The organism is Kitasatospora sp. NPDC101157, assembly GCF_044768255.1.
Classification (GTDB): Bacteria; Actinomycetota; Actinomycetes; order Streptomycetales; family Streptomycetaceae; genus Kitasatospora.
On the sequence record NZ_JBIWPL010000002.1, the window covers coordinates 620,105 to 675,586 of the forward strand.

Sequence of the window (55,482 nt, forward strand, 5' to 3'; positions counted from 1 at the left end):
GCCTTCGCGGCGGGCGCCGGGGCCGCCGTGCGCAACCTCGACGTCGCCACCGACAACACCCCGACCGGCGCCCAGGACAAGGTCGCCGCCACCGTCACCGCCAATCCGGGGGTCAAGCACTGGGTGGTCTGGGGCTGCAACGACGAGAACGTCCAGGGCGGCGTCACCGCGCTGGAGAACGCGGGCATCGGCGCGAACGACATCATCGGCGTCGGCCTCGGCGCGTACCTCGCCTGCAAGGACTGGGGGAGCGGCAAGCCCTCCGGCATGAAGGCCGCGCTGTTCATCAACGGCAAGGACGTCGGCGCGCTCGCCGTGCAGACCATGGTCGACCGGCTCAGGAACGGCAAGGACTTCCCGGCCGAGGCCTTCGCCCCGACCAAGATGGTCGACGCCTCCAACTGGCAGTCCTCCGGCGTCGGTTGCAGCTGATCCCGGCGGACAGGAGGCTCCTGATGACCGCACCCGAACCCCCGGCGCCCGGACCGGCCACCGAGCCCCCGGTGCCCGGACTGACCGCCGACGGCGTGGGCAAGCGCTTCGGCGCCGTCCGGGCCCTGACCGGCGTCAGCCTGCACTTCCCGGCCGGACAGGTCACCGCCCTGATGGGCGAGAACGGCGCCGGAAAGTCCACTCTGCTGCGCATCCTGACCGGTGACCACCTCCCCACCGAGGGGCGCGTGCTACTGGACGGAGCGCCGCTCGCCCTCTCCTCGCCCATCGACGCGCGGCGCGCCGGGATCCGGATCATCCCCCAGGAGCCGGAGGTCGTCCCGCACGTCCCGGTCGCCGAGAACGTCTACGCCGGTGCACTGCCCCGCCGCGCCGCACGGCGGTTCGACCGGGCCGAGCTGCGCCGCCGGATCACCGCCGACCTGAGCCGGCTGGGCTTCGAGCAGATCCTCGACCCGGACCTGCTCGGCTCGCAACTCACAGCTGCGCAGAGACAGTTGGTCGAGATCCTGCGCGCACTCACCGGCGACACCCCGCCGCGCGCGATCGCCTTCGACGAACCCACCTCCTCCCTCTCCGAGCACGAGAGCGAAGCCCTGTTCGCGCTGATCCGGCGGCTGCGCGACGAGGGCATCGCCGTCATCTACGTCTCGCACCGGATGAAGGAGATCTTCCGCCTCGCCGACCGCATCGCCGTCCTGCGCGACGGCGCGGTGGCGGGTGTCGTGGCGGCCGCCGACACCACCGAGGCCGAGGTGGTACGGCTGATGGTCGGCCGCGACCTGTCGAGCCTGTTCGTGCGGCAGGAGGTCGCCACCGACCGGGTGGTGCTCGACGTCCAGGGCCTGACCACCGACGACGTGCACGGCATCGACCTCCGGGTCCGCGCGGGAGAGATCGTCGCACTGGCAGGACTCATCGGCGCCGGACGCTCCGAACTCGCCCTGGCCCTCGCGGGCGACGCCCCCGTCCGCTCCGGGCACATCTCACTCAACGGCACACGGCTGCGCCTGCGCAGCCCACGAGACGCCATCGCCGCCGGGATCGGCCTCGCCCCGGAGGAGCGCAAGGCCCAGGCACTGTTCCTGCACCGGACGATCCGCGACAACACCACCCTGGTCAGCTACCGCCGGCTTCGCCGCTGGCGATTCGTCAGGAACAGCCAGGAGAAGGCCCTCGCCCAGGAGTTCGCCGACCGGCTGCGGGTGCACGCGCCGTCCGTCGAGACCGAGGTGCGCACCCTGTCCGGCGGCAACCAGCAGAAGGTCGTCCTGGCCCGCTGGCTGGCCCACCGCCCCGATCTGCTGATCCTCGACGAGCCCACCCGGGGCGTCGACATCGGCGCCAAGGCCGAGATCTACCAGATCATCGCGGACCTCGCCCGCGAGGGCGTCGCGGTGCTGGTGATCTCCTCCGAACTGCCCGAAGTGCTCGGGCTGGCCGACCGGATCGTGGTGATGCAGAACGGGCACGTCACCGGAGAACTGAGCCGGGCCGAGGCCACCGAGGAGGCCGTCCTCGCGCTCGCGATGGCCGACGACCTCCAGCGCGCCGGGGACAGCGACACCGGCACGGACACCACCGGCACGGACACGGACACGGACAGGGACACCGACCCCGCGAGCGGAGCCGCGCGATGACCACCACCTCAGCCCCGAGCACTCCGCACGCAGGGAACCGGCCCGGGCGGCGCGCCCTCCTCGGGATCGGCGCGCAGAACCTCAGCCTGATCGGCGCCCTCGCCGTCGTGGTCGCCGTGTTCGGCTCGCTCGACAGCAACTTCCTCAGCCCGGACAACCTCCAGGGCATCGGCGAGGCCGCCACCATCGCGGGCCTGCTCGCCGTCGTCCAGACCGTCGTCATCATCTGCGGCGGACTCGACATCTCCGTCGGCTCCCAGGCCGGACTGGCCTCCGTGGTCAGCGCGATGGCCTTCACCTCCACCGGCTCCAGCGCACCGCTGGGCGTCGGCGCCGCCCTGCTCGTCGGTGCCCTGGTCGGCCTGCTCAACGGCGCCGTCATCATCTACGGCAGGGTCAACCCCACCATCGCCACCCTCGCGGGGCTCGCCGCCTACAAGGGTGTCGCCCAGCTCATCTCGAACGGCCGCGCCCAGGGCTACGTGCGCAACGACGCCCTGTTCATCTTCCTCAGCCGGGGGCGGATCGCCGGCCTGCCGACCATGATCTGGATCCTCGTCCTGGTCGCCGTGGCGGTGCACGTCCTGCTCAAGTACACCGACATCGGCCGCAACATCTACGCCATCGGCGGCAACGACACCGCCGCCCGCCTGGCCGGCATCAACCTCAACAAGTACCTCGTCTCCGCCTACGTCCTCTCCGGTCTCGTCGCCGCCCTCGCCGGGATCCTCCTCACCGCCCGCACCGGCTCCGGCCAGCCGGTCTCGGGGAGTGAAGGCCTCGAACTCCAGTCCATCACCGCCGCCGCCCTCGGCGGCTGCTCCCTCAAGGGCGGCAAGGGCGGCGTCGGCGGCACCCTGCTGGCCGTGGCCCTGCTCGGCGCACTCCAGAACGGCATGACCGGGCAGGGCATCAACACCTTCTGGCAGAACGTCGCCCAGGGCCTCCTGCTGGTCACGGCCGTCGTCATCCAGCAGCGCCGCAACCGGGACCGCGCCGTCGGCCTCCCCGCCTAGGCCAGGACCTGTCCGGCGGATACTGCCGGGCGCGCGACGCGCCCCCAGCCTTCGGCCGGGAGGTACCCCCAGGCATCCCGCCTGGACGCACGCCCGATCGCCCAGGTGCGTCCAGTACGAGGGCGACCCGGGCGCGCGCCCAGTCGGGCGCCCAACGCCGCGCGCCCAACGCCGCGCGCCCAACGCCGCGCGCCCAACGCCGCGCGCCCAACGCCGCGCGCCCAACGCCGCGCGCCCAACGCCGCGCGCTGATCCGACGAGATCCGCCGGACAGGCCCTCGGACCTGTCCGGCCCTCGCTACGGCTCAGCCGCTCGTCCAGTGCTGCGCACCGCCGGCACTGGACGCGGTGTACCAGGCCCCGACCGCAAGGACGGCGGGCGCCGCCCGACGGGGAGCCCGGTGGACTCCGGCGACCGACGCGGCGAGATCGTTCGCGGACGGTCGGATTCAGGCCAGTGAATGACATGTTCACGACAGTGCAGTGATCTCTCCGTCACTGTACGTGCCAAGAGCGTCATGCTGTTCCTGCGGAGGTGATTCCGGCGTGGGAGCGCGCCGGCCGCCTCTCATCGCCTCCGGTGCCGGCGCCACCCGAGCGGGGGGTTGCCGTCCCATCCTGCGAGTGAGCGCCGCGCCGTCCGTCGTGACCACGGCGGACCGCGCATCGTCGCGAGTCTCAACTTCCTTACAGCTGAAGGGTACTGACCGATGCTGCCTGCCATGTCACAGCACGACCGGGAGAGCTTCCTCGCCGATCGGCGGGTCGGGGTCCTGAGCGTCGCGGATCCCAGAGAAGGCGACCGCGCGCCGCTGAGCGTCCCGGTCTGGTACGGGTACGAGCCCGGCGGCGAGGTCCTCGTCCAGACCGGCCGCGAGACGGTCAAGGGCCGACTGCTGCGCGCCGCGGGCCGGTTCAGCCTCTGCGTGCAGGACGAACGGCGGCCCTACCGGTACGTGAGCGTCGAGGGGCCCGTCGTCGCCGTCGAGGATCCGGTGCCGCCGGCCGTCCGGGACGCGCTGGCCCACCGCTACCTGGAGCCGGACGAGGCCCGCGGCTACCTCGATGCCACCGCCGACCAGCTCAAGGACGACATCCTGTTCCGGCTGCGCCCCCAGCGCTGGCGCACCGCCGACTTCGCGGCCTTCGCGGCCGACTTCACCGAACCCGCCGATCCGCCCGCCGACAGCGCGGGCTGACCGGGCCCTCCGTCGGCAGCCCCGGCACGGCGCGGCACGGCACCGCCGCAGCCGCCGCGGCGGCCGACCCTCCTGAGAAGGACCCATGACCGATACCGATGTCTCGTCACGTCTGATCCGCATCCCGGCCGCCCGCCCCGCCGAAGGCGCCGCCGCCCCCGACTACCCGCGACACCTCACCCTCCCGGAGCTCTTCGCCCGCCAGGCGGCCGCACACCCGCACGCACCGGCGGCTCACCACCGCGACCGCACCCTGAGCTACGGCCGCCTCGACGCCGGCTCGACCGCCCTGGCCGCCCGACTGCTCGCCGCCGGCATCACCCCCGGCGAACCGGTCGGCGTGTGCGGCAGCCGCTCCCCGGAGGCGCTGATCGCGCTGCTGGGCATCCTCAAGGCCGGCTGCGCGTACGTGCCGCTCGACGACGACCTGCCCCCGGCCCGACTGCGCGCCATGGCCGAGGACGCCGGACTGCGCGCCGCCGTCACCCTGTCCGGCGCCGAACGCCGGGTCCGCGGGCTGCGGGTGAGCATCCCGGTCGTCGACGACGCGCCCCCCGGGCCCGTCCGGGCCGCCGGCGTCCTGGCCGAGGCCACCGACTGCGCCTACGTCGCCTTCACCTCCGGCACCACCGGCCGCCCCAAGCCCGTGGCGGTACCGCACCGGGGCGTCGTCCGGCTCGTCCTGTCCGACCGCGAACTGCCCGCGCCCGGTCCCGGCGACCGGATACTGCACGGCTACGGCCTGTCCTCGGACGCCTCGACGATCGAGATCTGGGGCGCCCTGCTCACCGGCGCCTGCCTCGTCATCGCCGACCGCGAGGAACTCCTCTCGCCCACCGCCCTGGAGGGCCTCCTCCGCACCCAGGGCGTCACCGTCGCCTACCTGACCACCAGTGTCTTCCACCTCCTCGCCCGGACCGGCCCCCGGGCGATGGCCGGGCTGCGGTTCGTCTCGGCCGGCGGCGAGGCGATGGACCCGCGGCTGGCCAACGCCGTCCTCGCCGCCTGCCCCACCACCACGGTCGTCAACTTCTACGGCCCGACGGAGAATTCGGTCGTCTCCACCGCCCACCGGGTGCGCCCGCTGCCCGAGGACGCCACCCACGTCCCGATCGGCCGCCCGTTCGGCGCCACCACCTGCCACGTCCTGCGCGCCGACGGCACATCCGCGGCGCCCGGCGAGGAGGGCGAGCTGTACGTCGGCGGGGACGGACTGGCCCTCGGCTACCCGGGCGACGAACAGCTGACCGCCGGGCGCTTCGTCCACCTGCCGCAGGTCGAACCGGGCGGCCGCCTCTACCGCACCGGCGACCGGGCCGTCCGCGACGCCGACGGCCTGCTGGAGTACCGCGGCCGCGCTGACCGCCAGGTGAAGCTGCGCGGCGCGCGGATCGAGCTCGACGAGGTGGAGTCGCGGTTGCGCGCCCACCCGGCCGTCGCGGAGGCCGTCGTCGAGGCGGAGGACGGCGCGCTCACCGCCTACGTCACCCCCGCCGCCCCCGGCGGCCGGCTGCCGCTGCCCGAGCTGCGCGGCTACTGCGCCCAGTGGCTGCCCCCGCAGGCCGTCCCCTCGCTCGTCGCCCTCGACCGTTTCCCGGTGACCAGCGGCGGCAAGGTCGACCGCAAGCGGCTCCGCGCCGTCACCGCAGCGCCGTTCGAGCAGACGCCGTTCGAGCGGACGCCGTACGAGCACCCGGCCGAAGGGCTGCCCGCCCTGCTCGCCGGGATCTGGCAGCAGGTGCTGCGCACCGGGCCCGCCCCCGAGGACGACTTCTTCCACCTCGGCGGGGACTCCCTGCTCGCCTCGGAGACCGTCACCCGCACCCTCGCCGCCCTCGGGCTCGACGCCGCCCTCAGCTCCGGCCTCATCCGGGCGCTGCTCACCGCGCCCACCCTCCGGAGCTTCACCGAGGCCGTCCGCGCCGCCCGGGAAGGCTCCCCGCCGGCCGCCGACGGAACCGCCGTCGACTTCGCCCGCGAAACCGAGCTCGGCTTCCGCCTGCCGCCCGTCCAGGGCCCGGCGCCCTGCCCCCGGGATCCGAAGGACGTCCTGCTCACCGGCGCCTCCGGCTTCGTCGGCGCCTTCCTCCTCGCCGCCCTGCTGCGCCGCACCGCCGCCCGCGTCCACTGCCCGGTCCGCGCCACGAGCCCCGCCCACGCCGAACAGCGCGTGCGCACCGCCCTCGCCCGCTACGGCCTGCGCCTGGACGAGGCCGACTGGCGACGCGTGACCTGCTTCCCCGGCGACCTCGCCGAGCCCGCCCTCGGACTGCCGGACGAGCATCGCGCCGACCTCGCCGACCGCCTCGACCTGATCGTCCACAACGGTGCCCAGGTCAACTTCCTCTACCCGTACGAGCAGTTGCGCGCCCCCAACGTGGACGGCACCCGGGAGATCGTCCGGCTCGCCGCGCCCCGCCGCGTCCCGGTCCACTTCCTGTCGACCGTCGCCGTCGTCGCGGGCTCCGGCGCCGCCGGGGTGCGCGAGGTCGCCGAGGACGCCCCGCTGGCGCACGCCGACGGGCTCACCATGGGCTACGCCGAGAGCAAGTGGGTGGGGGAGGGGCTGCTGCGCCGGGCGGCGGCGCAGGGGCTGCCGGTGGCCGTCCACCGGCCGTACGAGGTGACGGGAGACCAGATGAGCGGTGTGAGCAACACCGAGACCGCGATCTGCTCCCTGTTCAAGACGATCGCCGAGACCGGTCTCGCCCCCGACATCGCCCTGCCGATGGACTTCGTCCCGGTCGACCACCTCGCCGAGGCCGTGGTCCACATCGCCACCCGCCAGGACGCCGACGGCCGGACCTACCACCTCACCAACCCCCGCCCGGCGATGCTCTCGGACGTCGTCGAGCGGATGCGCGCGGCCGGGTACGCGGTCCGCACCCTGCCCTACCGGCAGTGGGTCGCCGAGCTCGTCCGGCACGTAGCGGCCAACCCCACCAGCGCCACCGCGCCCTTCGTGTCGCTGTGCGTGGACCGCAGCCGCACCGCCGACATGTCCGTCAAGGAGCTGTACTTCGAGGGCACCTTCCCGGTGCTCGGGCGGGAGAACGCCGAAGCCGCCCTGGCGGAGAGCGGGCTCCACTGCCCGCCGGTCGACGCCGCCCTGCTGGACCGCTACCTGGAGTACTTCTTCGGTACCGGCTACCTGCCGCGCCCCGCGGCCGCCAACGCCGCCAACGCCGCCGCCGTCACCCAGGAGGGCACGCGATGACCGACACCGCCGTCCCGGCCCCCGCCCTGGCCCCGATCCCGGTGCCCGAGGTGGAGCCCGGCACCGCCGGACCGCCCTGCGCCTACGCCCGGCTGCGCGTCGAACAGCCCGTCGCCGAGGCGCGGCTGCCCAACGGCGAGACCGCCTGGCTGCTCAGCCGCTACGAGGACGCCCGCGCCGCCTTCGCCGACCCGAGGCTCGTCCGGCCCCTGTTGTCCGCCTGGCCACCAGCCGAGGGCGACGACGCGCCGCCACCCTGCCTGCCGACCTTCCTGGAGATGACCGGCGAACACCACGAGCGCGTCCGCCGGGCCGTCCTGCCGCTGTTCGGCCGCGGACGCCTGGAGTTCATGCGGCCCCGCATCCGCGCCATCGCCCAGGAGCTGATCGACGCGATGACGGCCGCCGCGCCCGACCGCACGGCCGACCTGGTTGCCGCGTACGTCGAACCGCTGCCGCTGCGCGTGCTCTGCGAGACCATCGGCCTCCCGCACCAGGACCGCGACCGCTACCTCCCGCACACCCTCACCCTGCTCAGCGCCGCGGGGCTGAGCACGGACGAGATCCTCGCCGCCCTGTACGCCCTCCAGGACTACGCCTCGGAACTGATCACCCGCAAAGAAGCGGAAGCGGACGGCGAGGAGGACCACATCCGCCTGCTCCTCGCCGAGAGCCGCCGCCCCGGCGCCGGGCTGACCAGGGACGACGTGGTCAGCTTCATCGTCACCATGCTGATGGCCGGCTACAAGACCAACATGCAGCACACCGGCAACGCCCTGCTCACCCTCCTCACCCACCCCGACCAGCTCCACCGGCTGCGCGAGCACCCCGCCGGAATCCCCACCGCCGTGGACGAACTCCTGCGCCACGTCCCGCTGATGAACGCGATCAACATCCTGGTCGCCGAGGAGGACCTCACCCTCCACGGGCAGCGCATCCGGGCCGGCGACGCCGTCGTCCCGGTGCCCGCCTCCGCCAACCGCGACCCCGAGGCGTTCACCGACCCGGACCGCCTCGACCTCACCCGCACGCCCAACCCCCACCTCGCCTTCGGCCACGGCCCGCACGCCTGCACCGGCGCGCACCTGACCCGGATGCAACTGGCCGTCGTCATCCAGGTGCTGCTGGAGGAACTGCCCGGCGTCGAACTCGCCGAGCCCGCCGAGTCGCTGCCCTGGGACGAGACCACCCCGCTGCGCGCCCCCGCCCGGCTGCCGGTGCGCTGGTGACGACGGCGTCCCCGCTCCACTCCGAATCCGCCCAGAAAGGACCGCGCCACGTGAGCGCACCCCAGGCTCCCGCCGCCACCGACGACACCCCGGGTGAGCACCCGCTGCCCCGCTACCCGTTCAGCACCGACGGTGACCGCCTCGCCCCGGAACTGGACGAGCTGCGCGGCCGCTGCCCGGTCTCCCGGGTCAGGACCAACTCCGGCGGCGAGGCGTGGCTGGTCACCGGCTACGAGCTGGCCCGCGACGTCCTGCGCGACCGCGCCTTCGCCCGTTCGGTGCTCGGCGAGGCCGACAGCCCGACCCAGGACGCCCCGATCCTGGCGCCCGAGCTGCTGGACGCCATGAACCACCTCCAGCGGGCCGGGCTGCGCGACGAGGTGCTCGCCGCGCTCGGCCGCAACCAGCCCGAACTGCCCGCCGACTGGGTCGCCGAGGTGACCAGGCAGGGCCTGGAGCGGATGGCGGCCGAGGGCGCCCCGGGCGACCTCCAGCGGCACTTCGCCGAGTGGGTCGCCGCGCAGTGCCTGTGCCGGCTGCTCGGCCTGCCCTTCGAGGACCGCGAGTGGCTCGCCGAGCGGGCCGACAAGGACCTCACCATGGCGACGTACTCCGACGCGGAGCTCGCCGTCAACTGGGAGGAGATCCGCGCCCACATGGCGGCCTTCATGGCCGCGCGCACCCCCGGGCGTCCGCGCGGCCTCGCGGACCGGCTCGCCGATCTGAACGACGTCCACCGGGGCCTGGACGAACGGCAGTTGTCCAACATCGTCGCCGTGCTGTTCGTCAGCGGCTACGAGGACTTCGCGAGCTTCCTGGGCGTCGCCGCGTTCAACCTGCTCCAGCACCCCGAGGCGATGGCGGCGCTGCGGGAGCGCCCCGAGGAGACGCCCCGGTACGTGGAGGAGCTGCTGCGGTGCAGCGTCGTCCTCGGCAACGCCATTCCGCGCTTCGTCACCCGGGACACCTCCCTGGGCGGGGCGCAGGTCAAGGCCGGCGACCTGGTGCTGCTCTCGCTGGACGCCGCCAACTACGACCCCGAGGCGTTCACCGACGCCGGGCGGTTCGAGCCGGGCCGCTCGCCCAACTCCCACCTGCGCTTCGGTCACGGCCGTCACCACTGCCCGGGCGCCCACCTGGTGCGCCGGCAGTCCGACGTCGCCTTCCGGGTGCTGCTCCAGCGGTTCCCCGGCCTGCGGCTCGCCGTGCCGGCGGCCGAAGTGCCCTGGCATCCCAACCGGATGGCCATCATGGCCGCGGCCGTACCGGTCACCTGGTGAGCTGAGCCTCCTGCGGTACGGGAGGCACACCGCCGGTGACGCCCCGAGGACGGTCTGCCGTCAGGGTGCCACCGGCGGTCGCAGCGCGGCGAAGCCCGTACAGAGCAGGCGGATGCTGCGCGTGAACTTCTCGTCCTGGCCGATGCGGGGGATCAACTCGCCCATGACCAGCGGGAACCGCTCGCACAGGTCGGCGTGGAGCCCGGCGGTGACGGCCGGTGGGGAGGACGGCTGGTTCCGCTCCTGGAGGACGAAGCCGGTGACGTGGCTGAGCAGGGTGTCGGCGGCGATGCCGCAGTGCTCGGGGGGCAGGCCGCCGTCGAGGAGGGTGCCCAGCAGGCGTTCCATCAGGGAGAGCGCGCCGGTGCTGAGCCTGCCGGGGCTCTCGGCGAGGAGTTGGGCGCCGCCGGGGTGCTCCTTGATGCTCAGCCGGAGGGCGGTGGCCTGGGCCTCGACGCGGTCCGGCCAGGCCGCGGTGGGCGGCAGGGCTGCCAGGGCGGCGGTGCCCGCGTCGTACGCGCGGCGGCAGACCCGGTCGGCCATCAGGGCGAGCAGCTCCTCCTTGCCGCGCACGTGGTAGTAGAGGCTGCCGGCGTGGGCGTCGAGCCGCTCGGCGACCTGCCGCATGGAGAGGTTCTGATAGCCGACCTCGGCGAAGACGGCCATGCCCGCGTCGACGATGCGCTCCCTGGTGAGCTTCATGCGAGCCACCGTAACAGCGTTTTCCAACAGTGTTCGAAAGTTGTGCTAGCTTGTGCTCCGTCAGGTTTTCGAACGGTGTTGGAAAACGCCGTAACCGGGGGGAGGGGCCAGGCGGATGGGGGCGATCGTCTTCAACGTGACCACGGCCGCGCTGATGGTCATGATGGTCAACTGCGGGCTCGGGGTGGTCGGCCGCGACACCCTGCGCGGGCGGCCGCTCCCGTGGGCGGCGATCGCCCTGACCACGGTCGCCGTCGGGGGAGTCGTGCTCCAGCTCGCCTGGTCCGGCGCCATGGACGCGCTGGACGCGGACCCGGCCAGGTCCGGCTGGTGGCGCGAGTTCACCTCGGTGTTCATGCAGAACGGCGGCCTCTTCGGCGGCCTGTGGAACCTGGTCACCCTCGCCGCCGTCGCCGCGCTCGCCCAGTGGTACTGGGGCGGCACGCTGACCCTGGTCCTCTTCCTGGCCGGCATCGTGCTGCCCGGCCGGATCGACACCCTGCTCGGCTTCGGCGACGGCCCGAGCACCGACCCGCGCAACTTCGCCGGCAGCTCCGGGGCCACCTACTTCCTCGGCGCCACCCTGGCCCTCGCCTTCCTCACCCGCACCCGCCTCCCCAAGGAGATCGCCCTGGCGGCCGGCGTCCCGGTGCTCGGCCTCGCGATGTGGCTCGCCCAGGACAACGGCCACGGACTGGTGTCCGTCTACGGCTTCGCCCTCGCGGCGGTGGTGTGGGTGGTCCGCAGCCGACTGGTCCGCCCGACCAGGCGAGCGGTCTGACCGCCGGTCGGGAAGAACGCCCGGGCCGGGGCGCCCGGCCGGCCCGGCGACGTCGTGGAGTGCTCGATCGAGGGGCTCGGAACGCTCGGCAACCGGATCACGGCCCTGGACCGACGGCCCAGGACCGACGGCTGCCGATCACGCGGCCGCGACGAGCCGCTCCGGGTCGCCGACCGCGCCGCCGACCCCGTCGACGGCCGGCCGGGCGGCCGGCCCGGCGGTGGTCCGGCGGCCCAGCACGGAGCCGCCACCCACCGCGCCGCTGACCAGCAGCCCCCCGGCCAGCAGGGCGCCCCGCGCGCCGAGGAGCTGGATCGAGGCGCCCAGCAGCGGCGGACCGGCCAGGCCCCAGAGCGTGCTCACGCTGCGCCAGGCCCCCAGGACCCGTCCGCGCAGGTGGGCGGGCGGGTCGGTCTGGAGGATCGTCGACACGGCCGTGTCGCTGAGCGACTCCAGGACGGCCATGGGCACGACCAGCAGGGCGAGCAGGAGGAGGGTGGGCGAGAGCGCCGCGAGGCACTGGAGGAGCCCGCCGGCCGCCGTCAGCACCGCCACCAGCCGCACCGAGGGGTTGCGCAGCCGCCCGGCGATCACCGCGCCGACCGTGCCGCCGACGGCCAGCACGGTGGCGATCAGGCCGTACTCCCGGGCCCCGCCGTGCAGTGCCCCGCTGACCAGGGCGGCGAGGGTGAGGCCGTAGTTGCGGCCGAGCATCGAGCCGAGGCCGGTGAGACAGGCCACCGCGACCAGGCGGCGCCGGCCGACGAAGAACGCGACGCCGGCCCGGACGCCCTGGTGGTCGGCGTCCGGCCCGGGTCCGTCGGCCGGTGTCGCACCCGCCGCCGGCCGCAGGAACGGGATGACCAGCGCCACCACGACGAAGGACAGGCCGTTGGCCAGGTAGGCGCTCGCCATCCCGAACAGGCCGACCACGACCCCGGCGAGGGCGGTGCCCGCGAGCCGTCCGACGCTGTGCACCACCGAGCCGACCGCGATCGCCGAGGGCACGTCCTCACGGGGGACGAGGTCGTTGCCGAGCAGCGCGCAGGCCGGGGACTCGATGGTGGCGATCAGCCCGGTGAGCACCGCCAGCACCAGCAGGACGGGAACGCTGAGCGCGCTCAGTGCCACCAGCGCCGCCGTGCCGAGGGCGATCACCGCCAGCGCCGCCTGGCTGACGGCGGCGGTGGTCTTGCGGGGCCACCGGTCGACCGCCGCCCCGCCGGCCAGGCCCAGCAGCAGACCGGGCGCCACCTGGAGGGCGAGCGACAGACCGGTGACCGCGGCCGAGCCGGTCAACTGGAGGACCAGGAGGTTCTGGACGGTCAGCTGCATCCAGGCGCCGGCGTTGGAGACCAGGTTGGCCATCGACCACCAGCGCATGCTCCGGTGACGCAGCGAACGCCAGGGCGCGCGGGAGCCGTCCGGTCCGGCCTCCGCCGAACGCGCCGCAGGCGGGACGGAGCCCTGACGAGGGGAGGGGACGACTACGCGCCGGGCGCGCGACGGTGCGGTGATTCTGGGCAGCACTTTCACAACCGGATCGAGTGGTACGCGGGAAGGGGCGGGCTCGATCCGGGTGGGCGTCGCCGGTGCGTGAGCCGGTGCCGCCGGGGCGACCAGGCGCCCGGCGGTAGCTCCATGCTCGGCGGCCTGGGCGCGATCGCAAACGTCAGCTGGCTCACACCGTCCGCGACGGACCCGGCCGCATCCTCGCTGACCTGCGGTTTCCTCGGGGCGGTGGGGTTGCTCACACCGACTCGGCGGTAGCGGCCGGGGTGGAATCCGGTGGACGGCCCTCGAACGGCCGATGCCTTCGAACGGCCGATGCCTTCGAACGGGTGAACCAGTCCCTTCCTGGTGCCCGGCCGTGCCCGGGCCGGTCGCACCAGCGGAATCGACGGCCTCCGCCCCGGTGGCAGTGGCCCCGGGGCGCGTCCCAGCTGTCGCGGGACCCTCCGGCGGTGGAGAGGCTGGGCGGAGCGCCGACGCACCGGCCGAGCACCGAGGAGGAACGGATGACTTCCCGTCCTGGAGAACGCCTTCACGCCGTGGTCACCGGCGGGGCCGGTTTCGTCGGCTCCCACCTGTGCACCGCCCTGGTCGCCCACGGGTACCGGGTCACCTGCGTCGACGACTTCTGCACCGGGTCCACGGCCAACGTGGCCCACCTCGCGGACAGGCCCGGCTTCGAGCTGCGGGAGGCCGACGTCGGCGAGGGCCTGGACGTCGAAGGGCGCGTCGACTACGTCTTCCACCTGGCTTCCCCCGCCTCGCCCGCCGACTACCTGCGCCTGCCGCTGCACACGCTGGACGCGGGCAGCCGGGGCACCCGCAACGCCCTGGAGCTCGCCCGCCGGAACGGTGCCAGGTTCCTGCTCACCTCCACCTCGGAGGTGTACGGCGATCCGCTCCAGCACCCCCAGGTGGAGAGCTACTGGGGCAACGTCAACCCGGTCGGCCCGCGCAGCGTCTACGACGAGGCGAAACGGTTCGCCGAGGCGCTCACCACCGCCGAGGCCGGCGCCGTCGGTGTGGACACCGCGATCGTCCGGCTGTTCAACACCTACGGCCCGCGGATGCGCTCCCACGACGGACGGGCCGTGCCCACCTTCATCCGCCAGGCGCTGGCCGGGGAGCCGCTGACCGTCACCGGCGACGGCAACCAGACCAGGTCGCTCACCTACGTCACCGACACGGTCGACGGCATCCTGGCGATGGCACGCTCCGACCTGGCCGGTCCGGTGAACATCGGCAACGACGTCGAGTTCACGATGCTGGAACTGGCGCACCTGATCATCGAGCTCACGGACTCGCCCTCCACCGTGCAGTTCGTGGCCCGGCCGACCGACGACCCCGCGGTGCGGCGCCCCGACATCACGATGGCCCGCGACAAGCTCCGCTGGGAGCCGATGACGCAGGCCCGCGAGGGACTGGCCACCACGATCGAGTGGTTCCGCGCCCACCCGGAGGCCTGACACCGACGCTCCCGGTGAACGGTGTCCCGTCGCCGGCCGAATCGAGGAGGTCACGCGCCATGCGCGTGCTCGGAATCAACGCCCTGTTCCACGACCCGGCAGCCGCCCTGGTCATCGACGGCCGGACGGTGGCCGCCGCCGAGGAGGAACGGTTCAGCCGCCGCAAACACGGCAAGCGCCCGCTGCCCTTCTCCGCCTGGGAACTGCCGGTCCAGGCCGCCCGCTGGTGCCTGGAGCACGCCGGGCTGACACCCGCCGACCTCGACCTCGTCGGCTACTCCTTCGACCCCGCGCTGGCCCGCCCGGCCGACGCCATGGGCCTGGACGACCCCTGGGACCACCTGCGGCTGCGGTACGCCCACGAGGCGCCCGGCTTCCTCGCCGAGGCGCTGCCCGGCCTGGACCCGGCCGCCGTCCGCTTCGTCCCGCACCACGTCGCCCACGCGGCCTCCGCCGCCTACGCCGCCGACGGCGCCACCGACCCCTGTTCCGTCCTGGTCCTGGACGGCCGGGGAGAGGCCACCTCCCACCTCGCGGCCCGGCGGGTCGGCACCCGACTGGAACCGCTGGCCGGACAGCAGCTGCCCCACTCGATGGGGCTGGTGTACGAGGAACTCACCCAGCACCTGGGCTTCCTGCGCTCCTCGGACGAGTACAAGGTCATGGCGATGGCCTCCTACGGGACGCCGAGGATGGCCGACGCGGTGCGCCGCCACGTCCACCCGACGGGCGACGGCGGCTTCCGCGCGAGCGCCGTGCCCTGGTCCGAGTTCGCCCCCGCGCTCGCCCCCGGCCAGGAGTGGACCCAGCTGCACGCCGACCTCGCCGCCTCCACGCAGCACGTGCTGGAGGAGGTCATGCTCGACCTCGCCCGCTGGCTGCACGGCCGCACCGGCGACCGCCTGCTGACGCTGGCCGGCGGCGTGGCGCTCAACTGCGTGGCCAACTCCAGGATCGCGGCCGAGGGCCCCTTCGACCGGGTCTGGGTGCAGCCCGCCGCCGGGGACGCGGGCACCGCGCTGGGCGCGGCCCTCCACCTGGCCGCCTCGGGCGGTGACCAGCCGCTGCCGATGCCCGGCGTCGACCTCGGCCGGGGCTGGTCGGACGCGGAGGTGGAGGCGTGGCTGCGCCGCGCCCGTGTCCCGTACGAGCGGCCGGTCGACGTGGCCGCCGAGGTGGCCGCCGCGCTGGCCGAGGACGGGATCGTGGCGTGGTTCCAGGGCCGGTCCGAGTTCGGCCCCCGGGCGCTGGGCCACCGCTCGCTGCTGGCCCACCCCGGCCGGGCGGCCAACCTGGAGCGGCTGAACGACGTGAAGGGGCGCGAGCAGTTCCGGCCCGTCGCCCCGATGGTGCTCGCCGACCGGGCCGCCAAGATCTTCGAGGGGCCGCTGCCCAGCCCGTACATGCTCTTCGTGCACCGGGTCACCCCCGAATGGCGCGAGCGGATTCCCGCAGTCGTCCACGTGGACGGCACCGCGCGGATCCAGACCGTCGACCGCGCCGCCGACCCGCTCACCGCCCGGATGCTGGAGGAGTTCGAACTGCTCACCGGACTGCCGGTGGTGGTGAACACCAGCCTCAACACGGCCGGCCGGCCGATGGTCGACGACGTGCGCGACGCCCTGGAGTGCTTCGGCTCCTCCCCGGTCGACCTGCTGGCGCTGGGCCCGTTCGTGGTCCGGCGCGGCCGGATGTTCGCCGACCCGGCCCGGCCCGGGGAGGGAACGCGGTGAGCGGCGGCCCGACCGCCTACGCGGTGGTCGTCCCGACACTCGGCAGACCCAGCCTGACCGCCTGCCTCCGGGCGCTGGCGGACGGCCAGGGGCCGCCGCCGGAACAGGTCGTGCTGGTCGACGACCGCCCGCTGACCGACTGCGGGCCGCTGGCCGTCGAGGTGCCACCGGCACTGCGGGACCGGCTGACGGTCCTGCCCGGCGGCGGCAACGGCCCGGCGGCGGCCCGCAACACCGGGTGGCGCGGCGTCACCCAGCCCTGGGTCGCCTTCCTGGACGACGACACCGTTCCGGGCCCGACCTGGCCGCGCGACCTCGTGGCCGACCTGGCCGCCGCGCACCCCACGACCGGCGGCGTCCAGGGGCGCATCGAGGTGCCCCTGCCCACCGGGCGACGGCCCACCGACTGGGAGCGCGGCACGGCGGGCCTGGCCCGCTCCCGGTGGATCACCGCCGACATGGCCTACCGGCGGGCCGCGCTGGAACAGGTCGGCGGTTTCGACGAACGCTTCCGCCGGGCCTTCCGCGAGGACGCGGACCTGGCCCTGCGGGTGCTGGACGCCGGCTGGCGGCTGGAGCAGGGCGGCCGCCGCACCACCCACCCGGTGCGCCCGGCGGACCGCTGGGTCTCGCTGCGCCAGCAGGCCGGCAACGCGGACGACGTCCTGATGAACCGGCTGCACGGACCGCGCTGGTGGGAGCGGGCCCAGGCGCCCCGCGGCCGCTTCCCCGCCCACGTGGCGGTGACCGCCGCGGCGGTCACCGCCCTCGGAGCAGCCGCCGCCGGTCGCCCGCGCGCCGCCGCGGCCCTCGCCGCGCTGTGGCTGGCCGGCACGGCGCAGTTCGCCGCCGCCCGCGTCCTGCCCGGCCCGCGCACCAGGGAGGAGGTCGTCACGATGCTGCTGACCAGCGTGCTCATACCGCCGGCCGCCTGCCGGCACCGGCTCCTGGGCCTGCTGCGCCACCGTGCGGCCGAACCCTGGTACGCGCCGGATCCCGCCCTGCCCACCGCCGAACCGCAGGTGGTGCGGACGATCCGGCCGGTGGAACGGGAGGGGTCCTCATGAGCTCCGCCACCGGCCGGGCCCCGGCCGACGCGCGGCCCCCGCACCGCGGGGCGCGGCCCGAGGGGCCCTGGATCTTTCCCGCGCGCCCCCGGCCGGCCGGGCCCCCCGCGGCGGCCGCCGTGCTCTTCGACCGGGACGGGACCCTGGTGGAGGACGTGCCCTACAACGGAGACCCGGCCCAGGTGCGGCCGGTGCCCGGCGCCGCGCGGGCGGTGGCCGAGCTCCGGGCCGCGGGCCTGGGGCTGGGCGTCGTCAGCAACCAGTCCGGCGTGGCCCGCGGGCTGCTGACCCGGCGGCAGGTGACGGCCGTACAGAGCCGGATCGAGGACCTGATCGGCCCGTTCGGGATCTGGGCGGTCTGCCCGCACGGACCGACCGAGGGTTGCGGGTGCCGCAAGCCCGCGCCCGGCCTGGTCCTGGCCGCCTGCCGGGGCCTCGGCGTGCCGCCGGCCCGGACGGTCGTCATCGGGGACATCGGCGCCGACGTCGGAGCGGCCCGCGCGGCGGGCGCGCGGGCGATCCTCGTCCCGACCCCCGCCACCCGGCCGGAGGAGGTCGCGGACGCCGAGACCGTCGCGGCCGACCTCACCGCCGCCGTCCGGCTGGTCCTCGACGGCCGGCCCGGAACCGACCGGGAGGGCACATGACGACCCTCGTGGTCAGGCTCGACAGCGCCGGCGACGTCCTGCTCGCCGGCCCGGCCGTCCGGGCCGCCGCCCACCACTCCCGGCGGGTGGTGATGCTCTGCGGACCGCAGGGCGCCCCCGCCGCCCGGCTGCTCCCGGGCGTGGACGAGGTCGTGGTCTGGGACTCGCCCTGGACCGGCTTCGACCCGCCCCCCGCGACGGCCCGGGGCGTCATGGAACTGGTGTCCTCGCTCGCCTCCAGGAGGATCGAGCGGGCCCTCGTCCTGACCTCCTTCCACCAGAGCGCCCTGCCGACCGCACTGCTGCTGCGGATGGCGGGCGTGTCCCACATCGCCGCGGACAGCGTGGACTACCCGGGCTCGCTCCTGGACCTGCGCCACTGGCGCGGCGAGGGCCGCCACGAAGCGGAGGCCGCCCTCGACCTGGCCGGGGCCGCGGGCTTCCCTCTGCCGCCAGGCGACGACGGCCGGCTGGCCGTCCTGCCGCCGCCCGACCAGCGGCACCTCACCGGCCCCGGCCGCTACGTCGTCCTGCACCCGGGAGCCGCCGTGCCCGCCAGGGCGCCCGGGGCGCGCCTGGCCGCGGCCGCGGTACGGGCCCTGACCACCGCGGGCCACCGGGTGGTGGTGACCGGCGGACGGGCCGAGAAGGAGCTGACGGCCGAGGTGGCCGGCGCCGACGCCCTCGACCTCGGCGGGCGCACCGGCCTCGCCGAACTCGCGGGCGTCCTGGCCGGCGCGGACGCCGTCGTCGCCGGGAACACCGGTCCGGCCCACCTCGCCGCCGCCGTCGGCACCCCCGTCGCCTGCCTGTTCGCGCCCGTCGTGCCGGCCCACCGCTGGCGGCCGTACGGCGTGCCGCACGTGCTGCTGGGGCGTCAGGACGCCCCCTGCGCGGGGACCAGGGCCCGGACCTGCCCGGTCCCGGGCCACCCGTGCCTGGACTCGCTCACCGCGGAGGAGATCGTCACGGCCGTCGACCTCCTGCGGGGACCCGCCGATCCCGACCGAGCGGCCGCCCCGGAGGTGACCCGATGAACATCCTGCTGTGGCACGTGCACGGGTCCTGGACGACCGCGTTCGTCCAGGGACCGCACACCTACCTCGTACCGGTCACGGAGGGCCGCGGACCGGACGGCCTCGGACGCGCCCGCACCTTCGACTGGCCGCACACCGTCGTGGAACTGCCGCCCGAACGCCTCCGCGAGACCGACATCGACCTGGTGGTGCTCCAGCGGCCCCACGAGGCGGCGCTCGCCGAACGCTGGCTCGGCCGACGGCCCGGCCGCGACCTGCCCGCCGTCTACCTGGAGCACAACAGCCCCCACGGCGACGTCCCGGACACCCGCCACCCGATGGCCGACCGGGCCGACCTGACCCTCGTCCACGTCACGGCCTTCAACGACCTCTTCTGGGACTGCGGGCGCACCCGCACCACGGTCATCGAGCACGGCGTCGTCGACCCCGGGTACCGCTACACGGGAGAGCTGGCCGCCTCGGCCGTCGTGGTCAACGAGCCGGTCCGCCGTGGCCGCACGACCGGGACCGACCTGCTGCCGCTGTTCGCGCGGCAGGGCCCGCTCCACGTCTTCGGCATGGCGACCAGCGGGCTCGCCGCCCACCTCGGCCTGCCACCGGAGCGCTGCCGGACCGCCGAACTGCCCCAGGCCGCCCTGCACACCGAACTGCCCAGGCGCCGGCTCTACCTGCACCCCGTGCGGTGGACCTCCCTCGGCCTGTCGCTGCTGGAGGCGATGCACCTCGGCATGCCGGTGGTGGCCCTGGCCACCACCGAGGCCGTCCGCGCCGTGCCCCCCGGAACGGGCGTGCTCTCCACCGACGCCGGGGAACTCGCCGACGCGGTGCGCCACTACCTGGCCGACCCGGCGGCCGCCACCCAGGACGGGCTGCGCGCCCGCCAGGCCGCCCTGGAGCGGTACGGCCTGAAGAGGTTCCTCGCCGACTGGGACCGCCTGATCGAGGAGGTGACCCGTTGAACACGCCCCTGAGCATCGACCTGGTCTCCGAACACGCCAGCCCCCTCGCCGTCCTCGGCGGGGTCGACGCCGGCGGGCAGAACGTCCACGTCGCGGCGCTCGCCGGAGCCCTCGCCGACCTCGGCCACCGCGTCGTCGTCCACACCCGGCGGGACCGGGCCGACCTCGCCGAACACGTACCGCTGCGCCCGGGCGTCCTGGTCCACCACGTCCCGGCCGGCCCGGCGCGCCAGCTCCTCAAGGACCAGCTGCTGCCGTACATGCCGGCCTTCGGGGACGAACTGGCACGGTACTGGCGGGCCCGCCGGCCCGACATCGTGCACGCGCACTTCTGGATGTCCGGACTGGCCGCGCTGCGCGGGGCCCGGGACCTGGCCATCCCGGTCGTGCACACCTACCACGCGCTGGGTGTGGTCAAGCGGCGCCACCAGGGAGCGGCCGACACCAGCCCGCCCGGCCGCCGGACCATCGAGACCGCCATCGCCTGCTCGGCCCACCGGCTGGTCGCCACCTGCAGCGACGAGGTCGCCGAACTCCTGGGGATCGGGGCCCCCGCCGACCGGATCAGGGTCGTGCCCTGCGGCGTCGACCCGGCCCGCTTCACCCCGACCGGACCGAGCGCGCCGCGCGGCAGGCGCCGGCGGCTGCTCACGGTGGGCCGGATGGTCCCCCGCAAGGGTGCCGAGACCGCCGTCGAGGCGCTGGTCCGGCTGCCCGGCACCGAGCTCCTGGTGGCCGGCGGACCGCCCGTCGACCAGCTGGACGCCGACCCGTACGCGCGACGCCTGCGCGCGCTCGCGGCCCGGCTCGGCGTGGCCGACCGGCTCGTCCTGCTGGGCGCGGTTCCCGCCGACGAGATGCCCGCCCTGCTGCGCAGCAGCGACCTGGTGATCTGCCCCGCCCACTACGAGCCGTTCGGCATCGTCCCGCTGGAGGCGATGGCCTGCGGCGTGCCGGTGGTGGCCACGGCCGTCGGCGGCCATCTCGACACCATCACGGACGGGCGGACCGGCACCCTCGTGCCGCCCGCCTCCGCGGAGGCACTGGCCGCGGCCGCGCACGCCCTGCTGGCCGACCCGAAGACCCGTCAGGCCTACGGCGAGGCCGGGCGCCGCCGCGTCCTCGCCTTCTACACCTGGCGCACCGTCGCCACCGCCACGGCGAAGGTGTACGAGGAACTGCTGGACCGCAGCGACCCGCCCGCCCGGACGGCCGGCGCACCCCGGGCCCCGCGGGTCACGACAGGAGGCCCCCGATGACCGCAGGCTTCTTCGACGCCGCCGACGACCTGGAGCAGGCCGCACGGCACTGCCGGGCCCTGGAAACCGCCATCGGCGCCCTCCGGGCCCACCACCTGCCCCTGCTCACCGGCTGGGGCGAGGCGCTGGCCGGCCTGCTGCCCGCGGGCTGCCGCCTGCTCGCCGCCGGCAACGGCGGCAGCGCCGCCCAGGCCCAGCACCTGACGGCGGAACTGGTCGGCCGCTACCGGGGCGAGCGCGCCGCGTACTCGGCGATCTCCCTGCACGCCGAGACCTCCAGCCTCACCGCCATCGGCAACGACTACGGCTTCGAGGAGGTCTTCGCCCGCCAGGTCGAGGCGCACGGCAGCGCCGGTGACGTCCTGGTCCTGCTGTCCACCTCGGGCCGCAGCCCCAACCTGCTGGCGGCCGCCGACACGGCCCGCTCCCTGGGCCTGGGCGTGTGGGCGATGACGGGCCCCGCACCGAACCCGCTGGCGGAGCGCGCTGACGAGGTGCTGGCGGTGGAGGCGCCGGAGAGCGCCACCGTGCAGGAGGTCCACCTGGCCGCCCTGCACATGGTCTGCGAGGCCTTCGACGCGGCGCTCGACCGCCGTCAGGACACGGACGACCCGGTCGCCGCGCCCGGCCAGGACCTGCCCCGACTGCCCGGGAGGACCTCGTGAACGGCCCCCTGGTCGTGGTCGGCGACAGCCTGCTCGACATCGACGTCGACGGCCGCGCCGACCGCCTGGCCCCGGACGCCCCGGTGCCCGTGGTCGACGTGTCGTCCGAGCGCAGCCGCCCGGGCGGCGCCGCCCTCGCCGCGGGCCTGCTGGCACGCTCCGGCCGCGAGGTCGTCCTGGTCACCGCCCTGGGCGACGGAACGGCGGCCCGCACCCTGCGCCGCCACCTCACCGGACGCGTACGACTCGTGGAACTGCCGCTGGCCGGTGACCTCCCGGTCAAGACCCGGGTGCGGGTCGACGGCCGCGCCCTGCTGCGCGTCGACCGCGGCGGCGGAACCGTCGGGCCCCCCGACCGCCGGGCCGCCCAGGTGCTCGCCCGCGCCGCGGCCGTCCTGGTAGCCGACTACGGCCGGGGAGTCGCCGACCGGCTGCGCGCCCCGCTGACGGCCTGCGCCGCGCACGTCCCGCTCGTCTGGGACCCGCACCCGCGCGGCGGGCCGCCGGTCCCCGGGGCACGGCTGGTCACCCCCAACGCCGCCGAGGCCGGGTCCTGCGCCGCCGCCCTCGACCCCGGCGCCCCGACCGGGGACGGGCTCCCCGCCCACACCGCCCGGGGCGCCCTGCTGGCCGACCGCTGGCGCGTCGCCTCGGTGGCCGTCACCCTCGGGCGGCGGGGCGCGCTGCTCTGCCGGGGCACCGAGAGCCCGATCCTGCTCCCGGCCCCCTACGAGGCCACCGGCGACCCCTGCGGAGCCGGCGACTGCTTCGCGGCGGCCGCCACCGCGGCCCTGGCGGCCGGCGCCATCGCCGAGGAGGCGGTCCACGCCGCGGTCACCGCGGCGGCGGACTTCGTGGCCCGCGGCGGCGCCGGCAACCCGGCCCTGTGGGACCGGGCCCCCGGCCCGGCCACCGCCCCGCCGGACGCCCTCCGGATCGCCGAGGCCACCCGCGCCCGGGGCGGCACGGTCGTGGCGGCCGGCGGCTGCTTCGACCTGCTGCACGCCGGCCACGTCTCCCTCCTGGAGTCCGCCGCCCGCCTGGGCGACTGCCTGATCGTCTGCCTGAACTCCGACGACTCCGTGCGCCGGCTCAAGGGCCCGGGCCGCCCGCTCAACCCGGAGGACGACCGGGTCCGGGTCCTCACCGGCCTCGGCTGCGTCGACGCCATCCAGGTGTTCGAGGAGGACACCCCCGAACGGGTCCTGCGCACCCTGCGCCCCGACGTCTGGGTCAAGGGCGGCGACTACCGGCCCGAAGCCCTGCCCGAGGCCCCGGTGCTGGCCGAATGGGGCGGCCAGGTGCTCGTCCTGCCCTACCTGGACGGCCGTTCCACCACGGCGCTCGCCGAGCGGGCCGCCGTCCGGGCCCGCCCGTGACCGAGCGGCCCGCCCTCCTGGTCCTGCGGGCGCTCGGCCTGGGCGACCTGCTCACCGGCGTACCCGCCCTGCGCGCCCTGCGCCGCCACCACCCCGGCCACGAACTGGTCCTGGCCGCCCCGGCCCGGCTGGCACCCGCCCTCGCCGCCACCGGCACGGCGGACCGGCTGCTGGCCACCGACGCGCCCGGGCGCGAGGTGCCCCATCGCCTGCCCTGGGACGGCCCGCCGCCCGAACTCGCGGTGGACCTGCACGGCAACGGACCGGCCAGCCGTGACGCCCTGGCACGACTGCGGCCCACCCGCCTCATCGCCTACGCCGACGCCCGCGCCCCGCGCTGGCGCGACGACGAGCACGAGCGCGAACGCTGGTGCCGCCTGCTGCGCCACCACGGCATCGGAGCGGACGCCGACGACCTGCTCATCGCCCGGCCCGCCGTCGCCTCGCCCGCACCCGGGGCCGTGGTCGTCCACCCCGGAGCCGACGCGGCCGCCCGACAGTGGCCGCCCGACCGGTTCGCCGCCGTGGCCCGGGCGCTGCGGGCGGACGGCCGGCGGGTGGTGGTCACCGCCGGCCGGGGTGAACGCGCCCTCGCCGAGGACGTCGCACGCGGCGCCGGACTGCGGTCGGGGGACGTCCTGGGCGGCGGCGCGGACCTGCCCTTCCCGCTGCTGGCGGCACTGGTGGCCGAGGCCCGCGCGGTGGTCTGCGGGGACACCGGGATCGCCCACCTGGCCGCCGCGCTCGGCACGCCCTCGGTGACGCTGTTCGGCCCGGTCTCTCCGGTGCTGTGGGGGCCGCCGGACGTGCCCCGCCACCTCGCCCTCTGGCGGCACGAGGGCGAGGCGACGCGGCCCGGCGACGCCCACGGCCCCCGGCCCGACCCCCGGCTGCTGCGCATCCGCCCGGCCGAGGTGCTGGCCGCCCTCGCGGAACTGCCGCCACCGGTATCCCGCCCGGGGCGCGCGGCCCCGGTTCAGCCGACGTAGCGGCGGGCCCGGGAGGCACGCTGCGCCCCGTCCAGGCTGCGCAGCGCCCGTTCGACCCGGGGCGGCACGGTGCGCCGTTCGCGCAGCACCCACGGCAGGCCCGCCGCCGCCTCGGCGAAGGCCCGCAGGGACACCGCGTCCCGGGGCACGCTGCGGGCCAGGAAGGCGGTGCGGCGCGCCGCGGGCCACAGCGGCCGGCGCAACCAGGTGAACCAGAGGGTGTTGCGGATCCCGTGCCGCCGCCGCAACGTCGCGTCGCGGGCCGGGGAGGGCCGGTGGTGGACCGTCAGGTTGTCCGCGTACACCAGCCAGTGGCCGGCGCCCGCGAGGTCGGCGGCCAGCAGTTCCTCCTCGCCGCCCAGCCAGAGCCGCGGCGAGAAGCCGCCGGCGGCGCGGAACAGGTCGGTGCGCAGCACCGTCGCTCCGGCGAGGAAGGAGCCGAGAGCCGGCCCCGGGAGCCAACTCGGGGCGGGCACCGGTGAGTTCCGCAGCTCCTCGACGATCGGGTCCTCGCGCGGCGGCGCCTGGGGGCGGTCGGGGTCGTGGACCAGGATCCGGGCGGTGACCGCCGCCACCGGCGGGTGGGCGTCGAGGAGCCGGACCGCCGCGTCCAGCGAACCCGGCTCCCACCAGGTGTCGTCGTCGCAGAAGGCGAGGTAGCGCGTCGTCACCTCGCGGGCCGCCAGGTTCCGCCCGCAGGCCCCCGCGTTGCGCCCGGCCGGCAGCAGACGGGCGCCGCCCGGATGGTCGCGGACGGCCCGGGCCGTCCCGTCGGTGGAACCGTTGTCGACGACCAGCACGGGCGGGCGCTCCGGCAGCTCGGCCAGGCGGTCGAGGGTGTGCAGGAGTTCGCGGCGGCGCTCGTGGGTGATCACGACGACGGTGACCGGGTGCCGCCCCCCGGCCGGTTCGGGCGCCGCCACGGGCAGCCCCTCCAGGGTCCGGACGGCTCGCTCGACCCGCTCGGGCAGCGGATCGCGCCGGTGCAGGGCCAGCGGCAGCCGGGGCATGGCGGACACCAGGGCCCGGCGCGCCACCGGGCCGTGCGGTGCGGCCCGCAGCACCGCGGCGGTGTGGCCGAGCGCCACCGGGCGGGAGCGGCGCAGCCAGTCGGTGAGGAGCGTGTTGCGCAGCTGTCGGGCCGACCGTCCGGGCCGGGACTCCGGGGCGGGGTGGTGGTGGGCGACGACCTCGGGGCAGTACGCGAGGCCCCAGCCCTCGGCGGCGAGGTCCAGGGCCAGCAGTTGCTCCTCGCCGCCGAAGTGCAGCAGCGGGTCGAAACCGCCGACGGAGAGGAACGCGTCCCGGCGGACCACGGCGGCGCAGGCCAGGAAGCCGAGGACGGACGGTCCGGGCAGGTCCGCGTCGGTGCCGAGCGGGCCGGCGGCCAGTTCCTCGTTGATCGGGTCCGGTCGCTCGGCGGGACCGACCAGGGTGGCCCCGGTGAGCAGGGCCAGCCGCGGGTGCCGGTCGAGCAGCCGGACGGCGGAGTCCAGGGCGCCGGGCGCCCACCAGGAGTCGTCGTCGCTGAACGCGATGTACCGGGTGGGCAGCGCGGTGGCCCCGACGGCGCGGGCGGCCGCGCCGAGGTTGCGGCGCAGTTGGATCACCCGAACGGCGGGATGGCCGGCCAGGACGGCGTCGGCGGTGCCGTCGGCGGATCCGTTGTCGACGACGGCGATCGGCGGACGCTCGGGCAGCGCGGCCAGGTGGTCCAGGGCGTCGAGCACATTGGCCCGCCGGTTGCGGGTGATCAGGACCACGCCCAGGTCGGCAGGACGCATGGAGGCCCCCAGGAATCCGGTCGGTGGCGGGGAGCGCGGCGGACGGCGAGGGTCGCGGGGGTGCTGCCCCGCTGCCGCCGTCGCTCCTCCAGTGTGACTCCCGGGCGGCCGGCTGGCGTGGCGGGCGCCGGGCTTCCCGCACGGCTGCTCCGAGCTTCCCGCACGGCTGCGCCGGGTCGCCCTCACAGCTGGGCCGTGAGGGCGACCAGCAGCGCGGCCAGCCCCACGGCCAGCCAGGCGATGTAGTCCCCGAGCAGCCCGGAGTGCAGTCGGCGCAGCGGCAGGACGGTGGCCCGGAACAGCCCGCTGGTGCCGCGCCCGGGGTCGCGGCGGACGGCGGCGGTGGCGAAGCCGACGGCCAGCAGCGTGGAGAGCAGGCCCAGCAGCACTCCGGACACCGTCCACCAGGCCTCGGGCGCGGCGCCGGCGGGGGCCGGGGCGCCGCCCAGGGTCTGGGCGAGGTACCCGTCACGCTCGGTGAAGGCGGCCGCTCCCGCCGCGAGCGCGCGCCCCACGCCCGGCAGCACGCCGACGGCCAGACAGCCCGCCAGCAGTACCGCCGGGACGAGGAGCATCGGCACCGGCGGTCGGCGGCCCGGTTCGCGGATCTCGGGCTCCTCGCCCTCCCCGGTGGTCGCCGCCACCTCCGGGTGCTCGGCCGGCGGCGCGCCGACGCCGCCGAAGACCCGCAGCCCGGCGCGCAGCACCGCGCCGCCGGTGAGCGCGGACACCAGGACGAACACCGCCGGCAACCAGCCGCCCCAGCGCCCGGCGGCCTCCTCGGCGACGGCCTTGCCGAGCCCGGTACCGAACGGCGGCAGCCCGGCCAGGGCGAGTGCGCCGATGACGAACAGCAGCCCGGTGAAACGGAGTTCGCGGGCCCGGCCATGCAGCCCGTGCTCGTCGACCGAGCCGTAGCGGTCCAGCAGCACACCGGTGAGGCCGAACAGCGCCGCCTTGGCGCCCGCGTGGCCGGCCACGTACACGGCCGAGCCGGTCAGCCCCGCCGGGTCGAGCAGCGCCGCGCCGATCAGGAACAGGCCGATGTGCCCGACGGTGGAGAAGGCGAGCATCCGCTTGAGGTGCCGCTGCTGCCAGCACATCACGGCGCCGACCAGCGCCGTCAGCACGCCCGCGGCGAGCAGGGTGTCGCGGACCGCGGCGTCCGGTAGCCCGCCCGCCCCGGCGAAGACCACCCGGTGGATGCGGGCCACGCCGTAGAGGCCGAGTTCGACCATCACTCCGGACAGCAGCATGCAGACCGGGCTGGGCGCCACCGCGTGGGCGTCCGGCAGCCAGAAGTGGAAGGGCGCGGTCGCGGCCTTGACCAGCGGTCCGGCCAGCACCAGCACGAAGGCGACGACCACCAGGGCGTCCCGGCCGTGTCCGGCCGCGGCGCGTTGGTCAAGCGCGGCGCCGATCTGGGCGAGGCCGAGTTCGCCGGTGCGGGCGTAGAGCAGGCCGATGCCGAGCAGGGAGAGATACGCGGCGGCCGAGTTGACCAGTCCGAAGGCGAGCGCGCCCTGCAGCGGGCGCTCGTCCTCGATCCGGTAGCCGGTCAGCGCGTAGGCGACGGCGCCCATCAGCTCGAAGAAGACGAAGGCGTTGAAGAGGTCCCCGGTGAGCGCGAAGCCGCACATCCCGGCCTCGAAGAGCAGCAACAGCGCGGGGAACACCCCGCCGTGCTCGCCGGAGGGCTCGTCGAAGTACCGCCAGGCGTAGCAGACCACGGCGAGGACGAGGACGGCCGCGAGCAGGGCGAGGCCCGTGCCGAGCCGGTCGGCGACCAGCACGATGCCGACGCTGTGGCCGCCGTGCGGGCTCCAGCCGCCCAGCCACGACACCGCCCGGCCCTCCGGCGCGGTCCGGGACCACAGCAGGGCCAGGCAGACCACATCGACGGCGGCCCACGCGGCGGTCAGCGCGTCGCGGCCGGGGCGGGGGAGCCAGCGGCCGGCCACGGCCAGCACGGCCGCGCCGAGCAGCGGGACGGCGACGGCCAGCGGCAGCAGGTCAGCGGTGTTCACCGGGCGCTCACCCGCGCAGCCCGGTGAGTTCCTCCGGGTCCACCGTGCCGTGCCGCTTGCGCAGTTGGATGACCAGCGACAGCAGCAGCGCGGTGACGGTCGCCCCGACCACGACGTCGGTCAGGGTGAGCGCCTGGACCACCGGGTCGACCACCGGGGCGTCGGTCGGCAGGTCGGAGTAGACGGGAGCGGTGGCCCCGCTGCGGTAGCCGACCGCGAGCAGCAGCACGTAGGTGGAGGACTGGGCGACGGCCAGGCAGCCGACCGCCTGCACCAGGTTGCGGCTGGTCACCAGGCCGTACAGCCCGGCGAGCAGGATCCATCCGGCGACCAGGTACGGAAAGTAGCTCATGCGCCCACCTCGCTTCGCTCGGCGGTCGCTTCGCGAAACGCGCACCTCTTCATGGTTCGTTCGCTCCGCTCACTCACCCGCCCACCTCGCTTCGCTGGGCGGTCGCTTCGCGAAACGCGCACCTCTTCATTGGCCCACCCCGCCGTGGACGATCTCGACCGCCTGGTCGAGGAAGTGCGCCAGCAGGACCACCACGGCGGAGGCGACCTCGATCCCCACGGCGGCGTTGATCACCGCCACCAGCCCGCTGGAGGACATCTGGTTGAAGGTGCCGAGCGGCAGGGTGTTGGCGAGGTAGCCGGCGCCCTGGGCGAGGCCGATCAGGCCGAGTGCGGCGTAGCTGCCGGCGGCGATCGCGTCCGCCACGTCCAGGACGGCCAGGGGGCGGATCCGCTTGAGCACCCCGTAGTCGGCGGCGACGTAGGCCAGGTGCAGGGCGGTGGCCAGCGCGACGCCGCCCTGGAAGCCCCCGCCGGGGCTCAACTGGCCGTGGGCGACGAGGTATCCGCCGACCAGCACGGTGACCGGCAGCAGGGTGGCGCCGAACAACCGGGTGGTGGGAAGCACGGTTTCGGCGGCGGGGCGGCGCTTGTGTTCGTCCCGGGCGAGCCGCAGCAGTATGGCGGCGCCGAGCACCGAGCCGAACAGGATGGACTCCTCGCCGAGGGTGTCGAAGGCCCGTTGGTCGAAGTTGACGGAGGAGACGATGTTGGCCGTCTGCCGGGCCAGTCCGGCCGCCACCGCCCGTTCTCCGTACGGGTGGTCGCTGCCGCCGAAGGCGGGCAGCTCGGTGGCGGCGGTGATCAGGGCGGCGGCGAGGACGGCGGCGGCGGTGAGGAACAGCCGCAGCCGGGTGGTGCGGCTCACTCGGTCCGGTCCGGGTTCTCGTCCGCCTGCTCCTGGCGGCGCACCCGGCGGACGGTGAGCAGGATCAGCAGCGGGGTGACCGCGCTGCCGACCCCGAGCTGGGAGAGGGCGACGTCGGGCGCCTGGAGCACGGTGAACAGCAGCGCGAGGCAGAGCCCGAGCAGCGCGAGCACGGCGGCCTGCCGGACCGGGTCGCGGGTGAGCGCGGCGGTGGTCGCGGTGACGGCGGTGAGCAGCAGGGCGATCACGGTCAGGGCGTTGTTCACTGCTGAGCCTTCTGTTCGGCGCGCACGGTGGTGCGCGCGACGGCCATGGTGGTGACGGTGCCGCCGACGGCCAGCAGCAGGCCGATCACCAGCAGCTTGACGGCCGCCCGCCCGGGGCCGGTGTCCACGGCGAGGGCGAGCGCGACCAGCGGCGCGCCGAGGGCGGCGGCGGGGGAGAGGGCGTGCAGCCGCAGGTAGGGGCCGGGCAGCACGACGAGGGCGAGCGCGGCGAGCAACAGCGCGGCGGTGCCGGCCACCAGCAGGACCAGCGCGAGGGTGTGCCGGGGCGTCAACGCTGCCTCCCGGCCAGGAAGCGGGTGAACACCAGCGTTCCGGCGGGCGCCAGCACCGCGAGGTCCAGTGCCAGGTCGGTGTACGAGGTGCGGCTGAAGCCCTGGGCGAGCAGCAGCAGGACGACGGAGGCGGTGGTCGCGGCGAGGTTGAGCCCGGCCAGGCGTTGCTCGGGCGAGCCGCGCAGACCGAGCAGCAGGCACGGGCCGACCCCGCAGGCGGCCAGCACGGCCGCCGCGAGCAGCCAGGCGTTCACTCCCCGGCTCCGGTCAACGCCCGCTCCAGCGAGGAGAGTTCGTCGCCCAGTGCGTGGACGGTCAGCTCCCCGCCGTCCCGGCTGCCCACCGCGTACGCACCGGGCGTCGAGGACAGCAGCGCCGCGCCCCAGGCCGCCCCGGTGCCGGGGGCGAGCCGGACGGTGCGGAACCCGCTGCGGCGGTGCGCGGGGGAGAACACGGCGAGCGCGAGCCGGCCGGTGTCGGCCAGCAGGGTCCACGGGTACGCCCAGAGCGCCCGCCCCAGCCGGGCCGGTCCGCCGGGAGTCGCCCCGGACGCGCGCCGCACGGCCACCGCGCCCAGCGCCCCGAGGAGCGCCACGCCGCCGCCCACCGCCACCTCCAGCGGGGACACCGAACTGATGAACACGATGTTCAGCAACAGCAAAACCCCCCACCAGAGCAGGAGTTCGAGCATCGTTCGCATTTCCGCCACCCCCAGGTCGCTCCTCCGGGCACCCGCCACCGCGGCGGGCGGCCCCCAGGTGTACCGCCCGGTCGGCGTACGCGTCCCGCGCGCAACGCCGCGGCGCGCGTGATCGCCGCGCCGGACCACCCGTTCGCCGGGCGGCGGGCCGGAAAGCTCCGATGATCGGCCCGGCCCGCCCGGTCGTACTGCTCCGGTCGTACTGCTTCGGTCGCACTGCTTCGGTCGAGCTGCTACCGCTGCTCCTCCGGCTCGTGGGCCGGCTCCGTCACCTCGAACTCCGGGCCGTCCTGCGGCCCCTTCTCCTCCTCGTGCTCCGGCGGCGGACTGCCCTCGCCGGTCATCCGGGACTCCGGGGTCTCGACCGGCTCCGGCGGGTCCTCCGGCACCGGGTTCCTCATGGTGCTCATCGCGTTCGCCTCCTCGGTACGGGCGAGGACAGGCCGGTCAGGGCTGGAACAGCACCTTGACCACGCCGTCCTGCTTGCGTTGGAACATGTCGTACGCGTCCGGGGCCTCGGCCAGCGGCACGTGGTGGGTGGCGAAGCCCTCCACCCCCAGCGGGTCGCCGTCATCGAGCAGCGGCAGCAGGTCGTCCATCCAGCGCAGGACGTTCGCCTGCCCCATCCGCAGCCGTAGTTGCTTGTCGAACATGGTCATCATCGGCAGCGGGTCGGTCATTCCGCCGTACACGCCGGACAGCGAGATCGTGCCGCCGCGCCGGACCAGGTCCACCGCCAGGTGCAGGGCGTGCAGCCGGTCGAGGCCGACGCGGGTCATCAGCCTGGCGGCCAGCGCGTCCGGCAGCAGTGACGTCATCCGCTGAGCGGCGGTCGCGGCGGGGGAGCCGTGCGCCTCCATCCCCACCGCGTCGATCACGGAGTGGGGGCCACGGCCGTCGGTGAGGTCCCGGACGGCGTCCACGATCCGGGAGCCGAGCCGGGCCAGGTCGAGCACCTCGACCCCGTTCTCCCGGGCGCGCTCCAGCCGCTCGGGCACCAGATCGACGCCGATCACGGTGCCGGCCCCGCGATGACGGGCGATCCGGGTGCACATGTCCCCGATCGGACCCAGTCCGAGCACCGCGACGCTGCCGCCGGGCGGGATCTCCGCGTAGTCGACGGCCTGCCAGGCGGTGGGCAGCACGTCGGACAGCAGCACGTAGCGGTCGTCCGGCGGCCCGTGCGGGACGGGCACCGGCAGCGTGTTGCCGAACGGAACCCGCAGCAACTCGGCCTGGCCGCCCGGTACTTGACCGTAGAGCTTGGTGTAGCCGAAGAGGGCCGCGCCGGTGCCGTAGGCGTGCACCTGGGTGGTCTCGCACTGGGACTGCAGGCCCTGCACACAGGTGTGGCAGGTGCCGCAGGAGACATTGAACGGCACGACCACGCGCACGCCCGGATCGACGGCGTGCACTGCGGGGCCCACTTCGCGGACCACGCCCATCGCCTCGTGGCCCAGGATGTCGCCCTCGTCCAGGAAGGCGCCCAGCACCTCGTACAGGTGCAGGTCGGATCCGCAGAGCCCGGTGGTGGTGACCTCCACCAGGATGTCGGTGGGCTCCCGGATGACCGGGTCGGGTACGGAGTCGACGCGGACGTCTCGGCGTCCGTGCCAGGTCACGGCCTTCATGGTTCTCCTTCCGGACGGGCCGGCGGCCGCGCGGGGCGGCCGCCGGTGCCGGCGTCAGTCCTTCCCGACGTCCTTGACCTTCTCGCCGGCCTGCTTGAGGTCGCTCTTCATCTGCTTGCCCTTGCCCTCGGCCTCGACGACCGGGTCACCCGTCGCCTTGCCGACGGCCTCCTTGGCCTTGCCGTGGGCCTTCTCGGCCATGTTGCGCAGCTTGTCATCGGTGCCCATGGGGTGTGCTCCTCTCGTGGTTCCGACGGTGGGGGTCGCGCCCCCTCGGGCCGCGTGTGCCCCGGCGGCGCACTTCCACACCCACGGCCGTCTCAGGACGCCGTCGGCTCGTTGTGGGCGCGGCTCGCCCGCCGCCCGAGGGCGGTCAGCCGGTGGACCGGGCCGCCCTGGCGGTGCCGGGACGCGGCCCGCACACCCGGCACGCCGTGCTCCGGCGCCGCACCGGCGGAGGGCAGCAGTCGCGCGGTCAGGGCCAGCAGCCGGTTGGTGGTGGCGGGAGCGACGCCGTGGGTGAGCACGGCGGCCTTCGCCAGCGGCGTCAGCACCAGCTCGCGCCGCCCACCCTCGATGGCCCGGACGATCCGCCGCGCCGCCCGCCGGGCGTCCATCGACACCAGCGGCATGGAGGCGGCGGTCGCGAACCAGGCGTACTCGCTGCCCGCCTGCCCGGCGAACTCGGCGGCCGTGTGCGAGCCGGTGCGCATCAGTCCCGGCAGCACGGTGGTCACCCGGATGCCGTACGGCGCCAGCTCCGCCGCCAGCCCCTCCGAGAGGCCGGTGAGCGCGAACTTGGCGGCCACGTACGGCAACAGGTGCGGGGCCGGGATCCGGCCGCCGATCGAGCTGATCATGACGATCGAGCCCGAGCCACGGGCCCGCATCTCCGGCAGCACGGCCTGGACCAGCCGCAGCGGTGCCATCGTCATCAACTCGTGCGCCCGCCGGAAGTCCTGCTCCTGCACCGCAGAGAACGGGCCGACCTGGATCAGACCGGCATTGTTGACCAGCAGGTCCACCTCGGTGCCGAAGCGCTCCCGGACGGCGGCGAGCAGTTGCCCGGGCGCCTCCGGGTCCATGAGGTCACAGGCCGTGGCGGCCACGTCGCCCGGCAGGCCGCGCAGCTGCCGCAGCGCCCGCTCCAGGCCGACCTCGTCCCGCCCGCAGAGCATCACCCGGCAGCCCCGCTCCGCCAGCTCACCCGCGATCAGCAGTCCCAGCCCGCGGGAGGATCCGGTCACCAGCGCCGTTCGTCCGGCCAGCTCAACCATCGCCGGCACCCCTTCCTCGCTCCCAGTAGTCCGACGTCGGCGCGTGTGTCCGACCACCCCGCCCGCAAACCCGGTGGTGTGGCCGGGCCCGGCCCGGGCATCCGCCGTAGCGTGAAGAGCCCCACCGGCCGGACCGGCCTGACCAGCAGCGACCCGCACGCGCCGGGCTGGCGGCGGGTGCGCCGGGGGAGGGGCTTCGGCTACCGCGACACCGACGGCAGCCCGCTGCGCGACCCGCTGGCGATCGCCCGGGCCAAGGCCCTCGCGATCCCTCCGGCCTGGACCGACGTGTGGATCTGCCCACACCCCCGCGGGCACCTCCAGGCCGTCGGGACGGGCGCGGCCGGGCGCCGCCAGTACCTCTACCACCCGGAGTTCCGGGCCCGCCAGGAGCGCGCCAAGCACGACCACGTGCTCGCCGTCGCCCCCGCCCTCCCCGCGCTGCGCCGCCGGGTCGCGGAGGACCTCACCCGGCGCGGCCTCGGCCCCGACCGCGTCCTCGGCTGCGCCACCCGGCTGCTCGACCTGGGCTTCTTCCGCATCGGCTCGCCCGGCTACGAGCGCGACAACGGCTCGTACGGCCTGACCACCCTGCGGCGCGACCAGGTGACCGTGCGGCGTGACCGGGTGCACTTCGCCTACCGCGCCAAATCCGGCCGCGAGCGCGACCTCACCCTGACCGACCGGGCGGCGGCCGCCGCCGTGGGGGCCCTGCTGCGCCGTCCGGACCCGGGGCCCCGGCTGCTGGCCTACCGCGAGGGCCGGACCTGGACGGAGGTCGACGCCGCCCGGCTCAACGGCTACCTGCGCGAGCACACCGGCACGGACCTGTCCGCCAAGGACTTCCGCACCTGGCACGCCACCGTACTGGCCGCCGTGGGCCTGGCCGTCTCCTGGCCGGTGGCCGGGCACTCCGCGACCGCCCGACGACGCGCGGCGGCCCGGGTGGTCCGGGAGGTGGCCGAGTACCTGGGCGACACCCCCGCGGTCTGCCGGGCCTCCTACCTGAACCCGCGCCTGTTCGAGCTGTACGAGGAGGGCGTCACCCTGGCGGCGGCCCTGCGGGGCCTGGCCCCCGGCGAGGGGCAGGGACTGCCGGGTACGGGCGAGGAGGTCGAGCGGGCCGTGCTCGAACTGCTCGGCGGCGGCTAGCCGGTCAGCGGTGACGGTACGGACTCCGGCAGGTCCCGGCGGCCTCGACCGACTCCGCCGGTCGGTCAGCCGGTGGCCGGTCAGCCGGTGGCCGGGCGCGCCCAGGTGAGCAGCCGCTCGCGCGGCCAGGTGGTGACCAGCCGTTCGGGCGTGAGTCCGAAGCGGGCCGCGCGGGCGTAGCCCGAGGTGAGCCAGTGGAGCTGTTCCGGGGCGTGGGCGTCGGTGTCGACGGCGAAGAGGCAGCCCGCGTCGGCCGCCAGGCGGAGCAGGTCATCGGGCGGGTCGCGGCGCTCGGGGCGGCAGTTGATCTCCACGGCCGTTCCGGCGGCGGCGCAGGCGGCGAAGACGGCCTCGGCGTCGAAGCGGGACTGCGGCCGGCCGCGGCCGGTGACGATCCGGCCGGTGCAGTGGCCGAGCACGTTGGTGCGGGGGTGGCGGACGGCCGCGAGCATCCGGGCCGTCATCGGCTCCGGCTCCGAGCGCAGTTTGGAGTGGACCGAGGCCACCACCACGTCGAGCCGGTCGAGCAGTTCGGGTTCCTGGTCGAGCGAGCCGTCGTCCAGGATGTCGCACTCGATCCCGGTGAGCAGCCGGAAGGATCCGTCCTGCGCGTTGAGGTCCGCGACCACGTCGAGCTGGTGCCGCAGCCGTTCGGGGCTGAGGCCGTGGGCGATGGTCAGCCGGGGCGAGTGGTCGGTGAGGACGGCCCAGTCGTGGCCCAGCGCGCGGGCGGCCTCGGCCATCTCCTCGATCGGGTGGCCGCCGTCGGACCAGTCGGAGTGCAGGTGGCAGTCGCCCCGCGCGGTCGCGGCGAGCTCCCACGCGGCCCGGGCGGCCGGTCCGGCGGCGCTCTCCAGCCGGGCGAGGTAGGTCGGGGTCGCACCGGCGGCGGCCTCGGCGATCACCTCGGCGGTGACCGGCCCGACGCCCGGCAGGCGCTGGGCCCGGGCGGCGTCCACCGGCCCGGGCGGCAGCGCGCGGACCGCGTCGGCCGCGGTGTGGAAGGCGCGCACCCGGTAGGGCGAGGCGTCGTTCCACTCCAGCAGGAACGCGATCCGCCGCAGCGCCGTCGCCGGATCCATGGCGGCCGGTGGGTGCGCCGCCGGTCAGCGCCCCCGCGCCAGCGCGCGGGCGGCGGCGCCGACCAGGACCGCGCCGCCGGCGGCGAGCAGGCCGTGGTGCTGGGAGGCCCAGAGCTGGGCGCTGCGTTCGTGGGCCTCCTCGTCGAAGCGGCCGTGGGCGCCGTGGTCGCGGGAGGCGTCGGCCGGGGCCCAGAGGTTGGCGTGGTCGTCCGGGTTCCGCGGGCCCCGGTCCTGCTGGGCGGCGATGCCGGTGCGCGCGAGGTAGCGGTCGAGCAGGCCGGGGGCGATGGCGTTGGCGATCAGGGTGGCCGCGGTGCTGCCGCCCACCCAGTACTCGCGGCGCCCGGGGTGGTCGGCGGCGTAGCGGACGGCGCGGGCGGCCACGTGGGGCTGGTACACGGGCGCGACGGGCCGGGCCCGGCCGCGCAGCCGGTTGAGCACCCAGTCGAACTGCGGGGTGTTGACCGCGGGCATCTGCACCATGGTCGTCCGTACCCCGGTCCCGCTGGCGAGGAGCTCGCAGCGCAGCGCCTCGTGCCAGCCCTGGATGGCGTGCTTGGCGCCGCTGTAGGCGGTCTGGAGCGGGATGCCGCGGTAGGCGATCGCGGAGCCGACCTGCACGATGGTGCCGTGGTCGCGCGGCAGCATCCGGTTCAGCGCGGCCCGGGTGGCGTTGACGTAGCCGAGGTAGGTGACCTCGGTGACCCGGCGGTACTCCTCGGGGCTGATCTCCGTGAACGGTGCGAACACCGAGACGAAGGCGTCGTTGATCCAGACGTCGATCGGCCCGAACTCGGCCTCGGCGCGGGCGGCCACGGCCTCGCAGGCCTCCGGATCGGAGACGTCCGCCAGGACGGTGCGCACCGGTGATCCGGCGGCCTGGGCCTCGGCGGAGGCCGCGCGCAGCCCGGCGACGCCACGGGCGACCAGCACCAGCCGGTTGCCGTCGGTGGCGAACGCCCGGACGCAGGCCCGGCCGACTCCGGCGGTGGCGCCGGTGATGACCACGGTTCGGGGCTCGGAATGCGTACGGATCCTCATGGCGGGCGTCTTGCCCGCGGTCCGGTGCCGAAACGTCCCGCGGGTCGGCGTGTCACGGGTGGGGGCCGTCGCGGTCCGGTCCGCCCGGCGGCTGGGAGCTCCGGCCGTTGTGCCGGCACAGGTGCCCGACGGGCAGCACCAGCCAGCAGGACGCGAACCACAGCATGACCGCCGCGGTGATCCAGCCGGACACCGCCGAGTCGGTCGCCACCCGCAGCAGGAGAAGCAGCGCGGAGCCGATGGTCAGGGCCAGCAGCACCAGTCCGACGGCGACCAATCTGGCTGCGGCATCGACCAGTTGGGGCTTGAGGCGGCGCCCGGCGAAGATCCGGTGGTAGGCCACGGGGGAGGTCAGCGAGCCGGTGGCGAGCGCCCCGAGCACGACGGTGGCCACGTACAGTCCCCGGTCGAAGCCGCCGAGTTGGGAGAAGCGCGGCATGAAGACCACGCTCAGCAGGAAGCCGAAGAGGATCTGCGAGCCGGTCTGGGCGACCCGGACCTCCTGGAGCAGATCGGTCCAGCGCCGGTCGGCCCGCTCCTCGGGTGACTCCCTACGGCCGGTCCGGGGCCGGGAACCGTGGCCGTCGGGGCGGGTGTTCGTCGCCGTCATCCTTCTCGCCTCCGCCTCCTCACGTCGGCGCGTGTAGCCGCGACCGGGCGGGGCAAACGCCGGGCATGGACGAGGACCACACGGCCTCTCCGGCCGCACCCGGGTCGGCCCCGGAGCAATCGACCGTCCGCTCCGCGCGGCGCAGCGGTCGGGACGGCTCGGCGCCGTCCCGACCGCTGCGCCGCTCCGACGGCTCGGCGGGGGCCGGGGGGCGGTCCGGCGCCGGAGGCCTGTGGGCCGCGATGGAGTGCGGCGGGCCGGTGCGGATCCTCCACGTCGCCGGGGAACCGGGCCACGATTCGACGGCCGGGCTGCGCGGTGCGCCGGCCCGTCCGGTCGAGGACGGCGTCGAGCGGGTCGTGCTCGATCCCGGTCCGTTGCCGGGGGCGGCGCCTGACGCGCCGTCGGCGGCGGAACCGTCGCCGGAGTCCGGACGGTCGTCGGAAGAAGTGTCGTCGGCGCGACCGGGTGCTCCGCCGGGCCCGGTGTAGGAGGGCGGGCATGGACCGTACCGGGCGAGGACGACCGGCGGCCGCCGGTGAGACCAGGCGGCTCGCCTTCACCGGCAGTGAGGGCGCGGTGCAGCGCAGCCGTGAGTTCAGCCGGGCGGCGCTGCGGTCCTGGCACTGGCTGCCCGAGGACGACCGGCAACGGTGCGACGACGAGCAGCGGGCCGTGGCGGAGGACGTCCTGCTGATGGTCTCGGAACTGGTCACCAACGCGTGTCTGCACGCCCCCGGAGGACCGCGCGAGTTGCGCCTGGACTGGGACGGCGTGCGCCTGAGGGTGGAGGTCGCGGACGCCAGCCCGGTGCTGCCGCGGCTGGCCGAGGCCGGCGATCCGGGCCGGCCGGGAGGGCACGGCCTGCGAGTGGTCGACCGGCTGGCGCGCGCGTGGGGCGCGGGGCCCGACGACGGCGGCAAGCTGGTCTGGCTGGAGGTCGGGTCCCCGCTCGACCGGCACGTACGGATCGACGGCTTCAACCGGGGTGGTTGAAGCCGTCGAGGGGAGGGCGCTACGGCTGCCCGGGGTGCGGTCGCGGCGGCGGTGCCGGGTCGGGGTCCGGGTAGGGCGTGGGGTCCGGGAACGGCGGGATGGGAGGAGGAACCGGGTCGGGGCCGCCCGGCCGCGGCGCGGGGTTGGGGTGGGGGATCGGCTGGGTGTCCGGGTCAGGGGGCGTGGGAACGGTCATGGCACACCTCACTGACCGAGCGCGTGGGCCAGTTCACGCTTGTTCATCTTCGAACGGCCCTTGATGTTGCGGTGCTTCGCCTCGTTGTAGAGCTGGTCGTAGGTCGGACCGCCGGCGCCCTTGTGCGAGCGCAGTCCGCCGCGCCGACCGGACGACATGTCGTGGGTCGAGGTGCGGCTCGCCGTCTTGGACTCGCCGTGGCGGGCGCGTTCCTTGTTGACCGTCCGGGCGGCGATCTCCTTGGCCCGCTTCTCGCTCTCGCCCCGGTCGAGCGCACTGTCCTTGATGTGCTCGTACTGGCGTTCCCGCTTGGGGCTGGATCCTCGGGGCATGGCCGCCCCTCCTCTCGTGGTCCGGGTCGTTGTCTGAGCACGTGTACCCGGAAGAATCAGAAGAAATCGTACGAAAACGTGAATTCGATGTCGTATGTCGGGTAGAACAACCGTGCGGCGGTTCGCCGGACGAACGCCGCCCGGCACCCGGTCCGGGTGCCATCGGGACCTCGCCCCTCGAAACCGGTCAGGTCCTGGGAAAGAGCCCCCGACGAACGGGCGCCGGCCCGTGGGCGTCGTCGGGCCGTCGTCCCGAGGCCGAGGAGGACTCGTGTCCACCCCTCTGGAAGCAGCTCCCCATGGCGGGCAGGAAACCGACCTGTCCTCGGGCACCCCGCCCGACCTGCCGCCGAGACCCAGCAAGACCGAACTCCGCGCGATGGGGAAGACCGAGGCGCGGGAACTCAGCGACGCGCTGTTCGAGCGGCTGTCCGGGCTGGCGCGGGAGAGCGCGGCCTACAGCTACGTGCGCGGCACGATCATCGAGCTGAACATGCCGCTGGTGCGGTTCATCGCGGCCCGCTTCCGGCACCGGGCCGAGGACATGGACGACATCCTCCAGGTGGGCACGATCGGTCTGATCAAGGCCGTCGACGGCTACGACCCGCACCGCGGCGTCGAGTTCGTCACCTACGCCATCCCCACCATCGCCGGCGAGATGAAGCGCTTCTTCCGGGACACCTCCTGGCCGGTGCGCGTGCCGCGCAGCATGCAGGAGCTGTACCTGACGGTGGCCCGCGGCTCGGACCGGCTGGAGCAGCAGCTCGGGCGCCTCCCGCAGCCGGAGGAGATCGCCGAGGACCTCCACCTGAGCGTCGAGCAGGCCACCGAGGGCCTGGTCGCGGGCCGGGTCTACCGCCCCAGCTCACTGGACGCCCTGCGCGACCAGGACTCCGACGAGAGCGGCAGCGCGATGCTGGACCGGCTCGGCGGCTGCGACCCCGGGATCGAACTCGCCGACTTCCGCACCGCCGTGCGCCCCCTGCTCGCCGAGCTGCCCGAGCGTGAGCAGACGGTGCTCAAACTGCGCTTCTGGGACGGCTGCACCCAGTCGGAGATCGCCGCGCGGATCGGCGTCTCCCAGATGCACGTCTCCCGCCTGCTGAGCGCCACGCTGAACCGGTTGCGCGAGCAGCTGGAGGACCACGACGCCCCCGGCTGGGCCGACGAACCGGCCGAGGCGGACTGAGTTCCACCCGCGCCGGGTGTTTCCGACCCCCCGCAGCGGTTAGTCGCGCTGCGGGGGGTCGTCGCGTCAAGGACGTCAAGGAGGAGCACCGTGTCCCCGAAGGTTTCCGACCACATCCTGGAACGACTGCGCGCCTGGGACGTCGAGTACGTCTTCGGCTATCCCGGCGACGGCATCAACGGGCTGCTCGCGGCCTGGGGCCGGGCCGACAACAAGCCCGTCTTCGTCCAGGCCCGGCACGAGGAGATGGCCGCCTTCGAGGCCGTCGGCTACGCCAAGTTCTCCGGCCGCACCGGAGTGTGCGTCGCCACCTCCGGTCCGGGCGCGATCCACCTGCTCAACGGGCTGTACGACGCCAAGCTGGACCACGTCCCGGTGGTCGCCCTGGTCGGGCAGACCAACCGCAGCGCCATGGGCGGCTCCTACCAGCAGGAGGTCGACCTGCTCAGCCTCTACAAGGACGTCGCCGCCGAGTACTGCCAGATGGTCACCGTCCCCGAGCAGCTGCCCAACGTGCTCGACCGGGCGATGCGCACCGCCGCCGCCCGCCGCACCGTGACCGCCGTGATCGTGCCCGCCGACGTCCAGGAGCTGGACTACAGCCCGCCGGAGCACGCCTTCAAGATGGTCCCCTCCAGCCTGGGCGCCCCGCAGTGGACGGTCGTCCCCCAGGACGACGAGCTGCGCCGGGCCGCCGACGTGCTCAACGCCGGCAGCAGGGTCGCCGTACTGGTCGGCCAGGGCGCCCGCAGCGCCCGCCAGCAGGTCCAGCAGGTCGCCGAACTGCTCGGCGCCGGGGTCGCCAAGGCGCTGCTCGGCAAGGACGTGCTGCCGGACACGCTGCCCTACGTCACCGGGTCGATCGGCCTGCTCGGCACCCGCCCGTCGTACGAGCTGATGCGCGACTGCGACACCCTGCTGACCATCGGCTCGTCCTTCCCGTACAGCCAGTTCCTGCCCGAGTTCGGGCAGGCCAGGGCCGTGCAGATCGACCTCGACCCGTTCATGGTCGGGATGCGCTACCCGTACGAGGTCAACCTGGTCGGCGACGCCGCCCGCACGCTGGACCGGCTGCTGCCGCTGCTGGTCCGCAAGGAGGACCGGCACTGGCAGCGCACCGTCTGCGACAACACCGAGCGCTGGCAGGAGGTGATGGAGCGGCGCGCCGGGGTCGAGGCCGACCCGATCAACCCCGAGTACGCGATCCACGCCCTCGACCACCTGCTGCCCGACGACGCCATGGTCACCGCCGACTCCGGCTCCGCCGCCAACTGGTACGCCCGCCACCTGCGCTTCCGCGGCCGGATGCGCGGCTCGCTGTCCGGCACCCTGGCCACCATGGGCCCCGGCGTCCCGTACGCGATCGGCGCCAAGTTCGCCCACCCCGACCGGCCCGCCATCGCCATCGTCGGCGACGGCGCGATGCAGATGAACGGCCTCGCCGAACTGATCACCATCGCCAAGTACTGGCAGCAGTGGGAGGACCCGAGGCTGGTGGTGGCGGTGCTCAACAACCGCGACCTCAACCAGGTCACCTGGGAGATGCGGGCCATGGAGGGCGCCCCGAGCTTCCTGCCCTCCCAGCAGCTGCCCGACATCGACTACGCGGGCTTCGCGCGCAGCCTCGGCCTGGGAGCGGAGAGCGCGGTCGCTCCGGACGACGTCCCCGGCGGCTGGCAGCGCGCCCTCGGCGCCGACCGCCCGTTCGTCCTGGAACTGCGCACCGACCCGGCCGTGCCGCCCATCCCGCCGCACGCCACCTGGGACCAGATCCAGGCCGCCGCGGCGTCCGTGCTGCGCGGCGACGCCGACCGCAAGGCGATGGTCCGCCAGGGGTTCAAGGCGAAGCTCCAGGAGCTGCTGCCGTCCTTCGGAGGCCGGCATGGCCGTCACTGACCTCGTCGACCTCGCCGTGCGCAACATCCGCACCGGCCGCTTCCAGCGCTCCCTGGCCCTGGCGACCGGCATCGGCTCGGTGATCACCGCAGCCGAGATCTACCTGGAGCACGACCGGGCCGGCTTCGGCAACCGCGTCATGTGGTGGCCGGTCCTGCTCGGCCCGGTCGGCGCCGTCGCCGGGGTGGCCGGGGCGCTCAGCCCCCGGGCCGCCCGGACCCTGCTGCCGGTCGCCTCCGCCTCCATCGTCGCCAACGGCCTCCAGGGCACCTGGCTGCACGTGCGCGGCATCGCCGAGAAGCCCGGCGGCTGGGAGATGGCCCGGTACAACATCGAGATGGGCCCGCCGCTGTTCGCCCCGCTGCTGATGAGCATGGTCGGAGGGATGGGTTTGGTCGCCGCCGTCCTGCGTCGGGAGTCGCCCGATGCCTGAGCCCCGTTTCCCCGGCTTCGACGTGCTCTCCCAGGCCCGGTACTGGGACCGCGAGACGACGGCCGTGGTGGTCGCCCGCACCGGCCCGCCACCGCCGCTCCGGTTCTTCACCCCCGCCGAGGAGTCCACCGCCCGCGCCCTGCTCGACCAGCTGCTCGACCACCCCGAAGCCCCGCTGCTGCCGATGATCGACGCCCGGCTCGCCGAACTGGAGACCGACGGCTGGCACTACGCGGACATGCCGATGGACGACGAGGCCTGGCGCCGCTCCCTGCACGCCCTGGACGAGGAGGCCGACGGCCCGTTCGCCGCGCTCAGCGAGGTCCAGCAACGGGCGATCATCGGGCGGGTCCAGGAACTCACCGGCGAGCACTGGCACGGGATGCCTGCCAAGCACGTCTGGAGCCTGTGGACCAGGTACGCCTGCACGGCGTACTACTCCCACCCCACCGCCTGGAACGAGATCGGCTTCGGCGGCCCCGCCCACCCCCGCGGATACCTGCGCCTCGGCCCGGACCAGCGGGAACCCTGGGAGGTCGCGGACGCCCACTCCAGCCCGCCCCGGCCCCCTGACAACGAGCCGCCCCACCCCGTACCGCCCGCCACCGACCCCGGCCGGCACTCCCGGCTGCGCGCCGCCGCCGAGACCGTACGGGCCAACGTCGAGGCCGAGCGCGAGGTCCGCCGGACCAACGCCTCCGCCTGGCTGCTGCCCGAGGACGGCCACGGCTTCGACCACACCCTGCGGCGCGACATGCGGCGCTACGCGGACACCGACGAGGTGGACCTGCTGATCGTCGGCTGCGGCGCGGGCGGCGCCACCCTCGCCCAGCGGATGGCCCGCCGCGGCTGGAGCGTCGTGGTGCTGGAGGCCGGCCCCTTCTGGGACCCGCTCAACGACTGGGTCAGCGACGAGGCCTCCTCCCACCACCTGTACTGGACCGAGCCCCGGCTCATCTCCGGCAGTGACCCGGTACCGCTCGGCTCCAACAACTCCGGCCGCGGCGTGGGCGGTTCGATGGTCCACTTCGCCGGCTACACCCCCCGCTTCCACCCCTCCGACTTCCGCACCCACAGCCTCGACGGCGTCGGCGCCGACTGGCCGATCGACTACGAGGACCTGCGCGACTCCTACCGCCGCGTCGAGTACGAACTCCCCGTCGCCGGGCAGTACTGGCCCTGGGGCGACCCGCACCCCTATCCGCACGCGCCGCACCCAGTCGGCGGCAACGGGGAGATCTTCCTGCGCGGAGCCGCCGCCCTCGGCATCCAGGCCCGGGTCGGCCCGGTCGCCATCACCAACGGCCGCTTCGGCCGCCGACCGCACTGCATCTACCGGGGCTTCTGCCTCCAGGGCTGCAAGGTCAACGCCAAGGCCTCCCCGCTGATCACCCACGTCCCCGACGCCCTCGCCCACGGCGCCGAGATCCGCGCCGACTGCATGGCGGCCGCCGTCGAACTCGACGCCAACGGGCTCGCCCGCGGCGTGCGCTACTTCCACAACGGCCGCGAGCACCTCCAGCTCGCCCGTACCGTCGCCGTCGCCGGCTACGCCATCGAGACCCCGCGACTGCTGCTCAACTCGGCCTGCCCGCGCTTCCCCGAGGGCCTGTGCAACGACCACGACCTGGTCGGCCGGTACGTCATGGTGCAGGGCGCCCCGCAGACCTCCGGCCGCTTCGAGGAGGAGATCCGCGCCTACAAGGCCCCGCCGCCCGAAGTCTCCACCGAGCAGTACTACGAGACCGACCCGGACAAGCCCTACAAGCGCGGCTTCACCATCCAGAACATCTCCCCCCTGCCGATCACCTGGGCCGAGCACGTGGTCGCCCAGGGCCACTGGGGGGCCGACCTGCGCAGGTACCTCTCGGACTACGTCCACTGGGCCACCCTCGGCGCCATGGCCGAACTGCTGCCCCAGCCGGACAACCGGGTCACCCTCGCCGAGCAGACCGACCGGTACGGTCTGCCGGTCGCCAACTTCGCCTTCTCCCAGTGCGACAACGACCGGATGCTGATCTCGGCCGCCCGCGAGGTGATGGAGTCCATCCTGCGCGCCGCGGGAGCGAGCGAGGTGATCACCATCGACCGCTACGCCCACCTGGTCGGCGGCTGCCGGATGGCCGACCACCCCCTCGCCGGCGTCGTCGACCACCGGCTGCGCACCTTCGCCGTGCCCAACCTGCTGATCACCGACGGCAGCGTGCTGCCCACCCAGGGCAGCGCCAACCCCGCGCTGACCATCATGGCCCTGGTCGACCGGGCCGCCGGCCTGCTGGCGGCCGGCGAACGCTCCGGACTGCGGGCACCGTCATGAGCGAGCTCGAACGCATCGAGGTCAGCGTCTACACCGTCCCCACCGACGCGCCCGAGGCGGACGGCACCCTCGCCTGGGACCGGACCACCGTGGTCCTCGCCGAGGCCGTCAGCGGCTCCCACCGGGGCCTCGGCTGGACCTACGGCGCGCCCGCCACCGCCACCGTCATCAGCGGGCAACTCGCCCCGCTGGTCACCGGCCGCGACCCGCACGACACCACCGGCGCCCACGAGGCGATGAACCGGGCGGTGCGCAACGCCGGCCGCCCCGGGCTGATCTCCGGCGCCATCTCGGCCGTCGACCTCGCCCTCTGGGACCTGCGCGGCCACCTGCTCGGACTGCCGCTGGCCCGACTGCTCGGCGGCGCCGCCCGACCCGTCCCGGTGTACGGCAGCGGCGGCTTCACCACCTACTCGGCCGAGCAGCAGGAACGCCAACTGCGCGGCTGGGCCGAGGAACAGGGCATCCCCCGGGTCAAGATCAAGATCGGCGAGTCCTGGGGCACCCGGGAACAGCGCGACCTCGAACGGGTCCGCGCCGCCCGCGCCACCGTCGGCGACGGGGTCGAGCTCTACACCGACGCCAACGGCGGATACCGGCGCAAACAGGCCGTCCGGGTCGGCGCCGCCCTCGCCGACCAGGGCGTCAGCTGGTACGAGGAACCCGTCTCCTCCGATGACCTCACCGGCCTGCGGGTCGTCCGCGACGCCGTCCTTCCCGACGTCACCGCCGGGGAGTACGGCTACGACCCCGCCTACTTCGCCCGGATGATCCCCACCGTCGACTGCCTCCAGGCCGACGTCACCCGCTGCGGCGGCGTCACCGGGTGGCTGCGCGCCGCCGCCCTCGCCCAGGCCCACGGCCTCGACCTCTCCGGCCACTGCGCCCCCCACCTGCACGCCCACGCCGCCGCGGCCGTCCCCAACTGCCGCCACCTGGAGTGGTTCCACGACCACGTCCGGATCGAGCGGACGCTCTTCGACGGCACCCTCGACCCGGCCGGCGGCACCGTCACCCCCGGCGCCGACGGCGCCCCCGGGCACGGGCTGCGGCTGGCCCCCGCCCGCGCCGCCGGGTACCGCACGGGGTGACGACGGCAGCGCTCGGGCTCCGGCTACGGTTCCGGCTCAGGCTCCGGTGAAAGGGAAAGGACTGAAGACCATGACGACCACCGCGGCGGCGCTCTTCGACGTCGACGGCACCCTGCTCGACACCACCTACTTCCACGCCCTCGCCTGGTGGGAGGCCCTGCGGCAGCACGACCGCACCCTGCCCGTCGCCCGCGTCCACCGGGCCATCGGCATGGGCTCCGACCAGCTCCTCGACCACCTGCTCGGCGCCGACCGCGACCACGGTGACGACGAGGGCATCACCGCCGCCCACGCCGCCCTCTACGCCCAGTACTGGCCCCACATCCAGCCACTGCCGCGCGCCGCCGACCTGCTGCGCGCCTGCGCCGACCGAGGCTGGCCGGTCGTCCTCGCCAGTTCCGCGTCCGAGCGGGAACTCGCGGTGCTGCGCCGCGCGCTCGACGCCGACGAGGCGATCACGGCGGTCACCTCCGCCGACGACGTGGAGGCCACCAAGCCGGCCCCCGACCTGGTGCGCGCCGCCCTGGACCGGGTGGGCGCCGAGCCCGAGCACGCCGTCTTCATCGGCGACACGGTCTGGGACGTCACGGCGGCCGGCCGCGCCAAGGTCCCCTGCGTCGCGGTCGAGAGCGGCGGCTTCGACACCAGAGAACTCCTCGGCGCCGGGGCGGCCGAGGTGCACCGGGACACCGCCGAACTGCTCGCCGACCTCGACCGCAGCCTGCTGGCCCGCCCCCCGGTCTGAGCCGCGGGAGGGGCGCGGGCACCGCTCGGGCCCGGGTGGGGGCCCGGGGCCGCGGCGAAACCCGGTTCACCTCCCGCCCGCCGCCCGCCGGAGTGAAGTGCCGTGGACGGGGTAGCCGTGGGGACGTCCCGAACGGACGCCGCGAAGGAGGCCGCGATGGACGCACGCGCCGAACACTCCGATGTGATCCGCTCGGCCCGCGCCGAGCCGGGCGGCTGGTCGCTGGACGAACCCGGGGACCGTCTGCCGCCCGACCGGGCACAGGCCATCCTGGAGGCGGCGAAGCGGATCGGCTCGCTGCTGAAGGCCAAGGACCACCCGTTCGCGCTGGCGGGCGGGGTCGCCGCCTACGCCCACGGTGCCGACGTCCGGCTCCAGCACGACGCCGACTTCTGCATCCGCCGCGATGACGTCGAGGCCGTCACCCACACCCTGCGCGAGGCCGGGCTCCAGGTCTTCCTGCCGCCCGAGGACTGGCTGATCAAGGCCCGTTGCCTGGGCCAGGACGTCGACCTGATCCTGGAACTCGCCAAACAGCCGGTCACCTCGGAGCTGCTGGACCGCGCCGAGGTGCTGCCGGTGGACTCCGTGCGCATGCCGGTGCTCTCCGCCACCGACCTGGTCAGCGGCCTGCTCGCCGCCTTCTCCGAGCACCACTGCGACTTCGGGGCGGCGCTCTCGGTGGTGCGGCCGCTGCGGGAGAAGGTCGACTGGCGGCGGGTCCGGGAGGAGCGCGGCGGACCGCCGATGCCGGACGCCTTCCTGTACCTCCTGGAACGGCTCCAGGTGATCGAACCCGAGGAGGCCGCGGCATGAGCGGCGCCCACCACACCGGATCCGACGACACCGAGTACCGGCTCGCCCACCTGCGCGACCGCCTCGCCGACGACGAGGTCGGCGAACTCGGCCTGCGGATCGAACTGCACGGCACCCACGTGACGGTCCGCGGCACCGTCCCGAACGAGCGCCGCCGCGCCGCCGTCCAGCGCATCGTCGCCGAGGTGCTGGACGGTCTGAAGGTGCACACCGACATCGTGCTGGCCGACGACCGGCCGCCGACCGGGGCGGAGGACCTGCCGTGATCAGGGTGGCCGCGGTCGGGGACATCCACCTCGGTCCGGACAGCCGGGGCGTGCTGCGTCCCGCCTTCGCCTCCCTGGGCGAGCTGGCCGACGTGCTGCTGCTGGCCGGGGACCTCACCCGGCACGGCACACCGGAGGAGGCCGCGGTGGTCGGGGAGGAGGTCGGCGGACTGCCCGTGCCGGTGATCGCGGTCCTCGGCAACCACGACTACGACGCCGGCCGGCCGGAGGAGGTCACCCGCATCCTCGCCTCCCACGGCGTCCAGGTGCTGGAACGCAGCTCGACCGCCGTCCGGGTGGACGGCACGCTGGTCGGCGTGGCCGGGACCAAGGGCTTCGGCGGCGGCTTCGCGGGCCGCAGCGCCGGCGAGTTCGGCGAGCCCGAGATGAAGGCCTTCGTCCGGCACAGCCGCGAGTGCGCCGACGGGCTGCGCACCGCTCTCCAGGAGCTCGCCGCCGAGGGCTGCGACCTGCGGATCGCCCTGACCCACTTCGCGCCCGTCCCGGACACCCTGGCCGGGGAACCGCCGGAGATCCACGCCTTCCTGGGCAGCTACCTGCTCGCCGAGGCGATCGACGGGGCCGGCGCCGACCTGGCCCTCCACGGCCACGCGCACCTGGGCGCCGAGCGCGGACTGACCGCCTGCGGAGTGCGGGTCCGCAACGTCGCCCAGCCCGTCATCGGCCGTGCCTTCGCGGTGTTCCAGCTGCACCCGCAGGTCAGCTGACGGGGGGCCCGGCCAGCCGGGCGGCGGCCTCCAGCAGCATGGCGTGCACGAAGGCCTGGGGCAGGTTGCCGCGCTGCTGGCGCTGGGCGAGGTCGTACTCCTCGGAGAACAGGCCGGCCGAGCCGCAGAGCCCGCGGGTGGCCTCGAACCAGCGGGCGGCCTCGACGGCGTCGCCCTGCTGGTGCTCGGCCAGGGCCATCAGGAAGCCGCACAGCACGAAGGCACCCTCGGCCTCGGCCAGCGGACGTTCGTCATGTCGGAAGCGGTACGCGTAGTGCCCGTCGGTGAGCTGCTCGCGGCAGGCCCGCAGGGTGGCGACGGTGCGCGGGTCGTCGGCGGGCGGCCAGCCGCGCACCGGTGGCAGCAGCAGGGCCATGTCGGCGGCCGGGTCGTCTGGGGAGCGCTGCCAGCGGCCGGACGGGTGCAGCGCTCGGCGGGAGGTGCGGGCGGACAGCCGGTCGGCCAGCGCGCTCCACCGGGCCGCGAGCCCGTCCGTCAGCCCCGCCGCTCCGGCGACCTCGGGGCGGCTGATCGCGCGGAGTCCGGCGGCGCAGATCAGCCTGCTGTGGGTCCACAGGCGGGGCCCCAACTCCCAGATGCCGGCGTCAGGTTCGCGCCACCGCGAGGCGATCGCCGCGGTCGCGGTACGGGCCGCCCGGCGGGTCTCCGGGGCCAGTCCGCCGTGCCGGGCGGCGGCTGCGAACAGCAGCAGGGCCTCGCCGAAGGCGTCCAGCTGGAACTGCCGGGTGATCTGGTTGCCGATCTGGTCGTGGCCGCCCGGGTACCCGGGCAGGTCGACGCTGTGCTGGTCCGGCACCCGTCCGCCGGTCACGGTGTAGGCGGGGGAGATGTGCGGCCCGTCCTCGTCCAGCCGCGCGGTGGTGAACCGTACGGCGTCGTCCAGGAGCCGGTCGGGCCCGCAGGCGGCGACGGCCTGGCCGGCCAGGCACTGGTCACGGATCCAGACGTAGCGGTAGTCGTAGTTGCGGCCCGCCTCGGCGCGTTCGGGCAGGCTGGTGGTGGCCGCGGCCACCATGCCGCCGGTGGCGGTGGAGGTGAGGCCGCGCAGGACGGCGTAGGAGAAGCGGGCGTCGCGCTCGTCGTAGGTGTGCCCGAGGTCCGGGACGGCGGCGTGCCAGGCGCGTTCGGTGGCCCGCCAGCACCGTTCGGGGTCCGGCGGCGGCCCGTCGAGCCCGCGGTCGGAGATCTCCAGGACCAGGTCCAGCCGCTCGCCCGCGGCGAGGGAGACCTCCGCGGCGAGGGCTCCGTCCGGGCCGGGACGGGCGGCCCCGGCGCCGGTCCAGCGCAGCCGCAGCCGCCCGGCGCGGATCGTCCAGCCGTCCGCCGTCCGGTGGGGGGCATGGGGGCGGGTCGTGCCGAACCCGGTGCCGGCCGCCAACCGCAGTCGCAGTCGGGCCGGGCCGTAGTCGGCCTCGATCCGGCGCAGCAGCACCAGCCGATGCGGGTCGGCGGGCAGGGCGAGGGCCTCCCGGCACACCACCACGCCCTGCTCGGTGACCCACCGGCCGCGCCGGACCAGCCCGCGGTCCTCGTAGTAGCCGCCGGGGACGAACCGGCCGACCGGGGTCACCGCGTACTCGCCGGTGCCACCGATCAGCCCCGCGAAGACCGGTTCGGAGTCCCAGCGGGGCGCACAGAGCCAGGCGACCTCGCCGGACGGCCCGACCAGGGCACCGCGTTCGCCGTCGGCGAGCAGGGCGTACTCGCGCAGACTGCAGGGAGGGAAGACCGTCAAGTGAGTCTCCCTAGGCGGTTCGGGGCAGGACGTGCTCGCGGTAGAAGTCGAAGAAGCCCTCCTGGTCCGGGCCGATCTGGCCGACGTAGACCTCGTCGAAGCCCGCGTCGACGTAGCCGCGCAGCCGGTCCACGTGCTGCTGGGGGTCGTCGCCGCAGGTGACCGCCTCGGCCACCATCTCCTCCGTCACCAGCTCGGTGGCCTGCTCGAAGTGCCGGGGGGTGGGCAGGACCTGGGCGAGCTCGCCGGGCAGCAGTTCGCTCGGCCAGAGCCGGTGGACGGTCTTGACCGCGCGCTCGCGGTCGGTCGACCAGCAGACCTTCACCCCGCCGATCACCGGTCCGGTGCCGCCTGCCGCCCGGTAACGCCCGATCAGCTCGTTGTCGGGGGACATGGTGACCAGCCCGTCGGCGTACTCCGCCGCGGCCTCGGCCGCCTTGGGGCCGAAGGCCGAGACGTACACGGGCAGTCGGCCGTCCTTGGGCGGGGTGTAGAGCCGGGCGTTCTCGACGGTGTAGTGGGTGCCGCGGTGCGAGACGAGGCAGCCGGTGAACAGCTCGCGCATCACCGAGACGGCCTCCTCCAGCATCTCCGTCCGTACGTCGAACGGCGGCCAGCGGTCGCCCAGGACGTGCTCGTTGAGCGCCTCGCCGGTGCCCACGCCCAGCCGCAGGCCGCCGGCCAGCTGGACGTCCGCGGTGGCCGCCGCCTGGGCCGTCACCGCGGGGTGGAGCCGTACGGTCGGGCAGGTGACCAGGGTGGTCACCGGCAGCCGGGTGACCTGCGTGAGCGCGCCGATCACGCCCCAGACGAACGGGCTGCTGCCCTGGGCGTCGTTCCACGGGTGGAAGTGGTCGGAGATGGCCAGCCGGGTGAAGCCGGCCCGCTCGGCCAGCTGGGCCTGCTCGACCAGCTGGGCGGGGGTGAACTCCTCGCAGGACAGGAAGTAGCCGAACGCGGTGGTCATGGCAGCCTCGGTTCCTCGGTCTGGGCTCCTCGGGATTCCTTCGGGGGAGCGGCTAACCCGGCCGGGCGCGGTGAAACCTCGCCGCCGCCCGCCTCCGGCCCGCCGCCGGTGCCCGGCTGCCCGGCCGCCGGACGCTGACGTTTGCGGGCCGCGGCACCGGGTAGTCGGTGGGGTCCCCAGGCACCCGGCAGGGCGCCGGAGCCCACGGAGGTGACCACCATGGACGCGCGCGAAGGCGGTCCGGCCGAGGCCGTCCGCCCACCCGCCCGGTCCGATGTCGGCGGATCGGCTTGCTCCGGCCCGTCGGGCGCACCGGACGACGAGAGCAGGGAGCAGGGTGATGCGGAGACCTACGCGGTCCTCGGGGAGGACTGACCAGGCGAGGGTCGGCCGGACGGAGGCCCTCGGCCTCCTCTCCTGTCCCCGCCCTTCACGCGCCGCCGGGCGGCCGGTCCACCATCGGCCCGGCCGCCGCTGGCCGGGCGTCGGCCGGGGCGCCCGGGCCGCCCGCTACCCCGCCCAGGCCGGAGGCTGCCTGGCGTAGCGGGGTGAGGCGCCGAATTCTCGCGGCCTGCCGTCGAACCCCCCTGTGAGGTTCAGGAGTTCGACGGCAGGCCGGCGGCGCTTCAGCGCGCCGGGGTGAACTCCTGGAGCCGGTCCAGGCCCATGGCGACGGCTGCGAAGCCCCGGTCGAGCATCAGCAGTTCGTACTCCTCGACGGCGGCGGTCAGTCCGGCCTCGCCGCGGTGGACGGCCGTGAGCGAGCGGCAGAGCTGCGCGGCGTCGCGCAACGCCGTGTTGGCGCCCTGGCCGGCGCTCGGCGGCATGGCGTGGACGGCATCGCCGAGGAGGGTGACCGGCCCGGTGCCCCAGTGGGACACGGGCTCGGCGTAGCGGATGGTCAGCGGCGAGCTGTTGCCGGTGTCGGAGTCCCGGACGAGCTCGACCAGGTCCGGGTGCCAGCCGTCGATCCGGTCGAGCAGCCGGTCGCGCACCTGCGCCCAGGTCCCGGCCTCCGGGCCGAGCGGCTCGGGGAGCATCGCCACCCAGCGCAAGTAGCTCTCGGAGTCGGGCAGTTCCACCTCCGGCGCCAGCTCGGCGGCCGCGAGCCGCGGTGGGCGCCGGAACTCCATCCGGCCGATCAGCAGGTTCAGGTCGGGGCCGTGCACCAGGGTGCCGGAGCCCGGCACCAGCGCGGCGAGGCGCTCGGTGAGCGGGGTGCGGCCGAGCAGGGCGTTGCCGGGGACGGCGGTCACCTCGGCCCCGGGGAGCAGTTGCCGGCGGACCGCTGATCCCACGCCGTCCGCCCCGACCAGCAGGTCGCCCACCGCGCTGCCGCCGTCCGCGAGCCTGGCCTCGGCCCGTCCGTCCGCCCGCTCCCGGTAGCCGATCACGGCCCGGCCGAACTCGACCCGGTCGCCCAGCCCGGCGAGCAGCAGCTGCCGCAGTACGTGCCGGTCGGCGGCTGTGCCGTCGACCGTGGCGCTGAGCTGCCGGAACTCGTTCAGCCACGGGTCCACCACCCGTCGTTCGCCCGCGAGCGGGCCGGTCACGGCCTCCAGCAGGCGGTGCAGCCGGGGCGGCAGGCACTCCCGCAGCGCGGCGAGCCCCGGCCCGTCCAGGCCGATCCGGAAGCCCTGGTAGCGGCTGTCCGCCCCGGGCTCGCGCTCGAAGACCCGGACGTCGATCCCGGCCCGGACCAGTCCCTGCGCCAGACAGAGGCCGCCGATCCCGGCCCCGGCCACCAGCACCTTCATGCTCTTCTCCTCGTTCCCGCCCCGGATCCGCTCCGCCACGGTGCTTTCCCCTGAGGGTGCGTTCGATTGATGCCCCGTCAGCTTCGCGAATCCCGGCCCCCGGGCGGCAGGCCGCTTCGTCACCGATCGGAGATGACAGCTGTCACCCCGGGCGCCCTGACCGCTGTCAGCCCTGCGGGGCCTCCGCCCGGACGAACCCGTGGCTCCGCTCCACCTTCGCCACATGCAGCGAGTAGCGCTGGTACCACTCGGCCCGGCCGCGCCGCTGCGCCGCGCGGTGCTCGATGTCGGTCCGCCAAGCGGTGAGGGCCTCGGCGTCGCGGAAGTACCCGACGGTGATGGCCAGCCCTCCGGGCGACTGGGCGTAGTCCATCCCCAGGTACCCGGGGATGTTCCGGACCAGCTCCTCCATCCGCGCGTCGGTCTCGCCGTAGCCGCTCTGGTCCGGAGTCCGCACCGCGGTGAAAACGGCGACGTAGTAAGGGGGTTCGAAGGCTTCGACGGGCACGACAGGTGTCTCCGGGTGATCGCTCATGGCGCCACCGTACGGCCGCCCGCGCGCGGTGATCCAGCGTCCCGCCCGAAACGGGACCCACCGGGGACGAGGGACAGGGACCGGCGGGACAGCGGGTGCGGGATCGCCCGGGTAGGGCTCCGGCGTCACCCGACCGGGTGGGCCGCCGGCCGGCCCTCCGGAGCCCGGCCCCGACCGGGCCCGCCATCCACGACCGGAAGCTCGCCGCGGCCCGGCGACCTCCCCGCCGGGGGTTCTGACCAGGCCGGAACGCGGGTGTGCCCGACCCCGCCGTTGGCCGGGCCGTTGGCCGGCGAGGTCCCGGAGTTGTCACGGAATCGCCGCACCGGGCACACCGCGGTGCGCACGCCGATACGGTCCTCGCACAGTCCGCACCACGTCCCAGGGGGGACCATGCGTCGCACCACCCTCGTCCTGGCCGCCGCCGTCGCCGCCCTCGGCACGGCCGCCTGCGACCCCGACGCCACCACGAGCAGCAACAGCACGGGCCCGACCGTCACCGTCACGACCGGGACGGCGCCCGCCGCGCCCGTCACCAGTGCCGGGGACGCCGAGGCCGCCAAGGACGTCGAGGTCACGGGCTGCGTGGTCGACCCGGCCATCCACTGGCCGACCGCCAACCTCAAGGTGACCAACCACAGCAGCAGGACGTCGAACTACATCATCCAGGTGGAGTTCGTCGACAAGTCCGGCACCCGCGTCGGCGAAGCCCCCGCCGCCACCAACAACCTCGCCGCGGGCGGGTCCGCCACGCTGAAGGCGCTGGGCGCGACCGAGGTCAAGGGCGAGATCACCTGCCGGGTGAGCGGCGTCAACCGCTTCGCCGCCCCCTGACGGCGACGGACGGGCCCGCGCTCACGCGGCCCGCAGTTCCGCGAGCGCGTCCTTCGACAGGCTGACCCGGATCAGGGCGGCGGCCAGCCGGGCGTGCTCCTCCGGCGGGACGAGACCGCCCAGACCGCGCGGCGTGTGCGGCAGGCCGAGGTCCTCGGCGGCCGCGCACGCCCGCTCGTCGAAGAACGGGCGCAACCACGGCCACACCGTCTGGACCTCCCGGCAGAAGATGTCGGCGCCGACCGGGCCGATCCTCGGCACCTCCTGGAGCAGCTTCCGCAGGGCGCCCGGGTCGCCGTCGGCCTCGTCGCGCAGCCGACGCAGGTCGCCGTGCCAGCGGTCGAGCACCAGCTGCGCCCCTTCGCCGAGCGCGGTGGCGGTGCTCTCGTCGTACCGGACGTAGTGGGCCCGGCCCAGCGCGTCCACCCGGTCCTGCCAGCCCGAGTCGGCCATCGCGCGCGGCGTGCGGTACCCGGCGGCGGACAGCTCCCGGGCGGCGTCGATGGCGGTGGCGGCGCTGATCCGGATCGAGCACAGCACGGTCATCACCAGGAGCCGGTACAGCGGCGAGGGCTTGTCCCGCAGCGTGATGCCGGCCTCCTCGGCGTACGTCCGGCCGTGCTCGGCGAGCAGCCGCTCGGTGATCGTGTCGACGGTCATCGCGTGCTCCAAGGGGTGGGCGGCCGTCAGGACCGGGCGAGCAGCGCCCGGTAGATGCCGCGGTGGCACATCGCCAGCCACTGGCGTTCGGCCGCGCGGCGGGCGAGGTCGGCCCGGCGGACGGTCCGGGCGGCGTGGGCGGCGCGCACGGCCCCGGCGAGCGAGTCGGTGTCCAGGCCGGAGCGGTCGAGCCGGTAGGTCAGGCAGGGCTGCTGCTCGGCGAAGTGGCCGCAGCCCGGGGCGAGCACCGCGGTGCCGAGGTCGTAGCAGGCCTCCAGCCGCCCCGAGTGGGTGCCGAAGCGGTACGGCAGCACGGCGAGGTCCAGGTCGAGCAGGGACTGCGCCCAGCGGCCGCCGTCCCGGTAGGGCTGGCGCCGCACCTCGATCCTCGGCCGGTCGGCCAGGGCGGTCACCCGCCGGAGCACCGGGCCGTCCGGGGCGTCGGCGTGCAGGCCGATCCGCAGCCGGGTGTCGGGCAGGTCGGCGACGGTCCGGGCGAGGACCTCCACCAGCGGCAGCGGCGCCACGTTGGCGGGAAGGTTCTTCAGGTGGACCCCGATGGTGAACTGAGCCCGCCGCGGACGGGGCCGGACCAGCAGGTGCGGCTCCACCACATGGGGGTACGGCAGCACCAGCGGGCGGCGCCCCCACCGGG

55 protein-coding genes and 1 pseudogene (2 of these 56 only partly in view) are annotated in these 55,482 nt (G+C 75.1%); 31 read left to right on the forward strand and 25 right to left on the reverse strand.

Translation table 11 applies throughout. From position 1 onward, the window contains the following. The 7 genes from ACIRVF_RS06105 to ACIRVF_RS06135 all read left to right on the forward strand — a co-directional run. On the forward strand, positions 1–432 hold the 3' end of the coding sequence (locus ACIRVF_RS06105; protein WP_402814347.1) for a substrate-binding domain-containing protein. The gene continues 615 nt to the left of window position 1, outside the view; only the last 432 of its 1,047 coding nucleotides appear in the window; the start codon falls outside the window, past its left edge; the stop codon is at positions 430–432. A 23-nt stretch (positions 433–455) separates the two neighbouring features. Next, entirely contained in the window at positions 456–2,093 is a 1,638-nt protein-coding gene (locus ACIRVF_RS06110) for a sugar ABC transporter ATP-binding protein (protein WP_402814350.1), read from the forward strand. Then, positions 2,090–3,109, forward strand: coding sequence for an ABC transporter permease (locus ACIRVF_RS06115; RefSeq protein WP_402814353.1), 1,020 nt, complete (start codon positions 2,090–2,092; stop codon positions 3,107–3,109). Before ACIRVF_RS06110 ends, ACIRVF_RS06115 begins: the two co-directional genes overlap by 4 nt. Before the next feature lie 722 nt (positions 3,110–3,831). Next, positions 3,832–4,308, forward strand: coding sequence for a pyridoxamine 5'-phosphate oxidase family protein (locus ACIRVF_RS06120; RefSeq protein WP_402814356.1), 477 nt, complete (start codon positions 3,832–3,834; stop codon positions 4,306–4,308). 85 nt (positions 4,309–4,393) lie between these two features. Next, on the forward strand, positions 4,394–7,525 hold the full coding sequence (locus ACIRVF_RS06125) for an amino acid adenylation domain-containing protein (RefSeq protein ID WP_402814359.1): 3,132 nt from the start codon (positions 4,394–4,396) through the stop codon (positions 7,523–7,525). After that, positions 7,522–8,754 (forward strand): cytochrome P450, encoded by a 1,233-nt coding sequence (locus ACIRVF_RS06130; protein ID WP_402814362.1) that lies wholly within the window; start codon positions 7,522–7,524, stop codon positions 8,752–8,754. The genes ACIRVF_RS06125 and ACIRVF_RS06130 overlap by 4 nt, the downstream gene beginning before the upstream one ends. A 50-nt stretch (positions 8,755–8,804) precedes the next feature. Further along, complete coding sequence (locus ACIRVF_RS06135) at positions 8,805–10,034, forward strand: cytochrome P450 (RefSeq protein WP_402814364.1); 1,230 nt, start codon at positions 8,805–8,807, stop codon at positions 10,032–10,034. A 60-nt stretch (positions 10,035–10,094) separates the two neighbouring features. Here ACIRVF_RS06135 and ACIRVF_RS06140 read toward each other — a convergent pair whose 3' ends face one another. Further along, entirely contained in the window at positions 10,095–10,736 is a 642-nt protein-coding gene (locus tag ACIRVF_RS06140; RefSeq protein ID WP_402814367.1) for a TetR/AcrR family transcriptional regulator, read from the reverse strand. Between the two features lie 115 nt (positions 10,737–10,851). Between ACIRVF_RS06140 and ACIRVF_RS06145 the strand changes: the two genes are divergently transcribed. Then, a complete protein-coding gene (locus ACIRVF_RS06145; protein WP_402814370.1) occupies positions 10,852–11,517 on the forward strand; it encodes a hypothetical protein in 666 nt (221 codons plus the stop codon). Positions 11,518–11,655: 138 nt separating this feature from the next. Here ACIRVF_RS06145 and ACIRVF_RS06150 read toward each other — a convergent pair whose 3' ends face one another. Continuing rightward, on the reverse strand, positions 11,656–12,885 hold the full coding sequence (locus ACIRVF_RS06150; RefSeq protein ID WP_402814373.1) for an MFS transporter: 1,230 nt from the start codon (positions 12,883–12,885) through the stop codon (positions 11,656–11,658). Between the two features lie 650 nt (positions 12,886–13,535). Here ACIRVF_RS06150 and ACIRVF_RS06155 point away from each other — a divergent pair. From ACIRVF_RS06155 to ACIRVF_RS06200, 10 genes are read left to right on the forward strand one after another with little or no spacing between them, the layout of a single operon-like run. Further along, a complete protein-coding gene (locus ACIRVF_RS06155) occupies positions 13,536–14,495 on the forward strand; it encodes an NAD-dependent epimerase/dehydratase family protein (protein ID WP_402814376.1) in 960 nt (319 codons plus the stop codon). 59 nt (positions 14,496–14,554) lie between these two features. Then, the gene (locus ACIRVF_RS06160; RefSeq protein ID WP_402814378.1) at positions 14,555–16,228 is read left to right on the forward strand and encodes a carbamoyltransferase; all 1,674 of its coding nucleotides are present in this window, start codon (positions 14,555–14,557) and stop codon (positions 16,226–16,228) included. Continuing rightward, positions 16,225–17,295 (forward strand): glycosyltransferase family 2 protein, encoded by a 1,071-nt coding sequence (locus tag ACIRVF_RS06165; protein ID WP_402814381.1) that lies wholly within the window; start codon positions 16,225–16,227, stop codon positions 17,293–17,295. Before ACIRVF_RS06160 ends, ACIRVF_RS06165 begins: the two co-directional genes overlap by 4 nt. Then, positions 17,292–17,942 carry a D-glycero-alpha-D-manno-heptose-1,7-bisphosphate 7-phosphatase gene (locus ACIRVF_RS06170; RefSeq protein WP_402814384.1) on the forward strand — a complete coding sequence of 217 codons (651 nt, stop codon included), beginning with the start codon at positions 17,292–17,294 and terminating at the stop codon, positions 17,940–17,942. The genes ACIRVF_RS06165 and ACIRVF_RS06170 overlap by 4 nt, the downstream gene beginning before the upstream one ends. Further along, the gene (locus ACIRVF_RS06175; protein ID WP_402814387.1) at positions 17,939–18,979 is read left to right on the forward strand and encodes a glycosyltransferase family 9 protein; all 1,041 of its coding nucleotides are present in this window, start codon (positions 17,939–17,941) and stop codon (positions 18,977–18,979) included. Before ACIRVF_RS06170 ends, ACIRVF_RS06175 begins: the two co-directional genes overlap by 4 nt. Further along, entirely contained in the window at positions 18,976–19,938 is a 963-nt protein-coding gene (locus ACIRVF_RS06180; protein ID WP_402814390.1) for a glycosyltransferase, read from the forward strand. Before ACIRVF_RS06175 ends, ACIRVF_RS06180 begins: the two co-directional genes overlap by 4 nt. Continuing rightward, complete coding sequence (locus ACIRVF_RS06185; protein WP_402814393.1) at positions 19,935–21,197, forward strand: glycosyltransferase; 1,263 nt, start codon at positions 19,935–19,937, stop codon at positions 21,195–21,197. Before ACIRVF_RS06180 ends, ACIRVF_RS06185 begins: the two co-directional genes overlap by 4 nt. After that, the gene (locus ACIRVF_RS06190) at positions 21,194–21,862 is read left to right on the forward strand and encodes an SIS domain-containing protein (protein WP_402814395.1); all 669 of its coding nucleotides are present in this window, start codon (positions 21,194–21,196) and stop codon (positions 21,860–21,862) included. The genes ACIRVF_RS06185 and ACIRVF_RS06190 overlap by 4 nt, the downstream gene beginning before the upstream one ends. After that, a complete protein-coding gene (rfaE2, locus tag ACIRVF_RS06195) occupies positions 21,859–23,241 on the forward strand; it encodes a D-glycero-beta-D-manno-heptose 1-phosphate adenylyltransferase (protein WP_402814398.1) in 1,383 nt (460 codons plus the stop codon). Before ACIRVF_RS06190 ends, rfaE2 begins: the two co-directional genes overlap by 4 nt. Then, positions 23,238–24,230 (forward strand): glycosyltransferase family 9 protein, encoded by a 993-nt coding sequence (locus ACIRVF_RS06200; RefSeq protein ID WP_402814401.1) that lies wholly within the window; start codon positions 23,238–23,240, stop codon positions 24,228–24,230. Before rfaE2 ends, ACIRVF_RS06200 begins: the two co-directional genes overlap by 4 nt. Here ACIRVF_RS06200 and ACIRVF_RS06205 read toward each other — a convergent pair. The 13 genes and pseudogenes from ACIRVF_RS06205 to ACIRVF_RS06265 form a co-directional block, all read right to left on the reverse strand. Next, positions 24,218–25,153 carry a glycosyltransferase family 2 protein gene (locus ACIRVF_RS06205; protein ID WP_402814638.1) on the reverse strand — a complete coding sequence of 312 codons (936 nt, stop codon included), beginning with the start codon at positions 25,151–25,153 and terminating at the stop codon, positions 24,218–24,220. The genes ACIRVF_RS06200 and ACIRVF_RS06205 overlap by 13 nt on opposite strands. Positions 25,154–25,585: 432 nt before the next feature. Beyond that, a pseudogene (locus ACIRVF_RS06210) lies at positions 25,586–26,014 on the reverse strand (glycosyltransferase family 2 protein); the annotation flags it as partial. Between the two features lie 182 nt (positions 26,015–26,196). After that, positions 26,197–28,041: a complex I subunit 5 family protein gene (locus ACIRVF_RS06215; protein WP_402814404.1), complete on the reverse strand. Its 1,845-nt coding sequence runs from the start codon at positions 28,039–28,041 to the stop codon at positions 26,197–26,199. A gap of 7 nt (positions 28,042–28,048) precedes the next feature. After that, positions 28,049–28,393, reverse strand: a complete 345-nt coding sequence (locus ACIRVF_RS06220; protein ID WP_402814407.1) for a sodium:proton antiporter — start codon at positions 28,391–28,393, stop codon at positions 28,049–28,051. Positions 28,394–28,519: 126 nt separating this feature from the next. Continuing rightward, positions 28,520–29,260 (reverse strand): MnhB domain-containing protein, encoded by a 741-nt coding sequence (locus ACIRVF_RS06225; RefSeq protein ID WP_402814410.1) that lies wholly within the window; start codon positions 29,258–29,260, stop codon positions 28,520–28,522. Beyond that, the gene (locus ACIRVF_RS06230) at positions 29,257–29,526 is read right to left on the reverse strand and encodes a Na(+)/H(+) antiporter subunit B (RefSeq protein ID WP_402814412.1); all 270 of its coding nucleotides are present in this window, start codon (positions 29,524–29,526) and stop codon (positions 29,257–29,259) included. Before ACIRVF_RS06230 ends, ACIRVF_RS06225 begins: the two co-directional genes overlap by 4 nt. Further along, positions 29,523–29,819, reverse strand: coding sequence for a monovalent cation/H(+) antiporter subunit G (locus ACIRVF_RS06235; protein WP_402814415.1), 297 nt, complete (start codon positions 29,817–29,819; stop codon positions 29,523–29,525). The genes ACIRVF_RS06230 and ACIRVF_RS06235 overlap by 4 nt, the downstream gene beginning before the upstream one ends. Next, positions 29,816–30,073: a monovalent cation/H+ antiporter complex subunit F gene (locus tag ACIRVF_RS06240; protein WP_402814418.1), complete on the reverse strand. Its 258-nt coding sequence runs from the start codon at positions 30,071–30,073 to the stop codon at positions 29,816–29,818. Before ACIRVF_RS06240 ends, ACIRVF_RS06235 begins: the two co-directional genes overlap by 4 nt. Continuing rightward, complete coding sequence (locus ACIRVF_RS06245) at positions 30,070–30,519, reverse strand: hypothetical protein (RefSeq protein ID WP_402814421.1); 450 nt, start codon at positions 30,517–30,519, stop codon at positions 30,070–30,072. Before ACIRVF_RS06245 ends, ACIRVF_RS06240 begins: the two co-directional genes overlap by 4 nt. Before the next feature lie 233 nt (positions 30,520–30,752). Beyond that, a complete protein-coding gene (locus tag ACIRVF_RS06250; protein ID WP_402814424.1) occupies positions 30,753–30,929 on the reverse strand; it encodes a hypothetical protein in 177 nt (58 codons plus the stop codon). Between the two features lie 37 nt (positions 30,930–30,966). Beyond that, the gene (locus tag ACIRVF_RS06255; RefSeq protein ID WP_402814426.1) at positions 30,967–32,151 is read right to left on the reverse strand and encodes an alcohol dehydrogenase catalytic domain-containing protein; all 1,185 of its coding nucleotides are present in this window, start codon (positions 32,149–32,151) and stop codon (positions 30,967–30,969) included. A gap of 54 nt (positions 32,152–32,205) precedes the next feature. Beyond that, entirely contained in the window at positions 32,206–32,379 is a 174-nt protein-coding gene (locus ACIRVF_RS06260) for a CsbD family protein (protein ID WP_402814428.1), read from the reverse strand. Between the two features lie 92 nt (positions 32,380–32,471). Then, a complete protein-coding gene (locus tag ACIRVF_RS06265; protein ID WP_402814430.1) occupies positions 32,472–33,428 on the reverse strand; it encodes an SDR family NAD(P)-dependent oxidoreductase in 957 nt (318 codons plus the stop codon). A 111-nt stretch (positions 33,429–33,539) separates the two neighbouring features. Here ACIRVF_RS06265 and ACIRVF_RS06270 point away from each other — a divergent pair, with 111 nt between their 5' ends. After that, positions 33,540–34,580 (forward strand): DNA topoisomerase IB, encoded by a 1,041-nt coding sequence (locus ACIRVF_RS06270; RefSeq protein ID WP_402814433.1) that lies wholly within the window; start codon positions 33,540–33,542, stop codon positions 34,578–34,580. 80 nt (positions 34,581–34,660) lie between these two features. Here the strand turns inward: ACIRVF_RS06270 and ACIRVF_RS06275 are convergent, their stop codons facing one another. The 3 genes from ACIRVF_RS06275 to ACIRVF_RS06285 are packed head-to-tail and all read right to left on the reverse strand — an operon-like array spanning position 34,661 to position 37,313. Further along, a complete protein-coding gene (locus tag ACIRVF_RS06275; protein ID WP_402814436.1) occupies positions 34,661–35,662 on the reverse strand; it encodes a PHP domain-containing protein in 1,002 nt (333 codons plus the stop codon). Positions 35,663–35,686: 24 nt separating this feature from the next. Then, positions 35,687–36,703 carry an SDR family oxidoreductase gene (locus ACIRVF_RS06280; protein ID WP_402814439.1) on the reverse strand — a complete coding sequence of 339 codons (1,017 nt, stop codon included), beginning with the start codon at positions 36,701–36,703 and terminating at the stop codon, positions 35,687–35,689. 52 nt (positions 36,704–36,755) lie between these two features. Beyond that, positions 36,756–37,313 carry a DUF6328 family protein gene (locus tag ACIRVF_RS06285; protein WP_402814442.1) on the reverse strand — a complete coding sequence of 186 codons (558 nt, stop codon included), beginning with the start codon at positions 37,311–37,313 and terminating at the stop codon, positions 36,756–36,758. Positions 37,314–37,814: 501 nt separating this feature from the next. Between ACIRVF_RS06285 and ACIRVF_RS06290 the strand changes: the two genes are divergently transcribed. Then, positions 37,815–38,309: an ATP-binding protein gene (locus tag ACIRVF_RS06290; RefSeq protein WP_402814445.1), complete on the forward strand. Its 495-nt coding sequence runs from the start codon at positions 37,815–37,817 to the stop codon at positions 38,307–38,309. Between the two features lie 204 nt (positions 38,310–38,513). On the opposite strand, the gene ACIRVF_RS06295 is transcribed toward ACIRVF_RS06290, so the two are convergent. After that, positions 38,514–38,837, reverse strand: a complete 324-nt coding sequence (locus tag ACIRVF_RS06295) for a plasmid stabilization protein (protein WP_402814447.1) — start codon at positions 38,835–38,837, stop codon at positions 38,514–38,516. Positions 38,838–39,108: 271 nt separating this feature from the next. Here ACIRVF_RS06295 and ACIRVF_RS06300 point away from each other — a divergent pair, with 271 nt between their 5' ends. The 9 genes from ACIRVF_RS06300 to ACIRVF_RS06340 all read left to right on the forward strand — a co-directional run bounded on the left by ACIRVF_RS06300 (position 39,109) and on the right by ACIRVF_RS06340 (position 48,318). Further along, positions 39,109–40,026, forward strand: a complete 918-nt coding sequence (locus ACIRVF_RS06300; RefSeq protein ID WP_402814450.1) for a SigB/SigF/SigG family RNA polymerase sigma factor — start codon at positions 39,109–39,111, stop codon at positions 40,024–40,026. A 90-nt stretch (positions 40,027–40,116) separates the two neighbouring features. Beyond that, positions 40,117–41,922 (forward strand): thiamine pyrophosphate-requiring protein, encoded by a 1,806-nt coding sequence (locus tag ACIRVF_RS06305; RefSeq protein WP_402814453.1) that lies wholly within the window; start codon positions 40,117–40,119, stop codon positions 41,920–41,922. Next, positions 41,909–42,355 carry a hypothetical protein gene (locus tag ACIRVF_RS06310; RefSeq protein ID WP_402814455.1) on the forward strand — a complete coding sequence of 149 codons (447 nt, stop codon included), beginning with the start codon at positions 41,909–41,911 and terminating at the stop codon, positions 42,353–42,355. Before ACIRVF_RS06305 ends, ACIRVF_RS06310 begins: the two co-directional genes overlap by 14 nt. Beyond that, a complete protein-coding gene (locus ACIRVF_RS06315) occupies positions 42,348–44,672 on the forward strand; it encodes a GMC family oxidoreductase (protein WP_402814458.1) in 2,325 nt (774 codons plus the stop codon). Before ACIRVF_RS06310 ends, ACIRVF_RS06315 begins: the two co-directional genes overlap by 8 nt. Continuing rightward, positions 44,669–45,763 carry an enolase C-terminal domain-like protein gene (locus ACIRVF_RS06320; protein ID WP_402814461.1) on the forward strand — a complete coding sequence of 365 codons (1,095 nt, stop codon included), beginning with the start codon at positions 44,669–44,671 and terminating at the stop codon, positions 45,761–45,763. Before ACIRVF_RS06315 ends, ACIRVF_RS06320 begins: the two co-directional genes overlap by 4 nt. 70 nt (positions 45,764–45,833) lie before the next feature. After that, positions 45,834–46,508, forward strand: coding sequence for an HAD family hydrolase (locus ACIRVF_RS06325; protein WP_402814463.1), 675 nt, complete (start codon positions 45,834–45,836; stop codon positions 46,506–46,508). 156 nt (positions 46,509–46,664) lie between these two features. After that, positions 46,665–47,324, forward strand: coding sequence for a nucleotidyltransferase family protein (locus ACIRVF_RS06330; protein WP_402814466.1), 660 nt, complete (start codon positions 46,665–46,667; stop codon positions 47,322–47,324). After that, a complete protein-coding gene (locus ACIRVF_RS06335) occupies positions 47,321–47,590 on the forward strand; it encodes a BON domain-containing protein (RefSeq protein ID WP_402814469.1) in 270 nt (89 codons plus the stop codon). Before ACIRVF_RS06330 ends, ACIRVF_RS06335 begins: the two co-directional genes overlap by 4 nt. Beyond that, on the forward strand, positions 47,587–48,318 hold the full coding sequence (locus ACIRVF_RS06340) for a metallophosphoesterase (protein WP_402814471.1): 732 nt from the start codon (positions 47,587–47,589) through the stop codon (positions 48,316–48,318). The genes ACIRVF_RS06335 and ACIRVF_RS06340 overlap by 4 nt, the downstream gene beginning before the upstream one ends. Here ACIRVF_RS06340 and ACIRVF_RS06345 read toward each other — a convergent pair. Both ACIRVF_RS06345 and ACIRVF_RS06350 read right to left on the reverse strand, forming a co-directional pair. Then, positions 48,311–50,074: a glycoside hydrolase family 15 protein gene (locus ACIRVF_RS06345; RefSeq protein ID WP_402814474.1), complete on the reverse strand. Its 1,764-nt coding sequence runs from the start codon at positions 50,072–50,074 to the stop codon at positions 48,311–48,313. The two genes, ACIRVF_RS06340 and ACIRVF_RS06345, sit on opposite strands and share 8 nt — an antisense overlap. 10 nt (positions 50,075–50,084) lie before the next feature. After that, positions 50,085–51,041, reverse strand: a complete 957-nt coding sequence (locus ACIRVF_RS06350; RefSeq protein ID WP_402814476.1) for a TIGR03557 family F420-dependent LLM class oxidoreductase — start codon at positions 51,039–51,041, stop codon at positions 50,085–50,087. Between the two features lie 219 nt (positions 51,042–51,260). On the opposite strand from ACIRVF_RS06350, the gene ACIRVF_RS06355 reads away from it, so the two are divergent. Beyond that, positions 51,261–51,416 carry a hypothetical protein gene (locus ACIRVF_RS06355; protein ID WP_402814479.1) on the forward strand — a complete coding sequence of 52 codons (156 nt, stop codon included), beginning with the start codon at positions 51,261–51,263 and terminating at the stop codon, positions 51,414–51,416. A 251-nt stretch (positions 51,417–51,667) separates the two neighbouring features. On the opposite strand, the gene ACIRVF_RS06360 is transcribed toward ACIRVF_RS06355, so the two are convergent. Together ACIRVF_RS06360 and ACIRVF_RS06365 are read right to left on the reverse strand one after the other, a co-directional pair. Then, positions 51,668–52,837 carry an FAD-dependent oxidoreductase gene (locus ACIRVF_RS06360; protein WP_402814480.1) on the reverse strand — a complete coding sequence of 390 codons (1,170 nt, stop codon included), beginning with the start codon at positions 52,835–52,837 and terminating at the stop codon, positions 51,668–51,670. Positions 52,838–52,964: 127 nt separating this feature from the next. Further along, on the reverse strand, positions 52,965–53,333 hold the full coding sequence (locus ACIRVF_RS06365) for an antibiotic biosynthesis monooxygenase family protein (RefSeq protein WP_402814481.1): 369 nt from the start codon (positions 53,331–53,333) through the stop codon (positions 52,965–52,967). A 393-nt stretch (positions 53,334–53,726) separates the two neighbouring features. Between ACIRVF_RS06365 and ACIRVF_RS06370 the strand changes: the two genes are divergently transcribed. Beyond that, the gene (locus ACIRVF_RS06370) at positions 53,727–54,167 is read left to right on the forward strand and encodes an FxLYD domain-containing protein (RefSeq protein WP_402814484.1); all 441 of its coding nucleotides are present in this window, start codon (positions 53,727–53,729) and stop codon (positions 54,165–54,167) included. Positions 54,168–54,188: 21 nt separating this feature from the next. Here the strand turns inward: ACIRVF_RS06370 and ACIRVF_RS06375 are convergent, their stop codons facing one another. Together ACIRVF_RS06375 and ACIRVF_RS06380 are read right to left on the reverse strand one after the other, a co-directional pair. Beyond that, a complete protein-coding gene (locus tag ACIRVF_RS06375) occupies positions 54,189–54,827 on the reverse strand; it encodes an endonuclease (protein ID WP_402814486.1) in 639 nt (212 codons plus the stop codon). A 26-nt stretch (positions 54,828–54,853) separates the two neighbouring features. Further along, on the reverse strand, positions 54,854–55,482 hold the 3' portion of the coding sequence (locus ACIRVF_RS06380) for a glycosyltransferase family 1 protein (RefSeq protein ID WP_402814489.1). The gene runs 475 nt beyond the window's last position; the window shows 629 of its 1,104 coding nt (coding positions 476–1,104); its start codon lies off the right edge, out of view — the gene reads right to left on this strand; it ends in the stop codon at positions 54,854–54,856.

Bases quoted from the DNA above. Each gene is read 5' to 3' on its own strand.
- ACIRVF_RS06280 (WP_402814439.1), bottom strand. From the start codon at position 36,703: ATGAGGATCCGTACGCATTCCGAGCCCCGAACCGTGGTCATCACCGGC.
- ACIRVF_RS06375 (WP_402814486.1), bottom strand. From the start codon at position 54,827: ATGACCGTCGACACGATCACCGAGCGGCTGCTCGCCGAGCACGGCCGG.
- ACIRVF_RS06330 (WP_402814466.1), top strand. From the start codon at position 46,665: ATGGACGCACGCGCCGAACACTCCGATGTGATCCGCTCGGCCCGCGCC.
- ACIRVF_RS06290 (WP_402814445.1), top strand. From the start codon at position 37,815: ATGGACCGTACCGGGCGAGGACGACCGGCGGCCGCCGGTGAGACCAGG.
- ACIRVF_RS06190 (WP_402814395.1), top strand. From the start codon at position 21,194: ATGACCGCAGGCTTCTTCGACGCCGCCGACGACCTGGAGCAGGCCGCA.
- ACIRVF_RS06335 (WP_402814469.1), top strand. From the start codon at position 47,321: ATGAGCGGCGCCCACCACACCGGATCCGACGACACCGAGTACCGGCTC.
- ACIRVF_RS06325 (WP_402814463.1), top strand. From the start codon at position 45,834: ATGACGACCACCGCGGCGGCGCTCTTCGACGTCGACGGCACCCTGCTC.
- ACIRVF_RS06140 (WP_402814367.1), bottom strand. From the start codon at position 10,736: ATGAAGCTCACCAGGGAGCGCATCGTCGACGCGGGCATGGCCGTCTTC.
- ACIRVF_RS06255 (WP_402814426.1), bottom strand. From the start codon at position 32,151: ATGAAGGCCGTGACCTGGCACGGACGCCGAGACGTCCGCGTCGACTCC.
- ACIRVF_RS06150 (WP_402814373.1), bottom strand. From the start codon at position 12,885: ATGGCCAACCTGGTCTCCAACGCCGGCGCCTGGATGCAGCTGACCGTC.
- ACIRVF_RS06130 (WP_402814362.1), top strand. From the start codon at position 7,522: ATGACCGACACCGCCGTCCCGGCCCCCGCCCTGGCCCCGATCCCGGTG.
- ACIRVF_RS06110 (WP_402814350.1), top strand. From the start codon at position 456: ATGACCGCACCCGAACCCCCGGCGCCCGGACCGGCCACCGAGCCCCCG.
- ACIRVF_RS06260 (WP_402814428.1), bottom strand. From the start codon at position 32,379: ATGGGCACCGATGACAAGCTGCGCAACATGGCCGAGAAGGCCCACGGC.
- ACIRVF_RS06145 (WP_402814370.1), top strand. From the start codon at position 10,852: ATGGGGGCGATCGTCTTCAACGTGACCACGGCCGCGCTGATGGTCATG.
- ACIRVF_RS06125 (WP_402814359.1), top strand. From the start codon at position 4,394: ATGACCGATACCGATGTCTCGTCACGTCTGATCCGCATCCCGGCCGCC.
- ACIRVF_RS06310 (WP_402814455.1), top strand. From the start codon at position 41,909: ATGGCCGTCACTGACCTCGTCGACCTCGCCGTGCGCAACATCCGCACC.
- ACIRVF_RS06180 (WP_402814390.1), top strand. From the start codon at position 18,976: ATGAACATCCTGCTGTGGCACGTGCACGGGTCCTGGACGACCGCGTTC.
- ACIRVF_RS06275 (WP_402814436.1), bottom strand. From the start codon at position 35,662: ATGGATCCGGCGACGGCGCTGCGGCGGATCGCGTTCCTGCTGGAGTGG.
- ACIRVF_RS06355 (WP_402814479.1), top strand. From the start codon at position 51,261: ATGGACGCGCGCGAAGGCGGTCCGGCCGAGGCCGTCCGCCCACCCGCC.
- ACIRVF_RS06115 (WP_402814353.1), top strand. From the start codon at position 2,090: ATGACCACCACCTCAGCCCCGAGCACTCCGCACGCAGGGAACCGGCCC.
- ACIRVF_RS06250 (WP_402814424.1), bottom strand. From the start codon at position 30,929: ATGAGCACCATGAGGAACCCGGTGCCGGAGGACCCGCCGGAGCCGGTC.
- ACIRVF_RS06265 (WP_402814430.1), bottom strand. From the start codon at position 33,428: ATGGTTGAGCTGGCCGGACGAACGGCGCTGGTGACCGGATCCTCCCGC.
- ACIRVF_RS06320 (WP_402814461.1), top strand. From the start codon at position 44,669: ATGAGCGAGCTCGAACGCATCGAGGTCAGCGTCTACACCGTCCCCACC.
- ACIRVF_RS06370 (WP_402814484.1), top strand. From the start codon at position 53,727: ATGCGTCGCACCACCCTCGTCCTGGCCGCCGCCGTCGCCGCCCTCGGC.
- ACIRVF_RS06220 (WP_402814407.1), bottom strand. From the start codon at position 28,393: ATGAGCTACTTTCCGTACCTGGTCGCCGGATGGATCCTGCTCGCCGGG.
- ACIRVF_RS06315 (WP_402814458.1), top strand. From the start codon at position 42,348: ATGCCTGAGCCCCGTTTCCCCGGCTTCGACGTGCTCTCCCAGGCCCGG.
- ACIRVF_RS06295 (WP_402814447.1), bottom strand. From the start codon at position 38,837: ATGCCCCGAGGATCCAGCCCCAAGCGGGAACGCCAGTACGAGCACATC.
- ACIRVF_RS06155 (WP_402814376.1), top strand. From the start codon at position 13,536: ATGACTTCCCGTCCTGGAGAACGCCTTCACGCCGTGGTCACCGGCGGG.
- ACIRVF_RS06285 (WP_402814442.1), bottom strand. From the start codon at position 37,313: ATGACGGCGACGAACACCCGCCCCGACGGCCACGGTTCCCGGCCCCGG.
- ACIRVF_RS06350 (WP_402814476.1), bottom strand. From the start codon at position 51,041: ATGACCACCGCGTTCGGCTACTTCCTGTCCTGCGAGGAGTTCACCCCC.
- ACIRVF_RS06120 (WP_402814356.1), top strand. From the start codon at position 3,832: ATGTCACAGCACGACCGGGAGAGCTTCCTCGCCGATCGGCGGGTCGGG.
- ACIRVF_RS06245 (WP_402814421.1), bottom strand. From the start codon at position 30,519: ATGCGAACGATGCTCGAACTCCTGCTCTGGTGGGGGGTTTTGCTGTTG.
- ACIRVF_RS06160 (WP_402814378.1), top strand. From the start codon at position 14,555: ATGCGCGTGCTCGGAATCAACGCCCTGTTCCACGACCCGGCAGCCGCC.
- ACIRVF_RS06365 (WP_402814481.1), bottom strand. From the start codon at position 53,333: ATGAGCGATCACCCGGAGACACCTGTCGTGCCCGTCGAAGCCTTCGAA.
- ACIRVF_RS06175 (WP_402814387.1), top strand. From the start codon at position 17,939: ATGACGACCCTCGTGGTCAGGCTCGACAGCGCCGGCGACGTCCTGCTC.
- ACIRVF_RS06170 (WP_402814384.1), top strand. From the start codon at position 17,292: ATGAGCTCCGCCACCGGCCGGGCCCCGGCCGACGCGCGGCCCCCGCAC.